Source organism: Bradyrhizobium liaoningense, from assembly GCF_018130955.1.
GTDB lineage: Bacteria > Pseudomonadota > Alphaproteobacteria > Rhizobiales > Xanthobacteraceae > Bradyrhizobium > Bradyrhizobium liaoningense_C.
In genome coordinates this window covers 1-54,653 of record NZ_JAFCJM010000028.1, presented here as the reverse complement: position 1 = coordinate 54,653, position 54,653 = coordinate 1, and the positions used below count along the sequence as shown (strand labels likewise).

The 54,653-nt window shown below is 63.9% G+C and carries 58 protein-coding genes (1 of these 58 running past the window's edge); 26 read left to right on the top strand and 32 right to left on the bottom strand.

Features of this window, described 5'->3' with window-relative positions; translation table 11 throughout:
• The 3 genes in view from JQ632_RS22580 to JQ632_RS22570 are tightly spaced (each overlapping or abutting the next) and all read left to right on the top strand, a layout consistent with a single transcriptional unit that may run on beyond the window.
• Positions 1–998, top strand: partial view of an amidohydrolase family protein gene (locus JQ632_RS22580; protein ID WP_212404779.1) — the 3' portion only. It extends 88 nt beyond the left edge of the window; only the last 998 of its 1,086 coding nucleotides appear in the window; its start codon lies beyond the left edge, outside the window; it ends in the stop codon at positions 996–998.
• The gene (locus JQ632_RS22575; RefSeq protein WP_212404778.1) at positions 995–2,104 is read left to right on the top strand and encodes an amidohydrolase family protein; all 1,110 of its coding nucleotides are present in this window, start codon (positions 995–997) and stop codon (positions 2,102–2,104) included. Before JQ632_RS22580 ends, JQ632_RS22575 begins: the two co-directional genes overlap by 4 nt.
• Entirely contained in the window at positions 2,104–2,517 is a 414-nt protein-coding gene (locus JQ632_RS22570) for a Rieske (2Fe-2S) protein (RefSeq protein WP_212404777.1), read from the top strand. Before JQ632_RS22575 ends, JQ632_RS22570 begins: the two co-directional genes overlap by 1 nt.
• Before the next feature lie 140 nt (positions 2,518–2,657).
• Here JQ632_RS22570 and JQ632_RS22565 read toward each other — a convergent pair whose 3' ends face one another.
• Positions 2,658–3,557 carry a transcriptional regulator GcvA gene (locus JQ632_RS22565; protein WP_212404776.1) on the bottom strand — a complete coding sequence of 300 codons (900 nt, stop codon included), beginning with the start codon at positions 3,555–3,557 and terminating at the stop codon, positions 2,658–2,660.
• 122 nt (positions 3,558–3,679) lie between these two features.
• Here JQ632_RS22565 and JQ632_RS22560 point away from each other — a divergent pair, with 122 nt between their 5' ends.
• Entirely contained in the window at positions 3,680–3,898 is a 219-nt protein-coding gene (locus JQ632_RS22560) for a DUF1127 domain-containing protein (RefSeq protein ID WP_212404775.1), read from the top strand.
• Between the two features lie 68 nt (positions 3,899–3,966).
• Entirely contained in the window at positions 3,967–4,590 is a 624-nt protein-coding gene (locus JQ632_RS22555) for a GNAT family N-acetyltransferase (RefSeq protein WP_212404774.1), read from the top strand.
• 44 nt (positions 4,591–4,634) lie between these two features.
• Here the strand turns inward: JQ632_RS22555 and JQ632_RS22550 are convergent, their stop codons facing one another.
• Both JQ632_RS22550 and JQ632_RS22545 read right to left on the bottom strand, forming a co-directional pair.
• A complete protein-coding gene (locus JQ632_RS22550) occupies positions 4,635–5,465 on the bottom strand; it encodes an enoyl-CoA hydratase (RefSeq protein ID WP_212404773.1) in 831 nt (276 codons plus the stop codon).
• A gap of 109 nt (positions 5,466–5,574) precedes the next feature.
• Positions 5,575–6,276 (bottom strand): SDR family NAD(P)-dependent oxidoreductase, encoded by a 702-nt coding sequence (locus JQ632_RS22545; protein WP_212404772.1) that lies wholly within the window; start codon positions 6,274–6,276, stop codon positions 5,575–5,577.
• 248 nt (positions 6,277–6,524) lie between these two features.
• On the opposite strand from JQ632_RS22545, the gene JQ632_RS22540 reads away from it, so the two are divergent.
• Together JQ632_RS22540 and JQ632_RS22535 are read left to right on the top strand one after the other, a co-directional pair.
• On the top strand, positions 6,525–8,309 hold the full coding sequence (locus JQ632_RS22540; RefSeq protein WP_212404771.1) for an acyl-CoA dehydrogenase family protein: 1,785 nt from the start codon (positions 6,525–6,527) through the stop codon (positions 8,307–8,309).
• A 76-nt stretch (positions 8,310–8,385) separates the two neighbouring features.
• Positions 8,386–9,474 (top strand): Zn-dependent alcohol dehydrogenase, encoded by a 1,089-nt coding sequence (locus JQ632_RS22535; RefSeq protein ID WP_212404770.1) that lies wholly within the window; start codon positions 8,386–8,388, stop codon positions 9,472–9,474.
• Between the two features lie 129 nt (positions 9,475–9,603).
• Here JQ632_RS22535 and JQ632_RS22530 read toward each other — a convergent pair whose 3' ends face one another.
• From JQ632_RS22530 to JQ632_RS22515, 4 genes are all read right to left on the bottom strand, one after another.
• On the bottom strand, positions 9,604–9,957 hold the full coding sequence (locus JQ632_RS22530; RefSeq protein ID WP_212404769.1) for a nuclear transport factor 2 family protein: 354 nt from the start codon (positions 9,955–9,957) through the stop codon (positions 9,604–9,606).
• 186 nt (positions 9,958–10,143) lie between these two features.
• A complete protein-coding gene (locus JQ632_RS22525) occupies positions 10,144–11,616 on the bottom strand; it encodes an amidase (RefSeq protein ID WP_212404768.1) in 1,473 nt (490 codons plus the stop codon).
• Positions 11,617–11,869: 253 nt separating this feature from the next.
• On the bottom strand, positions 11,870–12,841 hold the full coding sequence (mbfA, locus tag JQ632_RS22520) for an iron exporter MbfA (protein WP_212404767.1): 972 nt from the start codon (positions 12,839–12,841) through the stop codon (positions 11,870–11,872).
• Positions 12,842–12,916: 75 nt separating this feature from the next.
• A complete protein-coding gene (locus JQ632_RS22515; RefSeq protein WP_212404766.1) occupies positions 12,917–14,062 on the bottom strand; it encodes an alpha/beta fold hydrolase in 1,146 nt (381 codons plus the stop codon).
• A 192-nt stretch (positions 14,063–14,254) separates the two neighbouring features.
• Here JQ632_RS22515 and JQ632_RS22510 point away from each other — a divergent pair, with 192 nt between their 5' ends.
• Positions 14,255–14,737: a hypothetical protein gene (locus JQ632_RS22510; protein ID WP_249152440.1), complete on the top strand. Its 483-nt coding sequence runs from the start codon at positions 14,255–14,257 to the stop codon at positions 14,735–14,737.
• A gap of 120 nt (positions 14,738–14,857) precedes the next feature.
• Here the strand turns inward: JQ632_RS22510 and JQ632_RS22505 are convergent, their stop codons facing one another.
• Together JQ632_RS22505 and JQ632_RS22500 are read right to left on the bottom strand one after the other, a co-directional pair.
• Entirely contained in the window at positions 14,858–16,402 is a 1,545-nt protein-coding gene (locus JQ632_RS22505) for an acyl-CoA synthetase (RefSeq protein ID WP_212404765.1), read from the bottom strand.
• Positions 16,403–16,473: 71 nt separating this feature from the next.
• Positions 16,474–17,646, bottom strand: a complete 1,173-nt coding sequence (locus tag JQ632_RS22500) for an acetyl-CoA C-acetyltransferase (protein ID WP_212404764.1) — start codon at positions 17,644–17,646, stop codon at positions 16,474–16,476.
• 152 nt (positions 17,647–17,798) lie between these two features.
• On the opposite strand from JQ632_RS22500, the gene JQ632_RS22495 reads away from it, so the two are divergent.
• The 9 genes from JQ632_RS22495 (at position 17,799) to JQ632_RS22455 (ending at position 27,422) form a co-directional block, all read left to right on the top strand.
• Positions 17,799–18,458, top strand: a complete 660-nt coding sequence (locus tag JQ632_RS22495) for a TetR family transcriptional regulator (protein ID WP_212404763.1) — start codon at positions 17,799–17,801, stop codon at positions 18,456–18,458.
• Positions 18,459–18,514: 56 nt separating this feature from the next.
• Positions 18,515–19,273 carry an SDR family NAD(P)-dependent oxidoreductase gene (locus JQ632_RS22490; RefSeq protein ID WP_212404762.1) on the top strand — a complete coding sequence of 253 codons (759 nt, stop codon included), beginning with the start codon at positions 18,515–18,517 and terminating at the stop codon, positions 19,271–19,273.
• Between the two features lie 195 nt (positions 19,274–19,468).
• Complete coding sequence (locus JQ632_RS22485; RefSeq protein ID WP_212404761.1) at positions 19,469–20,275, top strand: enoyl-CoA hydratase/isomerase family protein; 807 nt, start codon at positions 19,469–19,471, stop codon at positions 20,273–20,275.
• 41 nt (positions 20,276–20,316) lie between these two features.
• The gene (locus tag JQ632_RS22480; RefSeq protein WP_212404760.1) at positions 20,317–22,188 is read left to right on the top strand and encodes an AMP-binding protein; all 1,872 of its coding nucleotides are present in this window, start codon (positions 20,317–20,319) and stop codon (positions 22,186–22,188) included.
• A 109-nt stretch (positions 22,189–22,297) separates the two neighbouring features.
• Complete coding sequence (locus JQ632_RS22475) at positions 22,298–23,425, top strand: acyl-CoA dehydrogenase family protein (protein WP_212404759.1); 1,128 nt, start codon at positions 22,298–22,300, stop codon at positions 23,423–23,425.
• Positions 23,426–23,440: 15 nt separating this feature from the next.
• The gene (locus tag JQ632_RS22470; RefSeq protein ID WP_212404758.1) at positions 23,441–24,688 is read left to right on the top strand and encodes an acyl-CoA dehydrogenase; all 1,248 of its coding nucleotides are present in this window, start codon (positions 23,441–23,443) and stop codon (positions 24,686–24,688) included.
• A 117-nt stretch (positions 24,689–24,805) separates the two neighbouring features.
• Complete coding sequence (locus JQ632_RS22465) at positions 24,806–26,050, top strand: acyl-CoA dehydrogenase (RefSeq protein WP_212404757.1); 1,245 nt, start codon at positions 24,806–24,808, stop codon at positions 26,048–26,050.
• A 159-nt stretch (positions 26,051–26,209) separates the two neighbouring features.
• On the top strand, positions 26,210–26,908 hold the full coding sequence (locus tag JQ632_RS22460) for a nitroreductase (protein ID WP_212404756.1): 699 nt from the start codon (positions 26,210–26,212) through the stop codon (positions 26,906–26,908).
• A 118-nt stretch (positions 26,909–27,026) separates the two neighbouring features.
• Positions 27,027–27,422, top strand: a complete 396-nt coding sequence (locus tag JQ632_RS22455) for an endonuclease domain-containing protein (RefSeq protein ID WP_212404755.1) — start codon at positions 27,027–27,029, stop codon at positions 27,420–27,422.
• 127 nt (positions 27,423–27,549) lie between these two features.
• Here the strand turns inward: JQ632_RS22455 and JQ632_RS22450 are convergent, their stop codons facing one another.
• Together JQ632_RS22450 and JQ632_RS22445 are read right to left on the bottom strand one after the other, a co-directional pair.
• Entirely contained in the window at positions 27,550–27,789 is a 240-nt protein-coding gene (locus JQ632_RS22450; protein ID WP_212404754.1) for a hypothetical protein, read from the bottom strand.
• A 135-nt stretch (positions 27,790–27,924) separates the two neighbouring features.
• Complete coding sequence (locus JQ632_RS22445) at positions 27,925–28,923, bottom strand: YafY family protein (RefSeq protein ID WP_212404753.1); 999 nt, start codon at positions 28,921–28,923, stop codon at positions 27,925–27,927.
• 84 nt (positions 28,924–29,007) lie between these two features.
• Between JQ632_RS22445 and JQ632_RS22440 the strand changes: the two genes are divergently transcribed.
• Both JQ632_RS22440 and JQ632_RS22435 read left to right on the top strand, forming a co-directional pair.
• Positions 29,008–29,652 (top strand): glutathione S-transferase family protein, encoded by a 645-nt coding sequence (locus JQ632_RS22440; protein ID WP_212404752.1) that lies wholly within the window; start codon positions 29,008–29,010, stop codon positions 29,650–29,652.
• A gap of 18 nt (positions 29,653–29,670) precedes the next feature.
• Positions 29,671–30,105 (top strand): DUF6157 family protein, encoded by a 435-nt coding sequence (locus JQ632_RS22435; RefSeq protein WP_212404751.1) that lies wholly within the window; start codon positions 29,671–29,673, stop codon positions 30,103–30,105.
• A gap of 257 nt (positions 30,106–30,362) precedes the next feature.
• On the opposite strand, the gene JQ632_RS22430 is transcribed toward JQ632_RS22435, so the two are convergent.
• From JQ632_RS22430 to JQ632_RS22405, 6 genes are all read right to left on the bottom strand, one after another.
• Complete coding sequence (locus JQ632_RS22430; protein WP_212404750.1) at positions 30,363–31,148, bottom strand: enoyl-CoA hydratase/isomerase family protein; 786 nt, start codon at positions 31,146–31,148, stop codon at positions 30,363–30,365.
• Between the two features lie 26 nt (positions 31,149–31,174).
• Positions 31,175–32,284 (bottom strand): cyclic nucleotide-gated ion channel, encoded by a 1,110-nt coding sequence (locus JQ632_RS22425; RefSeq protein WP_212404749.1) that lies wholly within the window; start codon positions 32,282–32,284, stop codon positions 31,175–31,177.
• Positions 32,285–32,474: 190 nt separating this feature from the next.
• Positions 32,475–33,176: a YafY family protein gene (locus JQ632_RS22420; RefSeq protein ID WP_212404748.1), complete on the bottom strand. Its 702-nt coding sequence runs from the start codon at positions 33,174–33,176 to the stop codon at positions 32,475–32,477.
• A 46-nt stretch (positions 33,177–33,222) separates the two neighbouring features.
• A complete protein-coding gene (locus tag JQ632_RS22415) occupies positions 33,223–34,155 on the bottom strand; it encodes an NAD(P)-dependent alcohol dehydrogenase (RefSeq protein WP_212404747.1) in 933 nt (310 codons plus the stop codon).
• A 22-nt stretch (positions 34,156–34,177) separates the two neighbouring features.
• Positions 34,178–34,549: a nuclear transport factor 2 family protein gene (locus JQ632_RS22410; protein WP_212404746.1), complete on the bottom strand. Its 372-nt coding sequence runs from the start codon at positions 34,547–34,549 to the stop codon at positions 34,178–34,180.
• 256 nt (positions 34,550–34,805) lie between these two features.
• Positions 34,806–36,278, bottom strand: a complete 1,473-nt coding sequence (locus tag JQ632_RS22405; protein WP_212404745.1) for a TAXI family TRAP transporter solute-binding subunit — start codon at positions 36,276–36,278, stop codon at positions 34,806–34,808.
• 410 nt (positions 36,279–36,688) lie between these two features.
• Here JQ632_RS22405 and JQ632_RS22400 point away from each other — a divergent pair, with 410 nt between their 5' ends.
• Positions 36,689–37,036 carry a DUF3307 domain-containing protein gene (locus JQ632_RS22400; protein WP_212404811.1) on the top strand — a complete coding sequence of 116 codons (348 nt, stop codon included), beginning with the start codon at positions 36,689–36,691 and terminating at the stop codon, positions 37,034–37,036.
• Positions 37,037–37,167: 131 nt separating this feature from the next.
• Positions 37,168–37,578 (top strand): hypothetical protein, encoded by a 411-nt coding sequence (locus JQ632_RS22395; protein WP_212404744.1) that lies wholly within the window; start codon positions 37,168–37,170, stop codon positions 37,576–37,578.
• A gap of 190 nt (positions 37,579–37,768) precedes the next feature.
• Here the strand turns inward: JQ632_RS22395 and JQ632_RS22390 are convergent, their stop codons facing one another.
• Complete coding sequence (locus JQ632_RS22390) at positions 37,769–38,044, bottom strand: hypothetical protein (RefSeq protein WP_212404743.1); 276 nt, start codon at positions 38,042–38,044, stop codon at positions 37,769–37,771.
• A gap of 137 nt (positions 38,045–38,181) precedes the next feature.
• Here JQ632_RS22390 and JQ632_RS22385 point away from each other — a divergent pair, with 137 nt between their 5' ends.
• Positions 38,182–38,901 (top strand): DUF899 family protein, encoded by a 720-nt coding sequence (locus JQ632_RS22385; protein WP_212404742.1) that lies wholly within the window; start codon positions 38,182–38,184, stop codon positions 38,899–38,901.
• Positions 38,902–39,150: 249 nt separating this feature from the next.
• Here the strand turns inward: JQ632_RS22385 and JQ632_RS22380 are convergent, their stop codons facing one another.
• The 3 genes from JQ632_RS22380 to JQ632_RS22370 all read right to left on the bottom strand — a co-directional run bounded on the left by JQ632_RS22380 (position 39,151) and on the right by JQ632_RS22370 (position 40,853).
• Positions 39,151–39,585, bottom strand: a complete 435-nt coding sequence (locus tag JQ632_RS22380; RefSeq protein ID WP_212404741.1) for a hypothetical protein — start codon at positions 39,583–39,585, stop codon at positions 39,151–39,153.
• Between the two features lie 249 nt (positions 39,586–39,834).
• Entirely contained in the window at positions 39,835–40,149 is a 315-nt protein-coding gene (locus JQ632_RS22375) for a YkgJ family cysteine cluster protein (RefSeq protein ID WP_212404810.1), read from the bottom strand.
• Between the two features lie 5 nt (positions 40,150–40,154).
• Positions 40,155–40,853, bottom strand: a complete 699-nt coding sequence (locus JQ632_RS22370; protein WP_212404740.1) for a YafY family protein — start codon at positions 40,851–40,853, stop codon at positions 40,155–40,157.
• A gap of 113 nt (positions 40,854–40,966) precedes the next feature.
• Between JQ632_RS22370 and JQ632_RS22365 the strand changes: the two genes are divergently transcribed.
• Positions 40,967–41,218 (top strand): hypothetical protein, encoded by a 252-nt coding sequence (locus JQ632_RS22365; protein ID WP_212404739.1) that lies wholly within the window; start codon positions 40,967–40,969, stop codon positions 41,216–41,218.
• 34 nt (positions 41,219–41,252) lie between these two features.
• Positions 41,253–41,981, top strand: a complete 729-nt coding sequence (locus JQ632_RS22360; RefSeq protein ID WP_212404738.1) for a glutathione S-transferase family protein — start codon at positions 41,253–41,255, stop codon at positions 41,979–41,981.
• Between the two features lie 147 nt (positions 41,982–42,128).
• Here JQ632_RS22360 and JQ632_RS22355 read toward each other — a convergent pair whose 3' ends face one another.
• From JQ632_RS22355 to JQ632_RS22310, 10 genes are all read right to left on the bottom strand, one after another.
• The gene (locus JQ632_RS22355; RefSeq protein ID WP_212404737.1) at positions 42,129–43,280 is read right to left on the bottom strand and encodes an ABC transporter substrate-binding protein; all 1,152 of its coding nucleotides are present in this window, start codon (positions 43,278–43,280) and stop codon (positions 42,129–42,131) included.
• A 78-nt stretch (positions 43,281–43,358) separates the two neighbouring features.
• Positions 43,359–43,778 carry a thioesterase family protein gene (locus tag JQ632_RS22350; RefSeq protein ID WP_212404736.1) on the bottom strand — a complete coding sequence of 140 codons (420 nt, stop codon included), beginning with the start codon at positions 43,776–43,778 and terminating at the stop codon, positions 43,359–43,361.
• Positions 43,779–43,790: 12 nt separating this feature from the next.
• Positions 43,791–44,552, bottom strand: a complete 762-nt coding sequence (locus tag JQ632_RS22345; protein WP_212404735.1) for an SDR family NAD(P)-dependent oxidoreductase — start codon at positions 44,550–44,552, stop codon at positions 43,791–43,793.
• 26 nt (positions 44,553–44,578) lie between these two features.
• Positions 44,579–46,462, bottom strand: a complete 1,884-nt coding sequence (locus JQ632_RS22340; protein WP_212404734.1) for a feruloyl-CoA synthase — start codon at positions 46,460–46,462, stop codon at positions 44,579–44,581.
• Complete coding sequence (locus tag JQ632_RS22335) at positions 46,459–47,268, bottom strand: crotonase/enoyl-CoA hydratase family protein (RefSeq protein WP_212404733.1); 810 nt, start codon at positions 47,266–47,268, stop codon at positions 46,459–46,461. Before JQ632_RS22335 ends, JQ632_RS22340 begins: the two co-directional genes overlap by 4 nt.
• Positions 47,269–47,394: 126 nt before the next feature.
• Positions 47,395–48,075 (bottom strand): DUF2270 domain-containing protein, encoded by a 681-nt coding sequence (locus JQ632_RS22330; RefSeq protein ID WP_212404732.1) that lies wholly within the window; start codon positions 48,073–48,075, stop codon positions 47,395–47,397.
• 79 nt (positions 48,076–48,154) lie between these two features.
• On the bottom strand, positions 48,155–48,613 hold the full coding sequence (locus tag JQ632_RS22325) for a DUF3237 domain-containing protein (protein WP_212404731.1): 459 nt from the start codon (positions 48,611–48,613) through the stop codon (positions 48,155–48,157).
• A 232-nt stretch (positions 48,614–48,845) separates the two neighbouring features.
• Complete coding sequence (locus JQ632_RS22320; RefSeq protein ID WP_212404730.1) at positions 48,846–50,162, bottom strand: TRAP transporter large permease; 1,317 nt, start codon at positions 50,160–50,162, stop codon at positions 48,846–48,848.
• Between the two features lie 2 nt (positions 50,163–50,164).
• A complete protein-coding gene (locus JQ632_RS22315; protein ID WP_212404729.1) occupies positions 50,165–50,674 on the bottom strand; it encodes a TRAP transporter small permease in 510 nt (169 codons plus the stop codon).
• A gap of 255 nt (positions 50,675–50,929) precedes the next feature.
• Positions 50,930–51,946 (bottom strand): TRAP transporter substrate-binding protein, encoded by a 1,017-nt coding sequence (locus JQ632_RS22310; protein ID WP_212404728.1) that lies wholly within the window; start codon positions 51,944–51,946, stop codon positions 50,930–50,932.
• A 411-nt stretch (positions 51,947–52,357) separates the two neighbouring features.
• Between JQ632_RS22310 and JQ632_RS22305 the strand changes: the two genes are divergently transcribed.
• Positions 52,358–52,777, top strand: a complete 420-nt coding sequence (locus JQ632_RS22305) for a PaaI family thioesterase (RefSeq protein WP_212404727.1) — start codon at positions 52,358–52,360, stop codon at positions 52,775–52,777.
• 153 nt (positions 52,778–52,930) lie between these two features.
• Here the strand turns inward: JQ632_RS22305 and JQ632_RS22300 are convergent, their stop codons facing one another.
• Positions 52,931–53,812, bottom strand: a complete 882-nt coding sequence (locus tag JQ632_RS22300; RefSeq protein ID WP_212404726.1) for a LysR family transcriptional regulator — start codon at positions 53,810–53,812, stop codon at positions 52,931–52,933.
• Between the two features lie 122 nt (positions 53,813–53,934).
• On the opposite strand from JQ632_RS22300, the gene JQ632_RS22295 reads away from it, so the two are divergent.
• Positions 53,935–54,555, top strand: a complete 621-nt coding sequence (locus JQ632_RS22295) for a pyridoxamine 5'-phosphate oxidase family protein (RefSeq protein WP_212404725.1) — start codon at positions 53,935–53,937, stop codon at positions 54,553–54,555.
• Positions 54,556–54,653: the final 98 nt, after the last annotated feature.

Genomic DNA, 54,653 nt, shown 5'->3' with positions numbered 1-54,653 from the left:
ACTGGCGCGACCAGGTGACGACGCGCGGGATGGTCGATCTGGTCTCGCAATCCTATCCCGCGAGGTCGCCGATCACGGCGTGTCCGGACTGGCGGCCCGAGCAGGGCAAGCCGGGCGAGCATCTGGGCGACATGCAACGCCACGTGCTCGATCTCTTCCAGCTCTCCTGCGCGATCTGCAACCCGCTCTACGGCGTGCAGATGGTGTTTTCGGAGGACATGGCGGATGCCTTCTGCCGCGCGCTGAACGACTGGCTTGTCAAGGAATGGCTCGACCGCGATCCGCGGCTGCGCGGCTCAATCGTCGTTTCCCTCCAAAGCGTCGAGAAGGCCGTCGCCGAGATCGAGCGCTGCGCAAAGGACCCGCGCTTCGTCCAGGTGCTGTTGCTTGTCATGGGCGACACGCCGCTCGGCAAACGTGCGCTGTGGCCGATCTACGCTGCGGCGGAGCGGCTGGAATTGCCGATCGGCGTCCACGCGGGTTCCGCCTATCACAATCCGCCGACCGCGGTGGGCTGGGGGTCCTATCATATCGAGGACTATGTCGGCCAAGCGCAGGCGTTCCAGACCCAACTCACCAGCTTGATCGTGGAGGGCGTGTTCGCACGCCATCCACGCCTGAAAATGGTGATGCTGGAATCCGGCTTCACGTGGCTGCCGCCCTATCTCTGGAGGCTGCACAAGTTCTGGCGCGGGGTGCGGATGGAGACGCCCTGGGTCGATCGCGCGCCGTTGGAGATTGTGCGCAGCAACATCCGCTTCTCGTTGCAGCCGGTCGATGCTCCGCCGGAACCCGCAATGTTAAATCGGCTGTTTGAGCATATGCAGTCCGACGAATTAGTCCTATTCTCCACGGACTATCCGCACTGGCAATTCGACGGTCAGGACGCGCTGCCCGAAGGTCTCACCCCCGATCTCGTGCGCAAGATCATGATCGATAATCCGCACGCGACCTACCCCCGCCTGAAAGAACTCCCTCCCAAGGAGGCAAGGCCATGAACATCCAGTTCCGCGAACGAACGGAATCCGCCTCTCCCCTCACCACCAAGACCGCGATTGCGGACTGCGACATTCATCCGGCACGCGCGACCCGAACCGAGCTTTACCCGTATCTCGCCAAACGCTGGCAGCATCATCTCGAAGTCTACGGCGTGCACGCCTATCAGGGCATGATGGAAGGCCCGCCCTATCCAAAAGCCCAGCCCAACGCATCGCGCCGCGATGCCTATCCGCCGGAAGGCGGCCCGCAGGGTTCTTCGCTGTCCTTCATGCAGAAGCAGCTTCTCGATCCGAACAACGTGCAATTAGGGGTGCTCAATCCGCTCAACACCGGGCAGGGTATCCGCAATCACGAGCTCTCCGCGGCACTCTGCTCGGCGGTCAACGACTGGCAGATCGACAAATGGACCTCCAAAGACAAGCGGCTGAAGGCCTCGATCGTCGTCGGCAATGAGGATGGGATGACGGCCGCCGCCGAAATCCGCGAGCGCGCCGGCGACAAGAATTTTGTGCAGGTGCTGCTGCTGAGCCGCAACGTCGAGCCGCTGGGACAGCGCCGCTACTGGCCGATCTATCAGGCTGCGGAAGAGGCGGGGCTGCCCGTCGGCGTCCACGCCTTCGGCTTCGGCGGCAACCCGATCACGCCGTCGGGCTGGCCGTCCTACTACATCGAGGAGATGGTCGGACATTCGCAGTGCCAGCAATCGGCGCTGGCGAGCCTCGTGCTCGAAGGCGTGTTCGAGCGCTTCCCGAAACTGAAAATGGTGATGATCGAGGCCGGCTTTGGCTGGGCGCCGTCGCTGGCGTGGCGGCTGGACAAGGCCTGGCAGCGCCTGCGCAGCGAAGTGCCGCATGTCAGACGGCCGCCGTCCGAATATATCCGCGAGCAGGTGTGGTGGACCACGCAGCCGATGGAGGATCCGGAGCGGCGCGAAGACCTCTTCGACGTCATCAAATGGATCGGCTGGGACCGGCTGTTGTTCGCGACCGACTATCCGCATTGGGATTATGACGAGCCGTCGCGCGTGCTGCCGGCGGGCGTCAGCGAAGCCAATCGCGCGGCGTTCTATTTCGGCAACGCGCAGAAGCTCTACGGCATCTCCTGATGGCGCGGCATGTGATTGCCCCGGTGGACGAACTGCCGCCGGGCACGCGAAAGTTTCTTGAGATTGATGGAAGGCCGATCGCGGTCTTCAACATCAAGGGCGAGTATTTCGGCCTGCTCAATCGCTGCCCGCATCAGGGCGCGGCGCTGTGCGAGGGTCCGCTCATCGGCCTGGCGCAATCCAAAAATCCCGGCGAGATCGAATACACAAAACTCGGTGAGATCATCCGCTGCCCCTGGCATGGCTGGGAGTTCGACGTCCGCACCGGCCAGTCCTACTGCGACCCCCGCCGCTTTCGCGTGAAGGCCTATCCGGCCCATGTCGAGCCGGGTGCGAGTGTTGTGAAGGGGCCGTATGTCGCGGAGACGATCCCCGTCACCGTCGAGAGCGACTACGTGATTGTGGAGCTGTAGCCCCGCCGTCATTCCGGGGCGATGCGACGGGACCGCGCAAAGCGCGGCCCGAGAGCATCGAGCCCGGAATCCATAGTGCCACGTGAACGCTGGGAGAAATGGATTCCGGGCTCGCCCTTCGGGCGCCCCGGAATGACGAACTAGGCCTTATTCTGCGCCGCAGCGACCACCCACTCCCGGAACGCTGATAGCTTCGGGGCGTCGCGGCGGCCCTCGGGCGAGACCAGGTAGAAGCCGGCATCGGTCGGCAGCGCGATGCGGAAGGGGACCACGAGGCGGCCCTTGGCGATGTCGTCCTGCACATAGGCGGTGCGCCCCATCGCAACGCCGATGCCGTCGATCGCGGCCTGCACGGTCATGAAGATCATGTCGAAGGTGATGCCGGGCTGCCGGGCGATGTCGGTCGGCAGGCCGGCCGCCGTCAGCCACAGCCGCCAGTCGTCGCTGTTGGCGTTGGAGGTGTGCAGCAGCACATGGTCCTTGAGGTCTTCCGGGCAGCGCAGCGGCTTGTCGCCGCGAAGCAGTCCCGGGCTGCACACGGGAAACAGCTCGTCCGCCATCAGCCAGTCGGCGCGCACGCCCGGCCATTGCCCGCGCCCGTAGCGGATTCCGGCATCGACATTGTCGCGCTGGAAATCGATCAGGCTGGCCGACGTGGTGATGCGCACGTCGATGCCGGGATGCGCCTCCTGGAAGTCGCTGAGCCGCGGCAGCAGCCATTTTGCGGCGAGCGAGGCCAGCGTCGAGACGGTCAGCACCTTGTCGTCGTCCTTGCGCAGCAGGCGGTCGGTCGCAAGCCTGAGGTCGTTGAAGGCGGCGCGCACGCCCGGCAGGTAGTCGCGTGCCTCGGGGGTCAGCGCCAGCGCCCGGTTTTGCCGGACGAACAGGCGGATGCCGAGCTCCTCCTCGAGCCGGCGGATCTGATGGCTGATCGCCGTCTGCGTCACATTCAGCTCGGCCGCGGCCAGTGTGAAGCTCAAATGGCGGGCGGCGGCCTCAAAGGCCCGTAAACCGTTCAGGGAAGGTAGTCTGGAGGTCATTTGGCAGCAGGATTGTCAGCATATGCATGAGTTTATTTCATGCGAATAGGTACAAATTGTCGTTTGTGGAAGGCTCGGCGCAGGCAGATATTACGCTCCAACGTTAGCTCGAGGAGCTGAAAATGTCTACGTACACCACCCATTCGATGACAAATCATCATGCGCCAAGTCATCACGCGCAGAGCCTGCTCTACCAGATCGGCGAGACCCTTCACGTCTGGCACGAGCGCTACCGCACCCGGCGCGAGCTCTCCCAGTGGACCACCCGCGATCTCCAGGACGTCGGCCTTTCCTGGAGTGACATTGCCTACGAAGCCGACAAACCCTTCTGGCGGGCCTGATTGGCCGCCGGGCCGGCGCCGCCTGATCAGGGGCGCCGGCGGTCCCTTTCTTTCCGCGGGAGCGTGTCGTGAGCAGCCTTCGCCTCGATGACCTCAAGCAATACTCCGATGCCTTGCGCACCCGCCACGGCGCACCCCTGAACGTGCGCTTCGTCGAGCCGGGCGATACCGAGGAACTGCAGCACTATTTCCGCTCGCTCTCGATCCGCTCGCGCTACAACCGCTTCTTCGGCGCGATCAGCGAACTGCCGAAGAGTCTACTCCACGATTTCCTCCAGGTCGGCGAACGCGAGCGCTTCAGCGCGGTGGCGACCATGATGGTCGACGGTTTCGAGACCATCGTCGGCGAAGTTCGCTACGCCTTCCACGCCGAGACGGCCACCGTCGAGTTCGGCCTGTCGGTTGACGACCGCTGGCAGGGCCACGGCATCGGCTCGGCGCTTCTCAGGAATCTCGAATGCCGCGCGGCGTCGCTTGGCGCCGAGCATCTCTACGGAGACACGCTGCGCTCCAACGAGACCATGATCTCGCTTGCCCGCAAATCCGGCTTCGCCTTCATCAATCATCCGGACGACTGGAAGCTCGTCCGCTTCGACAAGCAGATCGCCGTCGCGCCGAAGGAGATTCCGTGCGCGAGCTGGCGTCTCGCCGCCCTTTCCCGTCAGGCCGCCAGCCCCTCAGCCGCGGCCTGAACCACTCGAGGCCCGGCTCTGCTGATCCAGAGCCGGGCTTTCTTTTATTTCCCCGTGAACTGCGGCTTGCGCTTGTCGATGAAGGCCTGCACGGCTTCCTTGTGATCGGCCGTCGCGGTGAGCCTGATCAGCCGCTCGGCTTCGTGATCGCGGGCGGTTTCGAAGTCGAACAGCAGTGCCTCGTCGAGATTGTCCTTCATGTAGCGCAGTGCCAGCCGCGGCCCCTCCGCGAGTGATTTTGCCAGCGCAAAGGCTTCGGCCTGCAGCGTCTCATCCGGCACGACCCGGTTGACCAGCCCGATCGCCTCGCACCTTGCCGCATCAACCTTGTCACCGGTGAACATCAATTCGCGTGCCCGCGAGGTGCCGACGAGGCGCGTCAGCAGCCAGGCGATGCCGTAGTCGCCGCTGAGCGCGACGCGGGCGTAGCCGGTCGCGATGAAGGCTGATTGCGCGGCGATGCGGATGTCACAGGCCATCGCTATCGCAAGGCCAGCGCCAACCGCAGGCCCGGGCAGGGCCGCGATCGTCGGCTTGCGCACCGCGACCAGCGCGCCGGTCAACAGGCGCTGCCGCTCCTGGAGATCGGCGACTTTTGCGTCGAAGGGCATCTCGAGCTTCGCCTTGTCGCGATGCGCGCCCATGCCTTTGACGTTGCCGCCGGCGCAGAAGGCCTGCCCGGCACCGGTGATGAGCAGCGCGCCGACATTGGGGTCCTCGCCGCAGGTCCGGATCATCGTGCGCAGCGCCGGCGTGAGGTTGTCGGAGAGCGAATTGCGCGCGTCGGGCCGGTTTAGCGTGATCACGGCGACGCGGTCGCGGATGACGCAGAGCAGTTCATTGGTGCCGGTGTCGATGGTGGTCTCAGTGGTCATCTCGCTCCCCGTTTTGTTTTTGTCATTCCGGGGCGATGCGAAGCATCGAACCCGGAATCTCGAGATCCCGGGTTCGGCTCTTTGAGCCGCCCCGGGATGACGATCAGCTCTAAAACTTCTCCACCCAGGGCCGCAGCTCCATTTCCCAGGCCCAGGCGCTGCGCGGCTGCTGCAGCACGTTCCAATAGCTCTCGGCGATGGCGTCAGGATCGAGCATCGAATCCGGCCGGTCCGCCGGCTCGCCGCGTGCGGCGCTGCGGATGCCGCCGTCGATGACGAAATGCGCGACATGAATGCCTTGCGGCGACAGCTCGCGCGCCATGCTCTGCGCCAGCCCGCGCAGCGCGAATTTGCCCATCGCGAACGGCGCCGACTGCGCATAACCCTTGACGCTCGCCGAGGCGCCCGTGAACAGGATCGCGCCGTGCTTCTTTGGCAGCATGCGCAGCGCGGCCTGCTGCCCCACCAGAAAGCCGCCATAGGCACTGACCGCGATCGCCTGCGCGACATCGGCCGGCACCAGCTCGACGATCGGTCCACGCGTCCGGCCGCTGGCGTTGTAGATCACGAGGTCGGGCGTGCCGATCTCGCGCTCGACGAGGCCGAACAGGCGCTCGACCTCCTCGGGCTGGGTCGCGTCGCAGGCATAGGCTTTTGCGCCGGTCTCGCCGCAGAGCGCGCCGAGCTTTTCCACCTTGCGGGCGGCAAGCGCCACGCGCAGGCCCTGGCGCGAGAGCAGCCGCGCCAGCGAGGCGCTCAATCCTTCGCCGGCGCCGACGATCAGCGCGATGTTGTACTTTGGGTGTTCCATGGGACGATCCTCGGAGGGCAGGAGCAGCGCATCTATGCACGGATGAGACGGACAACTAGACGCGGCGCCAAGGCAGGTCGATCACAATTCCGCAGAGCGGGCCGGTCCATCCCTGAGGTCATGCCGCCCTGAATTTTTGCGGGCTTTATCCAGCCTCTCGTCTGGAGCATGATCCACATCATCCAACGCGGCAAGCGGTAAACCGCGTGAGCCGCGAATGCCGCGGGACGGAAACGACGAGGTTAGCCATGCACAGGCACATCGGATCGCATCGGACGGATGCGCCCGCCAATCAGCCGGGCCTGCTTGCGCCCGACACCACGGGAATGAATTTTTACCGCGCCGATCCGGCGCTGACCGACCTGTTGCGCATCCATCTGCCCGATCAGCTCTTCCGTCACATCGAGCCGCATCTCGATCGCCTCGGCGAGCTCGCCGGGGGCTATCTGGATGAATGCGCGCGGCTCGCCGACCGGCACACGCCGGTGCTGCACCAGCGCGACAAGTTCGGTCGCGACGCGCAGTGGATCGAATATCACCCGGCCTATCGCGAGCTGGAGAAGGCTGCGTTCGGCGAGTTCGGCATTCACGCGCTGTCGATCCGCAAGGGCATCATGGGCTGGCCGGACAAATATCCCGTCGTGGCCAAACACGCCTTCACCTTCCTGTTCAACCAGACCGAATTCGGCATGGGCTGCCCGATCAACGTCACCGACGGCTGCGCCAAGCTTTTGACGAATTTCGGCAGCGAGGCGCTGAAGGCCAAATATCTCGATGGCCTGACGCAGACCGACATGAGCAAGCTGACCCAGGGCGGCCAGTTCATGACCGAGAAGGAAGGCGGCTCCGACGTCGGCACGCTCACGACAACTGCGGTGCAGGAGGGCGACCACTGGCGGCTCTATGGCGAAAAATGGTTCTGCTCGAATGCCGATGCGAAGGTGGTGATGCTCCTGGCGCGCCCGGAAGGCGCCGGCCCCGGCACGCGCGGCGTCGGCCTGTTCCTGATGCCGCGCTTCCTCGACGACGGTTCGCAGAACCACTACCGGATCGTGCGTCTCAAGGACAAGCTCGGCACCCGCTCGATGGCCTCGGGCGAGATCAAGCTCGAAGGCGCGATCGCCTACGCCGTCGGCAAGCTCGACCGCGGCTTCGTGCAGATGGCCGAGATGGTGAACTCCTCGCGGCTCTCCAACGGCGTCAAATCCACCGCGCTTATGCGCCGCGCCTATCACGATGCGATGACGGTGGCGAAGAACCGCGTGGTGTTCGGCAGCCGCATCCTCGATTTGCCGCTCGGGCGGCGGCAGATGCTGAAGATCATGCTGCCGGTGGAGCAGGCGCTGTCGATGAGCTTTCTCACCGCCGACGCGCTCGACCGCGCCGAGGCCGGCAGCCAGGATGCGGCCGCGCTCCTGCGCATCCTGACTCCGACGCTGAAATTCCGCGCCACGCGCGACGCGCGAAAGGTTTGCGGCGATGCGCTGGAGATGCGCGGCGGCATCGGTTACATCGAAGAATTCGCCACCCCGCGCCTGTTGCGCGATGCCCATCTCGGCTCGGTCTGGGAAGGCACCGGCAATATCGTCGCGATCGATGCGCTGCGGCGCGCGGTTGGCCGTCATGGCGCGGAATCCGCGCTCGCGGCGGACCTGCATGCGCGGCTCGACGACAGCTCCACGGTGCCGCAAGCCTGGCGCGACAAATTGCGCGGCCTTACCGACAAGGCCGTCGGCTTTGCGCGCGAGGTCGCAAGCCGTGCCGACAACGAGGCGGATGCGCGGCGCGCTACCAGCGTGCTCTATCATGTCGCAAGCGCCGTCGCGCTCGCCTGGGAGGCCGATCGCATCTCGGCGATGCGCGGCGATGCGCGACGGCTGCTGCTGTCGCGGCTGGTGATCGATCACCGCGTGTCGGTGGGTGATCCGTTCCGGCTCACGGAAAATGCCGCGCAGCAGACCATCGCATCCCTGCTGCTCGGCGAGCGCGACGCCAAAATGGCCGAGGTTGGCGAACTGGTCCTGGCAGCGTAGGCTCCTGCTTCACCTCTCCCTGCGGGAGAGGTGAAGACACGGACTCAACGAAAACACAACAACGAGGGAAACACCGATGAAGGCCGCCGTCCTCCATGAAGTCAACAAGCCGCTGGTCATCGAGGATGTCAGCCTGCCAAAGCCCGGCCCGCGCGAGGTCTTGATCCGCACGTCCGTCGCCGGTCTCTGCCATTCCGATCTGCACTTCATGGAAGGCCTCTATCCGCATCCGCTGCCCGCGGTGCTCGGCCATGAATCGGCCGGCGTTGTCGAGCAGGTCGGCTCCGACGTCACCTATGTGAAGCCGGGCGATCACGTCGTCACCTGCCTCTCGGTGTTCTGCGGCACCTGCGACAATTGCACGACCGGGCGCACCGTGCTCTGCACCGACACCACCGTGAAGATGCTGCCGGGTGCGTCCAACCGCATGCAGTGGTCGCGCTCGGAAAAGCTGCACCAGTTCCTCAATCTTTCCTCCTTTGCCGAGCAGATGCTGGTGCATGAGAACGCCATCGTCAAAATCAGGAAGGAGATGCCGCTCGATCTCGCCGCCCTGATCGGCTGCGGCGTCATCACCGGCTACGGCGCCGTCGTCAACACCGCGAAGGTCACGGCCGGCGAGAGCGTGGCTGTGATCGGCTGCGGCGGTGTCGGCATGGCCGCGATCAACGGTGCGCAGATCGCTGGCGCCGGCCGCATCATCGCCATCGACACCAACCCGGCAAAACTGCAGCTCGCGACCAAGTTGGGGGCCACCGACGTGGTCGACCCCCGCAATGGTGACGTGATCCAGCAGGTGCGCGAGCTGACCGGCGGCGGCGTGCATCACTCCTTCGAGGTGCTGGGCCGGAAAGAAACCGCGGAGCAGGCTTTTGGCATGCTGGCGCCGGGCGGCACCGCGACCATCGTCGGCATGATCCCGTTCGGCCAGAAGATCGAGCTCCACGGATTCGACTTCCTGCGCGAGCGCAAGATCCAGGGCTCGTCGATGGGCTCCAACCATTTTCGCGTCGACATGCCGCGCCTGGTCGATTTCTATTTGCGCGGCCGGCTGCATCTGGAGGACTGGATCTCGGCCAAGCTGAAGCTCTCCGAGATCAACGAAGGCTTTGCCAACATGAAGGCCGGCAAGACGCTGCGCAGCGTGATCGTGTTCGATAGCTAGTCCCAGAGGACGGTGTCATCGCCCGCGAAGGCGGGCGATCCAGTATCCCAGAGACGGCGCCGTGATACGGAAAAGCCGCGGCGTACTGGATGCCCCGCCTTCGCGGGGCATGACAGTGGAGGGCGTGGCTCACCGCGACACATGCGCCGACACCGCGAGCCACTTTCCGTTCTGTTTCGCCCAGCAATCCGTATAGCGGCCGGTGGCTTGCTGGCCGTCCGGCGTCGTGTAGCTGGTCGCGGCGTGGATGATGGCGAAGTCGCCGAGGATGCGGATCACGACGTCGTGGGCGTGCAGATTGCGGATCGCGATCGGCCGCGCCGTCTGCTCCAGAAAGGCGGCGCGGTCGACCAGCGTCTTGTCGGGATTGGAGCAATAAAACTCCGGCGCCAGGATCTCGTCGAAGCGCTTGACGTCGCAGTTTTGCACGGAGGCGACGTAGTCGCGGTTGAGTGCGGTGAGCGCTTCGAGGTCCCCGCTCATTTGGCTTTCTCCCTGCTGTTCGTCACCAGAATCTCGATGTCGTCCTGGACAAGCGAAGCGCAGATCCAGGGCCCATTACCCCAAGACGTAGCTGTTGCGCATTCTTGGGCAACCGGTCTTCGTCAAACCACTCACTGGGGTAATGGGTCCCCTGAGTTCTCCTGGCTTTCGCCAGGACGACGGTGACTAATCATCGAACATCGGCGGCGGCACAAACCCGCCGAACTCGCGCTCGATCAGCTCGGCAAGCTTCAGCGGCGTCCGATCCTCAAGGAACGGCCCGACGATCTGCACACCCAGCGGCAGGCCCTGCTTCGAGAGCCCGAGCGGGACAGCCGTTGCGGGCAGGCCGGGCAGGGTTGCGATGCCGGGCCAGGCGAGCTGATCGGAATAGGGGTACTCCTTGCCGTCAATGACGATGCGCCGCAGGTCCATTTCCGGCGCATGATCGTGCGGATAGGCCGGCGTCGGCATGATCGGGCAGATCACCGCATCGAAACTCCCAAACAACGCGCGCCACTGCGCGCGCAGGCCGATGCGGGCGCCGGCATCGAGGATCCAGGCGCGGTGGCTCGCGGTGATGCCGCGCAGGCGCTCGGCGCCGAGGCTCCTGTCGTCGGCCGAAAGCTGGCTCGCGCCTGCCAGCGCGCCGGCATAGATTTCGGGCGGGAAGAATGCGCCGAGGAAGCCGAGCAGCATGCGCGAATAGAGACGCGAGGTGATCGCAAAGTCCGGCAATAGCGGGCTCTCGCGTGCAACCGTGACGCCGGCGCGGGTGAGGCCGGCCGCGAGCTTCTCGATGCTGCCGCGCACGTCCTCGTCGGTCGGCAACAGCGGGTGGCTGTCGATGACGAGTACCCTGAAGTCCCTCAGCGCCTGATGGCGCGCTGCGGGCAGTTCAAGGCGGTAGGCGACACCACCTTCGAGCGGGTCGGGGCCTGCCATCACGTCGAGCAGCAAGGTGAGATCCGCGGCACTGCGCGCCATCGGCCCGATGACGGCGAGGTCGTCGACGCGGGGAAGCGCGGGAAATGGCGGCGGTGTTTCGCCCCGCGCAGCGCAGAGATTGATGGTCGGCTTGTGCGCGAAGACGCCGCAATGAAACGCCGGCGTGCGCAGCGAGCCGCCGATGTCCGAGCCCGTCGCGAGCGCGCAGAAGCCTGCCGCAAGCGAAGCCGACGATCCGCCGGAGGATCCGCCCGGCGTGCGGCCGAGATCGTAGGGGTTGTTGGTCGTGCCGTAGATCTCGTTGTAGCTCTGCCAGTCGGCAAGTCCCACCGGCACGTTGGTCTTGCCGAGGATTACGCCGCCGGCGTCCTTGATCCGCGTCACGGGAAGCGCGTCTTGCGCTGGCCTGAAATTCTTCTGCGGCGGGTAACCCCAGGTCGTGGGTAGGCCCGCGATGTTGAAGGATTCCTTGATCGCCATGGGCAGGCCGAGCAGCGGCTTGTTCTCGCCGCGTGCGATCGCGGCGTCGGCTGCGCGGGCCGCGGCGAGCGCCCGGTCGAAATCGCGCACGCAGACCGCGTTGATCTTGCCGTCGTGACGCTCGATGCGGCCGATGGCCTCCTCGGTCAGCTCGACGGAAGAGACCTTTTTGGCAGTCAGCGCAGCCGACAATTCGACTGCGCTCTTGAAGCTCCATTGCGATTTGGCCACGGCATTCTCCTGCTCTCGTTGGAAGGATGATGCTCAGTTTGGCCTGATGTGGCAACCGTCGTTTGACAGCTATTGCCGTGCGGAGAAATGTGTTTGTGGCGACGCCACACAAAAGATGCTCGTCATCGCCCGGCTTGGCCGGGCGATCCAGTACGCCGCGGCAGTTGTTGTGAGCCTCGACGCCTCTGGAATACTGGATCGCCCGCCCCAGTGCGCAAGTGCGCACAAGGCGGGCGATGACACTGGAGAATACCTACGCCGCGCCGATCAATATGCCCACCGCGAGCACGATCGCGCCGCCCAGCACGATCTGGAACACGGCTTGAAGGAACGGCGTATCCATGTAGCGCGCGCGGATATAGGCGATCGCCCAGAGTTCGAAGAACACGACGATGCAGGCGATCGCGGTCGCGATCCAGAATGCGTTGGGCCAGGTGTCGGGTACGAGATACGGCATGGTGTGGCCGAGCCCGCCCAGCGTCGTCATCAATCCGCAGGTGATGCCGCGCAGCCAGGGTGAGCCGCGGCCGGTGAGCGAGCCGTCGTCGGACAGCGCTTCGGCAAAGCCCATGCTGATGCCGGCGCCGATCGAGGCGGCGAGGCCGACCAGAAAGGTCTGCCAGTTCTGATGCGTGGCGAAGGCGGCTGCGAACAGCGGCGCCAAAGTGGAGACCGAACCGTCCATCAGGCCGGCGAGACCCGGCTGCACATATTGCAGCACGAACATGCGCCGCCGCGTGCGGTCTTCCTCGTCGCGCACGTCAGGCTTGAGGATTTCGCCGGTGAGCTTCACGGCGAGATTCTCGTGATGCTTCTCTTCCTCGGCGAGATCGCCGAGCAGGCGGCGCACGCCGACATCCTCGGCCTGATCGGCGGCGCGCGCATAGAAGCGCTCGGCCTCCAGCTCCATCGTCTCGACTTCTTTCCGGATGGTGTCGAGCGGCAGGTTCTTGGTCAGCCAGATCGGGCGGCGCTTGAGGAAACCTTTGACGTCGTCGCGACGGATCGGCGGCAGATGCGGGCCGAACCGCTCCTCATACAGCTGGAGAAGACGATGCCGGTGGCCGCGTTCCTCTTCGGCCATCTCCTCAAAGATCCTCGCGGAGTCCGGATAGCGCTCCCTCAGATCCTCCGCGAAGGTCATGTAGATGCGGCTGTCCTCCTCCTCGGAGGAGATCGCCACCGCCAGCACCTCGCGCTCGGTCAGATCGGCAAAATTCTTCACGGCGCGTCCTGTTGAACTAATTTAGAATGGTTCTAAATTATAGAGGCGCGCCGTTTCCGGGTCAAATCATGCCGCCTATGCGCTGCTTCGCGCGAGGAAGTCGAGCAGGAGGCGGCTGACCGCTTCCGGCTGCTCCTGCTGCACCCAATGGCCGGCGCCATCGACGAGATGGCAGCCGAGCATGTTGGTGCAGGCACTCTTCTGCATCGCCTCGAACACGCCGGGGCGCTGATACGTGCCCCAGTCCTGCCTGCCGGAGATGAAGCAGGACGGCACGTCGATGGTGCGGCCGGACAGCAGTTGCAGCTCGTTGTTGAACGCGCCGCTCGTACCGCAGCGATACCATTGCAGCCCGCCCTGGAATCCCGTGCGCGTGTACTCGGCCCTGTAGAAGGCGAGCTCGCTGTCCGGCAGCCATGTGTTGGCGGCGATCGCGGCCGCTGACGGCATCTCCTTCGCCACCGTTTCCGCCATGGTCTCGTTGAGATCCATCACGTAATAGCTCGGCAGCCTTGCCAGCTCTCCCGCCGACCAGGACTTTAGCGGATAAGGCTTGTTGTCCGCCCAGTCAGCGCTCTTGTGATGATAATAGGCGCGCAGGAAATCATGCACGCCTTGCGGCGCACGAAGCATGTCGGCATCAGCCTCGCGTGTCGAATAGTACCATTGGTAATGCTTGCGCGGCCGCGGCAGCGCGGCGAGCTCGCGATGCACGGGATCGTCTACAGGCGGCTTCGCTGGATTATCAGCGGTGTTGAACGGCAGCGGCGGCGCGCCGCCGAACGGCGCACTCATCATCGTGAGCGAGCGGAACACGTCGGGCCGTATCAGCGCGCACCAGGTCGCGACCGGGCTGCCAAAATCGTGCCCGACGACGTCGACGCTTCTGTAGCCGAACGCCGACACCAGCCCGAGCGCATCGCGCACCAGATTAAACAGCCGAAACGGCGCGAGGTCGCCGTCATAGTCCGCGCTCCACCCCGTCGTGCGGCCATAGCCGCGCTGGTCCGGCGCAATCACGTGATAGCCGGCGGCCGCGAGCGTGGGCATCACCTTGCGCCAGGAGAAGGCGAGCTCCGGAAAACCGTGCAGCAGCAGTACGCAACGCCGCCCGCGCGTCTCGAAGCCGGCTTCGAGCACGTGCATGCGCAGGCCGTTGATGTTTTCGACATAGCGCGAGCGGATGCCGGCGGGCAGGGGGATGTCGGGGAGGGATGTCATTTCGCGGGTGACCTGGATGAGCCTTGCCGCACATGCACTGCGCTTGACAGTCCGCCGCGGGATGCCGAATGCTACCTATGCTTGTCTCAAAGGACAACATGAGTGGTCCTGAATCGTTGCTTCCCGGGACGATCGAATAACTCCCACTTGGTTCAAGGAGAACGTTGCATGCGCTTGTCGAGGTCGAGAGGCTTGGAAGGCTGGTTTTCGGGTCTCTACGTCGCGCTCCTGGCCGCATGCCTCCTTCTCGGTCCTGTCGTTCATGCCATGGAGATGAATGATCTGACCGAGAAATTGCCGCGCGCCTATGTCGGCGAATTTCGGTGGGACGGCGATGCGGTCGTGCAAAACGTCGTCATCACATTCGAGCAGGTGCGGTCTCTCGATGAACGGAATGCCGAAGCGCTTGGATGCGGTGTCTACGAAGACGGCCGCCAGGTGACGAAGATAAAAGTCCGAATGTTCGTCAGGTTGTCCGACCGCCAAGTGGAGATTTTCGAGCGGTCGCCTGACGGGACCGCGTCTTTCGAGACCGGCGGCAGCCATCGCGGTACTCTGTCGGAAGACCTTCAGGGAATCGACGCGCAGTGGACTACAAGTGACTCCGGGCGACGAGGACAGTTGCATCTGCGCGCGGCGTCGTCCGCGACATGCGCGCCAGCGACGTCGCTCTAATCTCCGACGTTGCAGGGTGGGCAAAGCGAAGCGTGCCCACCTCTTCTCGTTCCATCTTGGAGAGATGGTGGGCACGGCGCTTTGCGCCTTTGCCCACCCTACGAAGCGAGCGCACGCGCGCTAAATCTTCACCGCGGTCTTCGGCCAGTACTTGTCGCGCAAATGCCGCTTCACCAGCTTGCCGGTCGGCGTGCGCGGCAGCTCGGCTTCGAAGTCGATCGAGCGTGGGCATTTGATGGCTGACAGGCGCGTCTTGCAGTAGGCGATCAGGTCGGCCTCGAGCGCTTGGCCTGCGCGATTCATGTCGTGCGGCTGCACCACCGCCTTGACCTCTTCGCCCATCTCCTCGTTCGGTACGCCGAACACGGCGACGTCGGCGACCTCGGGGTGGGTGATCAGAACGTCCTCGGTCTCCTGCGGATAAATGTTCACGCCGCCGGAGATGATCATGTAGGACTTGCGGTCGGTGAGGAACAGAAAACCGTCCTTGTCGAGATAGCCGACATCGCCGAGTGTCGACCATCCCTTGGCGTTGTAGGCCTTCTTCGTCTTGTCGGGATCGTTGTGATAGGAGAACACCGGCGCGTCGGCGAAATAGACTGTGCCGATCTCACCAACCGGCTGCTCCTCGTCGTTCTCGTCCAAGATCTTGATCTTGCCGACCACGGCGCGCCCCACGCTGCCGCGATGCTCCAGCCATTGCTTCGAGTTGCAGACGGTGACGCCGTTGCCTTCGGAGCCCGCGTAATACTCGATCAGGATCGGTCCCCACCAATCGATCATTTTTGCCTTCACATCGACCGGGCAGGGCGCGGCGGCGTGGATCGCGCCCTTCAGCGTCGAGACACTGTACTTCGTGCGGACTTCATCAGGCAGCTTCAGCATGCGCACGAACATGGTCGGCACGAGCTGCGATTGCGTCACCTTGTACTTCTCGACCAGCTTCAGGAATTCCTCGGCGTCGAAATGCTCCATGATGATGGAGGTGCCGCCCAGCGTGATCGCCATCATGTTGAAACGCAGCGGAGCCGCGTGATAGAGCGGCGCCGGCGAGAGATAGGTGCTGTCCGCGTTCATGCCGCACATGTCGGCGCAGAGCACGCGCAGGAACGCGTTCGGCTCGTCGATCGGCTTGCCTTCGAACTCCTTCTTGACGCCCTTGGGGCGGCCGGTCGTTCCCGATGAATACAGCATGTCGTAGCCGGCGACCTCGTCCGCGATCGGCGTCGTCGGCTGCGCGGCCGCCTCCTTGTCGTAGGAGCGGAAGCCGGGCATGGGTTCATCGACCGTGTAGAAAATCGGTTCGCCCGGCACGCCCTTGATCAGATCCTTGATCTGGTCGGCGCATTTCGGCGTGGTGATCACGACCTTGGCGCCGCAGTCTTTCACGATGTAGTCGATCTCGTCCTGCTTCAGGTAGCGGCTGATCGCGGTGTAATAGAGCCCGCTCCGCTGTGCGGCCCAGCAGATCTCCATGAAGGCGAGCCGGTTCTCCATCAACAGCGCGATGTGATCCCCCGCCTTCAGCCCCAGCGAGCGGAACAGGTTGGCGCCCTGGTTCGAGAGCTCATCGAGCTCGCGATAGGTGATGGCTTTGCCGGTCGACGCCATCTGATAGGCGATCTTGTCGGGCGTGGTCTTTGCGTAGACGGAGGGATGGGTCATCGAGAGGTCCCGAGGCAAAAAGTGCGTCGTCCCGGCCTTCGCCGGGACGACACCTTTATTGTGGCTGCAGCTTACAGCCGCTCCACGATCGTCACGTTGGCCATGCCGCCGCCTTCGCACATGGTCTGCAGGCCGTAGCGCTTGCCGCGCTGCTGGAGCGCGTGCACCAGCGTGGTCATCAGCTTGGTGCCGGAGCCGCCGAGGGGATGACCGAGCGCGATCGCGCCGCCATTGACGTTGAGCCTGCTAGGATCGGCGCCGGTGGTCTTGAGCCAGGCGGTCGGCACCGAGGCAAAGGCTTCGTTGACCTCGAACAGGTCGATGTCGTCGATCTTCATGCCGGCCTTTTCCAGCGCCTTCCTGGTGGCGTGCAGCGGGGCGTCCAGCATGATCACGGGGTCGCCGCCGGTCATGGTCATGTGATGCACGCGCGCCAGCGGTTTTACGCCGAGCTGCTTCAACCCGCGCTCGTTGACGACCATCACGCCGGAGGCGCCGTCGCAGATCTGGCTGGCGCTGGCCGCGGTCAGCTTGCCGTTCTCGGCGATCAGCTTGACGCCCTTGATACCTTCGATCGTGGCGTCGAAGCGGATGCCCTCGTCGATGTGATGGGTGTCCTTGGAGCCGTCGGCCCTGACGATCTCGAGCGGCACGATCTCTTTCTTGAAGTGGCCGGCTTGCGTGGCCGCAATCGCGCGCTGGTGGCTGTTGTAGGAGTATTCGTCGAGCTCGTCCTTTGACAGGCCGTACTTCTCGGCCATCATCTCGGCGCCGGTGAACTGGCTGAACACGATGTTCGGATAACGCTGCTCGATGCCGGGGCTCTTGTAATTGCCAAAGCCGTTCTTGGCGGGGAGCTGCGAGGACAAGCCCATCGGCACGCGGGTCATGGATTCCACGCCGGCGGCGATCACGACGTCCATCGTGCCGGACATCACAGCTTGCGCCGCAAAGTGCAGCGCCTGCTGCGAGGAGCCGCACTGCCGATCGATCGAGGTGCCCGGCACGCTCTCCGGCAGCTTCGAGGCCATGATGGCGTTGCGCGCGACGTTGTTCGACTGCTCGCCGACCTGCATCACGCAGCCCATGATGACGTCTTCGACTAGGGCGGGATCGACCTTGGTGCGATCGACCAGTTCGTCCAGCACCTTTGCGGCGAGATCGGCCGGATGCCAGCCGGCGAGGCGGCCCCCCTTGCGCCCGCCCGCGGTGCGCGCAGCGGCGACGATGTAAGCCTCGGCCATTTCGGTTTCTCCCTGTTTATTCTGAATGGGTTGGGGTTGTCGGGGGCGGTTTTAAGGGGCCACTCCTCATTTAGTCAATTGATCAATTAACTCTTGTGGTGAGGCGCTGCTTGCGCTTATCTGCGGCCTCTTTCGGCCAGACAGGGATCTCCGTGACTACCAGCGTACCGAACAGGCTTCCGGCTGCGAAAAGTTCCACGGCGGAAAAGCTGCTGGTGGCCGCGAGCGAGTTGATGATCGAACGCTCCTCGATCGAGATCTCCCTGAGCGACATCGCGCAAAAATCCGGCGCGAACGCCGCACTGGTGAAATACCACTTTGGCAACAAGGACGGGTTGCTGCTGGCGCTGCTCGCGCGCGACGCCGCGACCGAGCTCTCCAATCTCGAATATCTGTTGGCCCAGCCGATCACGCCGACCGCGAAGCTGAAGCTGCATATCGGCGGCATCATCCGCGCCTACTACCGGTTCCCCTACATGAATCGCCTGATCCATTATCTCCTGCACGAGACCACGGCCGGCTCCGCCGACGAGGTGTCAAAGTTCTTCGTCGCGCCGCTTCTCGATTTCCATCGCCGGCTTCTCGCCGAAGGCGTCAGCCGCGGCGAGTTCCGCCAGACCGATCCGGTGCTGTTCTACACCAGCCTGATCGGCGCCTGCGATCACCTGTTCTTCGGCCGGCACGCGATGTCACGTGCGACCGGCGTCGGTCCGGTCACCGATGAAGTCTGCCGGCAATACATCAAACACATGGAAACGCTGATCTGCGGCGGCATCCTCACGCAAGCCGAGGAGGCCGTCGCGGCCGGATGATCCGGCCAGAACCTATCAAGTCCAGAGAAGAAACGTCCAAGGAAAGGTAGTTTGCGATGCAGTTGAAAGACGTAGCCGTTCTCATCACCGGTGGTGGTTCGGGCCTCGGCGAGGCGACCGCCCGCGCCATGGCGGCAAAGGGCGCCAAGATCGGCGTGATCGACCAGAACAAGGAAAACGCCGAGAAGGTCGCCGCCGAAGTGAAGGGCGTTGCCCTGCATGCCGATGTCACCTCCGAGGAGCAGATCAAGGCGGCGATTGCGAAAGCTGAAGCCGCGCACGGCATCGCCCGCGTGCTGATGAACTGCGCCGGCATCGGCGGCTCGCAGCGCATCGTCGGCCGCGACGGCGTTTACCCGCTGGAAAAGTTCGCGCGCATCATCAACGTCAACCTGATCGGCACCTTCAACTGCCTGCGGCTGTTCGCCGAGCGCCTCGTCACGATCGAGCCGGTGGGTGAAGAGCGCGGCGTCATCATCAACACGGCATCGGTTGCCGCTTACGAAGGCCAGATCGGCCAGATCGCTTACTCCGCCTCCAAGGGAGGCGTCGTCGGTCTCACACTGCCGGCTGCGCGCGATCTCGCGAGCCAAAAAATCCGCGTCAATACCATTGCGCCCGGCCTGTTCTTCACGCCGCTGCTGATGGGTCTGAACGAAGAGGCCCGCAAGAGCCTGGGCGCCCAGGTGCCGCATCCCTCGCGTCTCGGCGACGCCAAGGAATACGGCGCGCTCGCAGTGCACATCGTCGAGAACGCGATGCTCAACGGCGAAACCATCCGCCTCGACGGCGCCATCCGCATGGCGCCAAGGTAAGGCGCTCTCCTCTTACCCTCCCCTGGAGGGGGAGGGTCGGCGCGAAGCGCCGGGGTGGGGTGATCTCTCCACTCGGGCGCTATTCGATGGGGAAACACCTTCACCCCACCCCGCTCGCGCTGCGCGCGATCGACCCTCCCCCTCCAGGGGAGGGTGGGAGACGGTCACCGCGTGGCACGAAGGCACGAGGCTCGCATGTCCCAACCGCTGCTGATCGAGCACAATGACGGCCTCGACCGGCTGACGCTGAATCGCCCGGAGAACCTCAACGCGCTTGATCCTGCGCTGATCGATGCGCTCAACGTCTACTTTCAGGGCCTGCAGCGCAACCGCGACACGCGCGTTGTGGTGCTGAAGGGTGCCGGCAAGAACTTTTGCGCGGGCCTTGATCTCAAGGCCGCGATCGCCCGCCGCACCAAGCAGCAGGAGCCGCCCGGCGTCACCGCGTCCTTGGACTCGCAGCGGCGCATCGCCGACATCGTGATGCTGATGCGGCGCTGCCCGCAGCCGATCATTTCTCTCCTGCAGGGCGCGGCCGCCGGCGGCGGTTTTGCGCTGGCGCTCGCCTCCGACATCCGCATCGCGACCAAATCGGCGCGGATGAATTGCGCCTTCATCAAGCTTGGGCTCGGCGGCTGCGATATCGGCACCAGCTATTTCCTGCCGCGCCTCGTCGGCGTCTCCGTCGCCTCCGAACTGATCCTCACTGGCCGCTTCATCGGCGCCGAGCGCGCGCTAGCGGTCGGTCTTGTCTCCGAAGTCGTCGACGAGGACAAGCTCGACGACGCCGCCGAGCCTTACGTCGATGCGATGATGACGGCGTCGCCGACAGGCCTGCGCCTCTCCAAGGAATGCCTCAACATGAGCGTCGACGCTGGCTCGCTGGAAGCCGCCATCGCGATGGAGGATCGCAACCAGGTGCTGTGCAGCCGCTCCGAGGAATTTTCGGAAGGCATCAGGGCCTTCCTAGAGAAGCGAAAGCCTGTCTATATCAGGCGCTGACGACAAGACCCGCAAAGAACAATAATTCCGGGAGACGCAAAATGAGTGGGAATGCGGCGGCGGTGATGACGAAGCCCGCCTTTCGCAAGGTCGAGTGGATCGCGCGCGACATCGATGTCGAGCGGCGCGCCGACGGCACGGTCGTGTTGAAGTCGCGCATCCCGCTGCAGGCTTACGAGAAGCATATCCCGGCTTCGCTCGCAAAGTGGGCTAGGCAAGCGCCTGAGCGCATCTGGCTCGCGCAGCGAGGCGGTCCCGATCGCGCGTGGCGAAAAGTCTCCTACGGCGAAGCCAAGCGCATTGTCGATGCGCTGACGCAGGGTCTGCTCAACCTCGGCATCGAAGGACGGCCGGTCACGATCCTTTCCGGCAATTCGATCGAGCACGCGCTGATGACGCAGGCCGCGATGCAGGCGCGCTCGCCGGCGGCTCCCGTGTCGCCGGCCTACTCGCTGATGAGCCACGATCACGTCAAGCTGAAATATTTGTTCGACCTGATCAAGCCGGCCGTCATCATGGTGCAGGACGGTCCGACGTTTGAGAAAGCATTGAAGGCGCTTGATCTCACCAGCGTCACGGTCGTGCACGTCTTGCGTCCCTGCGACGGCATCAAAAGCGTCAGCTTCGCCGATCTCGCAGCAACGCCCGTGACGAAGGATGTCGACGCCTCCATCGCAAAAATCACGCCTGACACCGTCGGCAAGCTCTTGTTCACGTCGGGCTCGACCGGCATGCCCAAAGCCGTCATCAACACGCAGGCGATGATGTGCGCCAATGCGGCGATGATGATGCAGGTGCGGCCGCGCTCGCCCGATGGCCCGATCGCGACCATGCTCGACTGGATGCCGTGGAATCACACCATGGGCGGCAACGCGGCGTTCCACCCGATCCTGGTCGATGGTGGCACGCTCTATATCGACGACGGCCGGCCGATGCCGGGCCAGTTCGAGGAGACGCTGCGGAATCTGCACGAGATCTCGCCGACCTATTACGCCAACGTGCCCGCCGGCTACGCCGCGCTTGCGGCGGCGATGGAGAAAGACGAGGCGCTTTGCCGCTCCTTCTTCAAGAACCTCTCGATCATGGCCTATGGCGGCGCGCGGCTACCGGATGATCTCTACGACCGTATGCAGGCGCTCGCAGTGAAGACGACAGGCGAACGCATCGTGTTCTACACCGGCTGGGGCTCGACCGAGACCGCGCCGACCTCGACCGGCACCTATTGGGACACCGAGCGCGTCGGCCTGATCGGCTTGCCGTTCCCCGGCGTCGAACTGAAGATGGTGCCGTGTGGTTCGAAGTACGAATTGCGCCTGCGCGGCGTCAACGTCACGCCCGGTTATTTTGGCCAGGCCGAGCTGACCAAGAAAATGTTCGACGAGGAGGGTTTCTACTGCATCGGCGACGCCGGCATTTTCGTCGACGACAAGGATCCCGTGCAGGGCATCATCTTCGCGGGGCGCGTGGTGGAGGATTTCAAGCTCACCACCGGCACCTTCGTCCATGTCGGATCGCTACGCACCGATACGATCGCGGCCGCAACGCCCGTCGTGCATGACGCGCTGGTCGCGGGGCAGGATCGTCCGTTCATCGGGCTGCTCGCCTGGCCGAACCTGCATGCCTGCCGCCAGCTCGTTGGCAACGCCGATCTCAGTTTTGAGGATGCCGTAAGACATCCCGAGGTGATCGCCTGCTTCAAGCGCGGGCTGGAGGCGCACAACAGGGACTGCGAAGGCGCGAGCAGCCGCATCATCGCGCGCGCCATGCTGATGGTCGAGCCGCCTTCAATCGACGGCAATGAGCTCACCGACAAGGGCTACATCAACCAGCGCGCCGGCCTCGAGCGCCGCGCTGCGCTGGTTGAGCGGCTCTATGCCGACAAGCCCGATCAAGACGTGATCGTGCTGCGATGAAATTCGTAGGATGGGTAGAGCGCAGCGAAACCCATCGCCTTAGTCCGACAATTGATGGGTATCGCTTCGCTCCACCCATCCTACAGAACAGCAAAACAGGGTGCCCGCCATGAATTTCGATTTCTCTGACGACCAAAAGCAGCTCCGTGATCAGGCGCGAAAATTCCTGGCCGAAAAATGCTCGCCCAAGGCGGTGCGTGTCGTGCTCGACGGCAAGGCGCCCTATGACAAGGAGCTCTGGAAGGGCCTCGCCGAGATGGGTTTTCTCGGCGTCGCGATCCCCGAGGAGTTCGGCGGCGCGGGCGCCGGCCATCTCGAGCTGTGCGTGATCGCCGAGGAAATGGGCCGCGCCAATGCGCCGGTGCCGTTCTCCTCCACCGTGTATCTCGCAGCCGAAGCGCTGCTGATCGCCGGCAGTGACGCGCAGAAGAAAAAGTGGCTGCCCGCGATCGCCTCCGGCGAGGCGATCGGCACGCTGGCGTTGTTCGAGGGCAAGGGCAATCCGTCGCCGAAGAACATCAAGCTCGCGGCATCGGGCGGCACGCTCAACGGCGTGAAGAAACCGGTGCCCGATGCTGCGATTGCCGATTTCGCGGTGGTTGCTGCACGCACTGGCTCGGGCGGACGCGATGGCGACATCTCGCTGTTCCTCGTCGATCTCAGGGCCGGCGGCGTCGAGGTGAAGAGCCTGACCAATCTCGATCCGACCCGCGGCCAGGCCGAGCTGACCTTCAAGAATTGCAAGGCCGAGCCGCTGGGCGCGGCCGGCGAAGGCTGGAGCATTCTTTCGCAGGTGCTCGATCGTGCCGCCGTGCTCTGCGCCTTCGAGCAGGTCGGTGGCTCCGACCGCGCGCTGGAAATGGGCCGCGACTACGCGCTCGACCGCATCGCCTTCGGTCGTCCGATCGGCTCGTTCCAGGCGGTCAAGCACATGCTCGCGGATATGTATGTCTCGGCGACCTTGGCGCGCTCCAACAGCTACTATGGCGCCTGGGCGCTCTCGACCAACGCGTCGGAATTGCCGGAGGCCGCGGCCGCCGCGCGCATCAGCGCGACGCAGGCGTTCCAGCACTGCGCCAAGAACAACATCCAGGTTCACGGCGGCATGGGTTTCACCTGGGAGTTCGACTGCCACATGTACTATCGCCGTGCCAACGCCATGGCGCTCGGCCTCGGCAGCCTGTCCTATTGGGAAGACCAGTTGATCGACCGCATGCGCAAGAAGAACGCGGCGTAAGCGAAGGACATCGTCATGAACTTCGAAGACACCCCGCAGGAAGCTGCGTTCCGCGCCACCGCGCGTGCCTGGATCGCGGCGAATGCGCCCAAGCAGTACGAGGACGAGCTGCGCAAATCCTCGCTCGGCCGCACGCAGCTCAAGAACGCCAACATCCTCGAAGTCGCAAAAGCCTGGCAGAAGAAGAAGGCCGATACCGGCTGGGCCTGCCTGCACTGGCCCAAGGAATATGGCGGTCGCGGCTCGTCGCCGATCGAGCGCGTGATCTGGCAGCAGGAAGAAGGTCCGTTCGGAAAGCTCTCCGGCATGTTCATCATCGGCCACGGCATGTGCGGGCCGACCATGATGGCATTCGCGCGCGAGGAGCATAAGCGCACCTATCTGCCGCCGCTCGCCTCCGGCGAAAAGGTCTGGTGCCAGCTCTTCTCCGAGCCCGCCGGCGGCTCCGACGTCGCGGGCCTGCGCACGCGTGCGGAGAAGGACGGCGACGAGTGGGTCATCAACGGCCAAAAGATCTGGACCTCGGGCGCGCATTATTCCGACTACGGCATTTTGCTCACCCGCACCGATCCGACCGTGCCCAAGCACAAGGGCCTCACCATGTTCTTCCTGGACATGAAGAGTCCCGGCGTCGAGGTGCGGCCGATCAAGCAGGCGAGCGGCGCCTCCGACTTCAACGAGGTCTACTTCACAAACGTCCGCATTCCCGATCACCAGCGCCTTGGCGAAGTCAATGACGGCTGGAACGTCTCGCTGACCACGCTGATGAACGAACGCATGTCGATCGGCGCGGGTGTCTCGACCGGCTTCCCCGAGCTGTTCGACTATTGCTCCAGCCTGATGCTGGACGAGGGCCCTGCGATTGAGAACGCAGCGGTGCGCTCAAAACTTGCGAGCTGGGCGGTGACGGCGAGCGGGCTGAAATACACCAGCATGCGCGCGATCTCCGCGCTGTCGAAGGGCGAGCGTCCGGGGCCGGAAAACTCCATCGGCAAGCTGGTGGCGGGCTCCATGATCCAGGACGTTGCGACCTACGCACTCGACCTGCAAGGCGCCGCCGGCGTGGTCAGCGGTCCGGAGGACGCCGAAGTCGCCGGCCGCTTCCAGGCCATGCTGCTGCGCGCGCCGGGCACGCGCGTCGAAGGCGGCACCGACGAGATCATGCGCAATATCATCGCCGAGCGCGTGCTGGGCTTGCCCGGCGACATCCGTGTCGACAAGGACGTGCCGTTCAACAAGATCCCGACCAAGGGAAGGAATTAGCCGTCATTCCGGGGCGATGCGAAGCGTCGAACCCGGAATCTCGAGATGAGGAAGTAGCCTCTAGATTCCGGGTTCGCCCTTCGGGCGCCCCGGAATGACAGAAAGAGAGAAGCCGCCATGAATTTCGACGACACCCCGCAGGAAGCCGAATTTCGCGCAACCGCTCGCAAATGGGTCGCCGCCAACGCGCCGAAGGAGTTCGAGGAGGAATTGTCAAAATCCTCGCTCGGCCGCATCCGGCTCGCGAAGCACGACATGGTCGAGGTCGGAAAGGCCTGGCAGAAGAAGAAGGCGGAAGGCGGCTGGGCCTGCCTGCATTGGCCGAAGGAATATGGCGGCCGCGGCGCGACCCCGATCGAGAAGGTGATCTGGCAGCAGGAGGAGGGCGTCTACGGCAAGCTGACGCAGCCGTTCCAGATCGGCGAGGGCATGTGCGGCCCGACCGTGATGGCCTGGGGCAGCGAAGAGGCTAAGCGCCGCTATCTGCCGAAGCTCGCTTCGGGCGAAGAGATCTGGTGCCAGCTCTTCTCCGAGCCGTCGGCCGGCTCCGACGTCGCGGGCCTGCGCACCCGCGCGGAGAAGAAGGGCAACGACTGGGTCGTCAACGGCCAGAAAATCTGGACGTCGGGCGCGCATTATTCCGACTATGGCCTATTGATTGCGCGCACCGATCCGAACGTGCCCAAGCACAAGGGCCTCACCATGTTCTTCCTGGACATGAAGAGCAAGGGTGTCGAGGTGCGGCCGATCAAGCAGGCCAACGGCATGCAGGAGTTCAACGAGGTCTATTTCACCGACGTCGTTATCCCGGACAGCCAGCGGCTCGGTGCGGTCGGCGACGGCTGGAACGTCTCGCTGACCACGCTGATGAACGAGCGCATGTCGATCGGCTCGCGGCTTGCGACCGGCGTGCCCGAAATGTTCGACTTCTGCTCGAACCTGATGCTCGAGGACGGGCTTGCGATCGACGATCCCGCCGTGCGCTCGAAACTCGCGACCTGGGCGGTGAAGTCGAGCGGGCTGAAGTACACCAGCTACCGCGCGATCTCGTCGCTGTCCAAGGGCGAGCGTCCCGGTCCGGAAAACTCCATCGGCAAGCTGGTCTCGGGCATGATGCTCCAGGACATCGCGACCTATGCGATGGACCTGCAGGGCGCGGCCGGCGTTCTCACCGGCATGGACGAGGAAACCGTGCACGGCCAGTTCCAGCAGATGCTGCTGTCCTCGCCCTCGATGCGCATCGCCGGCGGCACCGACGAGATTTTGCGCAATATCATCGCCGAGCGCGTGCTGGGCCTGCCCGGCGACATCCGCGTTGACAAGGACGTGCCGTATAACAAGATCCCGACCAAGGGGCGGTGAATTGTAGGGTGGGTTAGCCACGCGGATGCGCGAAGCGCAATCCGCGTGGCGTAACCCATCACTTCTGCCGACGCGGAAACAAAAGAGGTGGGTTATGCCGAGCGGTTTGCGCTTCGCGCAATCCGCGGGGCTAACCCACCCTACGAAGAGAGCTGATCCATGGACGCTAAAGTCAACCAGAACGACCGCATCGGCGTGCTCGACGAACTCCTGAACGAGCGCTACTCCGTCCGCGCCTTCCTACCGAAGGAAGTCGACCGCGACACCATCGCGCACGTACTGACCACCGCACAGCGCACCGCGTCCTGGTGCAACAGCCAGCCCTGGCAGGTCTTGATCGCAAGCGGCGCGGCCAAGGAACGTTTTCGCAAGACGATCTACGCGGAAGCCGCGTCAGGCGCCAAGGACGATCATGATTTCACGCCGCCACGCGAATATGTCGGTGTCTATCTCAAGCGCCGCCGCGAGAGCGGCTTTCAGCTCTACAACACGCTCGGCATCATCAGAGGCGACAAGATGGCCTATGCGAAGCAGGCGCTGGAGAACTACAATTTTTTCGGCGCGCCGCATGTCGCCATCATCCACACCAACGAGCCGCTCGGCATTTACGGCGCAATCGATTGCGGCGCCTATGTCAGCAACTTCATGCTGGCCGCCCAGGCGCTCGGGCTCGGCACCATTCCGCAGGCGGCGCTCGCGCGTCACTCCGGCCTGATCCGCCGCCACTTTGATCTGCCCGACGATCGCCGTGTCGTCTGCGGCATCTCGTTCGGCTATGCCGACCACGCCCACAAGGTCAACAGCTACCGCACCTCGCGCGCGAGCGTCGCGGAGACCGTGACGTTTCTGGACGAGTGAAGTCTCGTCGGCTCTTGCCACACAACTAGGAAGCGTGATCTTCTTACCCTCCCCTGGGGAGGGTCGCTACGCATTGCGCGAAGCGGAATGCGTAGCGGGGTGGGGTGAAGCCACAAAGATGGTCTCGACATCGATTCGCCGGGCAGCCGCGAAGAAGCTGCGCGCTAACACGACGCCCCATGAGCGTCTATTGTGGCGCGCGCTGAAGGAAATTCCGAGTGAAGGGACGCACTTTCGGCGGCAGGTGCCAATTGGTCCGTATGTCGTTGACTTTTTCTGTCATGCCAAGCGCCTGATCATCGAGCTCGATGGTGGGCACCATAACGAGGACAAGAATGCTGCCAGGGATCGCGAGCGGCAGTCATGGCTCGAGAGCGAGGGCTATCGCGTCCTCCGGTTCTGGAATTCAGAGATCGTCGAGGACATGACGGCAGTGCTGGAGCGCGTTTACGCAGAACTGTACGGTTCCCTCGGGGCTGAAGCGACGCCATTGAAGCACCGCCGACGACGATAGACTGTCACCCCACCCCGCTTCGCATTTCGCTGCGCTCAAAGCGAACCCCCTCCAGGGGAGGGTAAGAGGAGCAACAAAACCCCGGTCGCGAGTTGCAACCGGGGCTTCGTGGCAAAAGTCTTTCGTCTCAGTAGACGGTGTAGCCGCAGACGTTCACGAGGCGGACGCGCAGGCCGTGACGGGTCTGGACCAGGCGCTCCTGATAGCAGTTGCTGACGCCGGTGTTGATGTAGAGGCCGCCATAGCCCCAGCCGGGATTCCAGTGATGATGGAAACCGATGCCGTGGGCGGAGGCCGCGCTGGGGGCGAGGGCGGCAGCGCCGAGCGAACCGGCAGCGATCAGTCCAAGAGCAAGCTTACGAAACATCTTCATTCTCCATGTGGCGCGAGGCCGTTGTTGCGTCCCTGCTTCTCGGTCGGCGTGACGGCGGGATGCGTTCACTCGCGTGGACGGGAATCGTGTTTCAGGATTGTTTCGTGGAAACGCCTGTGTTGCGCGCCGTCAGGCTTTTCGCGCCATCGCGCGGCCTGGGCGCTGCCGATAGCGCGTAGCCATCGCTTGCGTTAACTCTACCATCTTCTCGCGCAGCTCAGCCGGCTCCATCACTTCGGCCTCGGGACCGAGGCGCAACAGCTCTGCGGCGGCATGCCACACGGTTTTGCCGATCGGCACATGCGCGATGCGCCAGCCGTCGGCATCAACGGCTTCATCGATCCGCGTCCGCGACCGTACATAAGGCTGGCTCAGCGCGTTCAGCAGTTTGACGCCAAACGGCGACAGCCGCACCTTCGCGACCTGCGGATGCAATTCGGCTTCGAGCCGAAGCGTCGCGGCCTGCCAATAAGTGGCGAGATCGAAATCGGCGGGGCGCTCGAAGCGTGCGTCGAGAATGCTGCAATCGAGAATGCGCGCGACGCGGTAGGTGCGCACGCTGCCGTCGACGCTACCCGCGAGATACCAGCTGCCGCCCTTCAGCACGAGGCCAAGCGGCGCGACACGCCGCTGCTTCTCGGCCCGCCAGCTCTGGTAGCGGATCCTGATCAGGCTCTCGCGCAGCAACGCGCCGGCGATGGCGCGCAGATGTGTTGGCTCCTCGACTTCGCCGAACCAGCCGGGTGCATCGAGATGAAAGCGCTCCTGCATTCGGCCGGCGCTTTGGCGCAAATTCTGCGGCAGCGCCGCCATCAGCTTGTTCTGCGCCGCCACCATCGCGGCATCGAGACCGAGCGCGGCCGCGGGCCCGGGCAATCCGGCCAGGAACAGCGCCTCGGCCTCCGGCGGCGAAAATCCGTTCAGCCGCACCCGGTAGCCGTCGAGCAGGCGATAGCCGCCTTCCGCGCCGCGATCGGCATAGACGGGGATGCCTGCCGCCGCGAGCGCATCGACGTCGCGATAGATGGTGCGCACCGACACCTCGCAAGCCTCCGCCAGCTCGGGCGCGGTGACGCGCCCCCGCGCCTGGAGGGTGGTGAGGATCGACAACAGCCGGCTCGCACGCATGGTCCCTTAGACCATACCTGACACAGGATGTCAGGTATGGTCGCGCATAAGGGGCGCCTCGCCGAGATCGAAAGGAGACCGCCAATGACCGCAACCGATCGCATCACCCTCTATTACTCGCCGCAGAGCCGCGCAACCGGCACGCGGGTGCTTTTGGAGGAACTCGGCGCTCCCTATGATCTCCACGTCCTCAACATGAAGGCGGGCGAGCAGCGCCGGCCCGCTTATCTCTCCGTCAATCCGCTCGGCAAGGTGCCGGCGATTCGTCATGGCGACGCGCTGGTGACCGAGCAGGTCGCGATCACTATTTATCTCGCCGATTTGTTCCCGCAAGCCGGCCTCACGCCAGCGCTGAACGATCCGCTCCGCGGTCCCTACCTGCGCTGGATCGCCTATTACGGGTCCTCGTTCGAGCCCGCGATGATCGACAAGTTCATGCAGCGCGAGCCCGCACCGATCACGCAGTCGCCCTATGCCGACTACGACACCATGCTCGGCGCGCTGGAGACGCAGCTTGCGAAAGGCCCCTATCTTCTCGGCGGGCGGATGACGGCGGCCGACATCCTCTGGGGCGTTGCCTTCACCTGGACGATGATGTTCGGTATCGTGCCGCGCAAGGATGTTTTCGTGCGCTACGCCGAGCGCATCGCCGCGCGCCCCGCCTACCAGCGGGTCAACGCCGCCGATGACGAGATGGCGGCGCAACACGCCGCCGCAGCCGGCGGCTGAAGGACGACGGATGATCAGATGAGCAAGGCTTTGCACACGACAAACTGCTTCGACACTTTCATCCGGGTCGCAGAAGATTGCCCCGCGCGCACCGGGGAGGAGCCGCCGCCGCGCGCGGGCAACGCGACGGTCGCGGGCCTGCAGTATGCGATGATCGCGAGCGCGCCCTACACCTACACGTCCGACGACGTGATTTTTGCCACGTCGGCGCCCGGCCGCGAACTGGGCGCCAAGGCGACGAAGAAGGAGAAGAGCGCGGCCCGCGAGGCGTACTTCTCCCGCGGCCAGGCCTGCATGCGCGCCTCCGGCCTCGGCAAGCGCTTTGGCTGGGGCATTCACGCCGACAGCGAAGGCCGCATCGCGATCTACGCCGTCGACAGCAAGCGCTACCAGGCGCTGGCCAAGGATCCCAAACTTACCCAGGTCCGCGCGATGCGATCGAAGCGGGCGTGAAACGTCCGCACTGTCGTCCGGCCAAAAGCCGGAACGACAGCTCGATTTGTCGCGACGGCGCTGCATCAATCCCCCCTCGTCGTCCCGGACAAGTGAGCGGAGCGAGCGCAGATCGGGGACCCATAACCACAGGGAGAGGTTTGACGAAGACACGGGGTTACCCGCTTCGCGCCACAACTTTTCCCTGGGGTTATGGGTCCGGCCTTCGCCGGGACGACACGGAGTATGAGGCGCGGCCTTGCACTCCCCAGCCCCACTCAAAACCGCGGCGCCCGCTTCTCCGCAAAGGCCTTGATGCCTTCCTTGATCTCGTCGCCGCGCATGCTCTCGCGGTGACGGCGGTCGGCGGCTACTTCGTCGAGCTCGCCGCGGCAAAATTCGTTGATGGCGCGCTTCATGCCGGCCATCGCCATCGGCGCGTTGCCGGCAAGAATGGTCGCAAGACTGTCGACCTCCTCGTCCAGGAGTTCCTCGGCCACCATGGCGGTGAGGTAGCCGATGCGCAGCATTTCCGGTGCGCTGATCTTTTGCGCGGTCAAGAACAGCTTCTTCGCGTTGTCGACGCCGAGCCGCGTGACGTAGCGCTTGATGCCGCTCGTGTAGTAGTGCAGCCCGAGGCGCGCGGCCGGCATGAACATCTCTGATGTGTCGACGCCGATGCGGAAGTCACAGGCGAGCGCAAGATCGGTCGAGCCGCCATAGACCCCGCCATTGAGCCGGCAGATCGTCGGCACGCCGAGATCCTCCAGCCGGTTGACCACGACCTCGAAGGCCGAGCCCGCGCTCTGCTGCTCATTGGCGCTGACTGCGCGCTCGGCGACGGAATTGAGGTCATAGCCGGCCGAGAAGGCGCGTCCCGTGCCGGTCAGCACCAGCACGCGGATTTTGGGATCGGCCTCGATCCGGTCGAACAGCCTGACGAGTTCGCCGAGATCCTCGGCCTGAAGCCGGTTGAGGTGCCTCGGACGGTTGAGGCGAATGGTGGCGCGCGCGCCGTCGAGCTCGAGCACAGGGGGGCTGGCGGTGTCGGCCGCGTCAGACATGATCGTCTCCGTTTCTCGGCTTCTTGCTATTTGTTTTCCAGCGCGCGGCGCTTGGCCTCGGCATCGATGGTCTCGGCGAGATCGGGGTGCCGCGCCATCAGCACGCGGAAATCGACGAGGTCGAGCACCAGGAGTCGCGACACTTTCGTGGTCGTGACATTTGCCCCGCGGACATTGTTGCCGAGCAGCGCCATCTCGCCGAAGAAGGCGCCTTCGCCGAGCTGCACCTTTTTTCCGGGCAGATCGACCGCGACTTCGCCGGAGGCGATGAAATACATGCAGTCGCCCTGCTGGCCCTTCCTGATGATCATGGTGCGCGCGGGCAGGTCCATGGTGCGCAGCATGTGGGTGACGTCGGCGATCGCGGCCGGCCCGAGCGCCGCAAAGAACGGCACGTTGCTGACGGTCTCCCAGGTCTTGAGGAAATTGTCGCGCCGTGTCTCGGCGGCAAAGCCGGTCGCCAGAATACCGGTCCAGAGGCCGAACACGCCGAGGCCCGAGATCATCACCAGCCCCGCCACCAGGCGCCCGAGCGGTGTCACCGGGACGACGTCGCCATAGCCGGTCGTGGTCAAGGTCACCACCGCCCACCACAACGCGGATGGCACGCTGCCGAAGGTCTGCGGCTGCACGTCGTGCTCGAGGAAGTATTCGGCGACGGAGGCGAGCAGCACCACCATCAGGAAGATCACTAGCACGCTGAGCAGCGGTCCCGATTCCAGCACCAGCACGCGGCGGAGCTGGCGCAGGCCCGGAATGCCCGGCACCACCTTCAGCACCCAGAGCACGCTGAGCAGCCACGCGGTCCTGGGCTCGACCCCCGCCACGAGGGCAAGCGGGATTGCCAGCGCGCCGATCGTATCGACGATGCCGCTGGAGGAGAGCAGATAGAGCGGCAGACGCTTCTGCGCTGCCATATGGCGCAGGCGCACGACCCATTCGAACACGAAATAGGCAAGGCACACCCACAACACACCGTCGACCCAGCGGTGCGCCGCCGCATAGGCCGGATCGACGGTCAGCAGCACCATGGTCGCGACGCCGACCGCCACCGCCAAATAGGCCGCCCGGGTCATGTTGCGGCCGGCCGTGGCGGCCACAAACCGCGCCAGAACGGGGATCGACGGTTTTGACATGCGGCGAGGGTAGCCTGGTCCTTGGGTTGGCGTGTCCGTCCCGGCTGGGACGCTTGCGCCAAACTGCCCGTGCGGGCCGGGCCCGTCAACGACCTGTCGTTTCTCGCAGGTGCGACGGCGGCCGGAGCCCGCCGGGAATCCGGCCCCGGCGGGGCCGCAAGCCCAAGGGACTGAATGCGCCACTTGTCCTTTAGGACGAAGCGCTCGACGCGCTCTGCTCGTCAACTTGCGCCCGCCACCGCTTGACCAGGTCGCGCCTGCGGCCGGGATAGCGCTCTTTCAAGAGCTTGATGTGCACGATCCGGTCCGCGCGGAAGGTGCGGAAATCCTTCCGAAGCTCGCACCAGCCAGCAATGATGCGCCGAGCTTCGAAGAACCCAAGCATGATCGGCCAGATGACGCGCTCCGTTTCAGCTCCCTTGGGGTCGCGATAGGCCATGCGCAGCTTGCGCTGCTCGCGCATCGCCTGCCGCAGCATCTGGAGATCCACGATGGGCGCCTTCGGCGGACGGCGGCTGACATGAAAACTTCGGTCGTCCACCTTGTCGCGCAGCTCCGCAGGAAGCACCGCGACGATCTTTGAGAGTGCGTTATTCGCGGCAAAGGCAAGTCCCTCGTCCGTCTGCCGCTGCACCCATTGGACGCCGAGCGCCACGGCCTGAATCTCCTCTTCCGAGAACATCAATGGCGGCAAGAGAAAGCCCGGGCGCAACACATATCCAACGCCCGGCTCCCCATCGATCTCGGCGCCCAGTGCCTGCAAGGCCGCGATGTCGCGATAGACCGTCCGCAACGACACGCCAGCTTCGCGCGCAAGATCGCTGCCCGGCACGGGGCGCGGATGCCGGCGGAGCATCTGCATGAGATCGAAAAGCCGTTCGCTTTTGGACATGGAAGCAGCCTACCACGGCTCATGCCAAAATTTGGCAGCAGGCACTTCAGGCTATCGCAACCAGCCCCTTGCCGGCGAGCTTCTGGCTTTTCTCAAGGGCAGTCACGAGCGGGATCGCCTGGTCGAGCGATACCATCTCGCCAATCCGGAGCCGTAGCTTTCCGTCTCCTGCCGCCCGCGCGATTCCGTTGAGGATGTCCGATCGCGGCGAGCAAACGACAGGCTTCAGGCGGCGGTTGAAAAGCGCGCGAAGAAATTTCATGGGCGTCGGATCGATATCCAGAAACACGCCCTTCCTGCCCGCGAGGTGCAAGCCCGTGGCCGTCGGCATCACCGCGGCCGTATCGTAGACCACGTCGAACCGATCACGCAGCGCGGAGAAATCCGTGGTGCGGTAGTCGAAGATGTTCTGCACACCGAGATCGCGGGCTCGCGGCATGGCCTCGGCGCTGCAACTGCCCGAAACCGTCGCGCCAAGCATCCGGGCAATCTGAACGGCGGCTTCCCCAACCGCGCCGGTACAGCCGTTGATGAAGACGGATTGCCCGCGCTTGAGCCCGGCCTTGTCGACGAGGCCGTTCCAAGCCGTGACACCGGGAGTTCCGAGGCAGGCCGCATCCTCGAAGGGCAAATTGTCCGGCTTTTTCGCGAGGAAGGTTTCGTTGGTGACAACGGCTTCACCGAGCGCACCGCTCTCCTTCAGGCGGGCGAGCCCGAACACGGCATCGCCCGGCTTGAAGCGCGTCACGCCAGCGCCGACCGAAATCACCGTCCCGGAAAAGTCGCTGCCCATCGCGCGAGGGAAGGCGTTGCCCGTCATCATCTTGAGCGCGCCGCGGCGTACCTTCCAATCGATGGGGTTGATCGCGACGAACCTGACCTTCACCGCGACCTGGCCTTGCCGCGGGGGTTCAAGCTCGAAGCTTTCGAGCTTCATCGTCTCGGGGCCGCCATACCGGCGGTACTGAATGCGTTTCACAAATGCACTCCATCGGCGAGGGTTAGTGAGGCTGCACCGTCGCCATGTAGGCGGCGAACCGTGTTGCGTCGTAAATCACCTCGGTCGAGGCGATCTTGCCGCTCTTGACCTTGATGAGTTCGGCAACGATGGAGTTCGGAACGGGGTGGGTTTCCGCGTTGTAGACGATGACGGCCTGCTCATCGTCGCCGTAAGTGGCGAGGACCGTGATCTTCTTGATCATGCGGGCGAAGCCGTCGTGAAATCCGCGGAATGCCTCCGTACCGGCGATGCGTCCGGTCGGCGAGATGCAGACAACGTTGTCGGATGAGTTCGAGATAATTGCCTCGACATCCTTGTTCACGATGGCCTCGACGTAGGCGCGGGCGATCGCAAGTGCTGTGCGTTCAGTCATCATGTTTCCTTTCATCGGGATGATGAGCTGACACTAGCGCATGGTACTGACAGATTTTGTCAGTATGATGTAAGACACTGAAATTGCTTATTTTTGTGACGCGAAGCGCCGGATTCGCACTCTCTGCATTCAGGGAGCCTCTCTGTGGAGACACCCCGCCGGCTACTTTGCATGGGGTTGTTTTCGATGTTTTTGGTGGGCGGCCAAGAAATACCGCGGCCCCAGGGGTCCGAGGTCGCCTGCCGACGGGTCGGGCTCAGGCGCTTTGGGCGGTCTTCACCACGACGACATTGGTGTCGTCATTGGGCAGGGTCGGCTTGTCGGCGTCGGCTGGGCGCTTGTCGGCATCGCCGGCGTGCCGTCTTTCGGCATCGCCGGCGTGCCGTTTGAGGTAGTCGCGGCGCATGCCGATCTCGTCGCGGACGAACTCGTAACCGAGCTTGAACGTATCAAGCCCGTCGGTACTTATGGAGCCGTCTCTCAGTCCCACGATCGCGCCGCGCAGAATGCCCTCGAGCTCCTCCTGGAGGCATTCGAGTTCATCCAGCGAATGGGCATGCTCGATGCGTTCGCCGATATCGAGGATGGCTGTCGAGAGCTGGCCGGCCCGCTCAGGGGCGATACGCGTGACCTTGGCGTAGAGTCCCGCGAAGATCGAACCGATGACGCTGAGCGCGCCGGCGCCCAGATACATCATGTCGCTGTACTTATCCATGAACGACTTGGTGTCGTCGTTGATGTAGTCGGCGGCGCCCTGGTGCGCCATCACGAAGGCGTCCTTGTCGACGGAGGCCGGCTCGATCCGCGTGGCGAAGCCGTTCTCCAGCCCGAGCTCGGACTTGTTCTCGTAGATGATGCGGGCCAGCTCGCCGGCCGAGCTGAGCGACATCCGCGATTGCGTGACCAGGAGCCATTCCAGTCCGATGGTTTCGAGGTCGTCGTCGGGAATTTCAGGCGAGGCCGACAGCGTGCCGGCCGTCAGCGTCTCGTCGTAGATGCCGGGGATCTTGCGTGCCAGCGCCTTGGACTCGTCGATGGCGTTCAGCGTGAAGCCGCCGCGCCGGGCGACCTGCTCATAGGCCTTGTCCCTGACCGCCCTTGTGGCATGGACGATGGCGATCACGGCGCCATAGCCGCCGGGCGAAAACAGCTTGTCCAGCGGGATGCCCTGCGGCGCCATCTGGATCTTAGCTGCTGCCTCCGAGCCCTCGGGGGCGTCGAGCATAGTGCGCACGAAGGCAAGCGAACTGTCGTTCTCGGCCACGACAGCGACCTTTTTCTTCTTCAGCTCGGCGAGCGACTTGATCTTCTTGTTGCCAGGGCCGAGCAGCAGCACGAGGTCGTGCTCGAGGATCGCCAGCGTCCGCGCCCGCGGGGGTACCTTGTTGTCGGTCCGCACGATGGCAAGATCGGCCTGCTTGCGGTCGAATTGGGCAAGCGCCTTGGCATTGTCTGGATTGTTGACGATCTTCAGGCGGAAGCGCGACGTGTTGTTCTTCAGGACGTCTGCGAGCTTGGCCGCGAAGCGCGCCTGGTCGCTGCTGGCGTCGCCGACCGCAAAGGTCAGCGTCTCCGAATTCCGCAACAGCGTCCGCCCGCCCCAGACGGTGATCAGCGACAGGATCAGGGTCAGCACGACATACAGCACGACCTGCTGCTGGTTGGTCTTGATCACCTTGGGCCGCGACGGGGGTTGGTCGTTGGCGGGCATGGGGCCTTCAGCACTCATGGCAGCACTCTGGCCTTATCCGGTTGCCGGGCTGCGGCATTGGCGAAAGAGCCTGTGCGGGCGCCCGAAAAATTCGTAAACGCCTGAAAAAAGAACGATAATCTCTACCTGGAGATGATAGTCGTCTGGCGACAGAATGCAAATTTCGAGCCGGAGGTAACGTTACCGCGACCGGCGCCGCGCTTGGCCGGCTATCGCCGTTCGGCCACAGTTTGCGAATTTTCCGGTTCCCCCCGGATGCAATCCGGCGCGGGAGATGTCATAAAAGATAGACCTCGGCGATCCGGCCGGGCCCAAGAAGAAGTTGCGCTGAACGCTCCATTATTTCCGTTTCCACGTCATGAGGGCGTTTAGCTTTGTCGTTTCCACCCATGTCATCGGCGGTTCCGGTCGACGCGCTCATTGGCTGGATGGTGCTGCTCACGGTCAAGCACATCATCGCCGACTTCGTGCTGCAAAATTCCTGGATGGCGCACGGCAAGGACCAGAAGACCGGCTGGGCGCTGCCATTGCTGACGCACTGCCTGATTCATCTTGCGGTTGCGCTGCCGCTGATCCTGATCCTCGCGCCGCGGTTCTGGTTCGTGGCCTTCATCGACTTCGCCATCCACATCACGGTCGATCGCGCCAAGGGGCTGGTGTCAGCCAATCTCGGCGTCAACCAGGAGCACCCCTGGTTCTGGACCGTGATCGGGATCGACCAGGCGCTGCACCACCTCACGGGTTTTGGCCTCTCCATCTTCATGGCAGCCAACTGACGCGGGCCCGCTGTCCGGCGGCCGCGCTGATTCGCGGCAAAGGCGCAAGGACCCCGTGCGACCACCGGCCGGCGTGGTTAACCCTTCATTAGAGAATTGCGCGGCATCTTCCCGGTAGAGGGAGAACCGCAATGTTTTCAAGCCGCGAAGCCTACGAAAGCGATTTCTGCCCGGTCCGCGACGAGCTCCTTGGCGAGATGTACCGCGCCAGTGAAAGCGGCCTGCCGAGGCTGGTTGAGAGTGTTTCCCCCGACGCACGCGCGCGCCTGGCGTTGTTCTGCTATCGCCGCAGCCATCTGCACTCGCTGGCGGTCGCGATTGCCGCAAGCTGCAGCGAGCGCGACCTGGTCGATACCGGCGGTCGCGTCGGCTCGACTCTCTACGCGCTGTCGCGCGCGGGAGCGACGAAGGCGACGCCGTCGCTGTCGGGCGGCCGCAAGCCGATCACGCTGTCGACAAAACCGCTCTCGGTGCTCGCGCCGCTCGAGGACGATCTCGACGACGAACTCGACGGCGATCTGGTCGACGCCGTTCCGGCCTGAGAGCTGGCGTGGCGCAGCCACAACCTGATTGATGCAAGCTTGTCGAAGGCGAGCTAGTTGGCGACGGGTTTGTCGCAGCGCGTCGCCAGGTCAGGGCCAGCGCAGGCCGCTGGTATCTACGAGCGCATGAATCTTGCTCGTCAATCCGCGCGCGACCGTCCCGTGGGTTTTGCCGGACATCGCGTCGGTTTCAAGCCTCTAGCTTCCTGACGAAGCCAAAATACAAACAGAGCAAGAAGAGGATGAAGTGGACGATGGATCGGTCACCGCTGATCTGAGGTGTTTCGACGAAACTTGTCCCCAACAGAGGTACCGAAACATCGGCGAGATAGAGATAGAACAAAATGCCGGATGACACGAAGAACGCGCCTGCCAGAAATTTGCGAAAGTCCCTGTAATGCCACGCCAAATAGATGCTCCCGACAGCCATGACGACAGCTGCAACGATGTAGAGGGCGATTATCATCCGTTCCTCCTGGTCCCTTCCAGCGCCCTCCTGGCTCAACAGTTCTTGCAGGCACCAGACCTCACCAGGCAAGGAACGCCAGTTTCAAGGGTGAGTTTACCTTCGAACGAGTTTCTCAACGTCTGAGAGGGTAGGCCATGGAACATCTCCATTACCCCGGTGAAAGTGCCGAATATCGTGCCGCCCGAAACGCGCTTCTAGATGAAGAGATTGCACTGAGGGCACAGATTGAAGCCGTTGCGGCGAAACGTCGTGCGCTGCCGCTCGGCGGCAAAGTACCCAAGGACTATGTCTTCGAGCGGATCGGCAAGACCAGCATGCCAGAGACTGTGAAGATGTCTGAGCTGTTCGGTCCGCACGACACACTGATCTTGTACAGCTTCATGTACGGGCCCGAACGCGAATTGCCGTGTCCCGGCTGCACCCACCTGCTCGATGGTCTTGATGGCGCCGCGCGGCATATAGGTCAACGCGCCGGGCTTCACATTGTCGCCAAATCGCCAATCGCACGTCTCGCCGCCTGGGCGCACGAACGTGGTTGGGAAAACCTCTTCTTACTGTCTACCGCGGGCAACAGCTACGACGCGGATTACTTTGGTGACACGTCAAAGTTTTCAAAGGGAATGCGCACGCAACATCGAGTTCCGGACGGAGAGAACTGGGACGAAACAATTTTCAACGTCTTCGTGAAGAAGAATGGCGAGACCAGACACTTCTGGGGCTCGGAGATGAGCTTTGCCCCTGCTGTTCCCAAACAGCACCACCGCGCCGGCGACCTCGTCGACCCGCTCTGGGGACTTCTCGACATGACGCCTGAGGGCCGGGGCGATTTCTTTCCAAAGGTCAACTATGTCTAGAGAAACAGCCCCGCCGTGAGGGCATCGCGAGCGGGGCGGGAGCGCACGTCAGCCCCGCAAGTTACTAACGAGGTCGTCAGATATTGGCACCGGCTGCCGTCCAAGAAGGTGGACCTTCGGAAAACAACGGCGCGACTTCCTTTCGCCGACTAAAGCGCGATGAATTCTGGATGAATCGCCATCGCGCTTTAGGTCCTCGCTTGAGCATGATCTTTCGGAAAACCGCTTCACACTTTTCCGGATCAAGCTCTAGCAGCCTTCGTCGGACGCTCCGACCGGCTTCTTTTCGGAGGGCGCGGGCTGGGCCGCACCAGCAGTCATCTTCTTTGATGCTTCACTTGGCGCGGGCTGGGTCTGCTCGGCCGTGCCTGCCGTCATTTTCTGTGATTGCTCGGAGGGGGCTGGCTTGGTCTGCTGTGATTGCTCCGCACCGGTAGGCTGGGCCTGCATCTGCCGCTGCGCGTCTTCTGATGAGGTTGCGGTGTTCTCCGCCGCTTTGTTCATGGTGGATGTTGGCGGGTGCTGCTGGTCCGTCGCTGTGGAACCGACTGTCTGTCCGGTATAGCCCGGCACGTTCCCGGAGCCCGCATCGCGGCTTGCGGTGTTACAGGGACCGGCATTAGCCGAGCTTGCGCTGAAGGCGAGCAGCGCGCTTAAGATCATTAGTCTGTTGGCAACACTCATAGCCTTTCTCCTTTGCGTTAATTGGCTGGAGATTGAACAAAAGCACGGGGGCCTCTGTTCCTGCGCCAACGGAGCGGCACCGGGATACTCGCTTTTGGGCGCGCAAGGACGGCAATTGCTCGTTCCTTGCGAAGTATGTCGGCGAGTGGCCCTTCTGCGACCTCCGGCGGCGTCGACTGTTCCGCCGCTATGGGCGGACAGCGGACGTCAGGTGCCCTTACCTAGCACTCCGATTTATGGGTGCACGGCCTAGACGACAGGCAATCCAAATTTGCGCCGCGCCATCGCGCATTCCGCGTCGCCCGGCATGCAGGTGCGGCACACCTCGGGGCGCACCGCGTAGATCCCGCACGACGTCGAAACCCCGATCTTGCCTTGCAGGGCCGAGCAACGGTCGCCATCGCAGCGCATGCCGGACTGCCGTTCGTTGACGAAGGCTGGCGGAATTTTCTCCAGCTCCTCGTCGCTTTCGATCGAGAAGCGCGGCCAGTTCGCCGAATAGCCGCAGCAGGCCCCGCAGCTCTGGCAGAGTTTTGAGAGATCGATCGCGGCGGTCTCGTCCATATTGCTCAAGTGTCCTTCGGCGGGCCCCAGACCAGGCTCTGCCGCCACTTTGCGCGCAGCACATCGCGCCTTTCCGGATATTTTTCGTCGAGATACGTCGCATCGACGACGCGGTCGGTGCGAAAACTGCGAAAGTCGCTGCGTAGCTCGCACCAGGCCGCCAGCAGCCGTACCGCTTCGAGATAGCCGACCGCGATCGGCCAGATCGTGCGCTGGCTGTCGCGGCCCTGCTCGTCGCGGTAGCGCAGCGTGATCTTCTTGCCCTCATGGATCTGCGTGCGCGTGCGCACCATGTCCATGCGATCGGGCTCCCTGTTCCAGCTCGGCCGCGCGCGGCTCGCGGGCTCCAGCACGAAGGGACGCAGGCGCTCCGGCACGGTGTCGGCGATCTTGGCCATGAGGTCTTCGGCGGCCCGCGCCAGCGCCGTATCGGCGTGGCCCGCGACCCATTGCGCGCCGAGCACGGCAGCCTCGATCTCGTCAGGGGTCAGCATCAAAGGCGGCAGGTCAAAACCCTTTTCCAGGATGTAGCCCATGCCGGCTTCGCCGCGGATGGGCACGCGTTGGCCGATCAGGGTGGCGATATCGCGATAGACAGTGCGCTTCGATGTTTCGAGCTCGGCCGCGATCGCGTCCGCGGTCAATGGCTTGCGGCTGCGTCGCAGCACCTGGATGATCTGAAACAGCCGGTCGGCGCGTCTCATGATTTCTCTCTTTTGGGCGAGCCGCTCAAAACCTGTCGCGCTGATGCTGACAGGATGTTGGCAGCAGGGGGGTTCTATACCGGGACAACGCTTCGAATGAAGAGGATTTGTCCATGTTCACTCCCATCCATCTCGGCATGGCCGGCCCATTGGGGCGGGCGCATCTCTGGGCGCTGGGGCGCCTTGTCTCGTTCGATCTCACGGTCGTCGATCTCCGTTTGGCGCTGATTGCGCTTCTGACGCGCTCGCTGGTCCGGGCGTCGAACGCCCTGGTCCGTCACGTCATGGGCCGCGCCTGGAAGGGCGCCCGGTCCGCAAACGATATCACGGCTGCTGCCACCATGGTGGCAGCAGCGTGGCGCTAGGTTCCAACCAGCTTTCAGGGATCGGGAGTTTAGAATGATCACGCTTTATGGCTTCGGCACCGGGTTCGGCCTGCCGGAAATCAGCCCCTTCGTCACCAAGACGGAGGTACAGTTGAAGATGGCAGGATTGCCCTATCGCAAGGAGCGGGCGATGCCGCCGGCCTCGCCGAAGGGGCAGTTGCCGTTCATCGATGATGACGGCGAGGCGGTCGCCGATTCCACCTTCATCCGCGCCCATATCGAGCGCCGCTATGGTTTCGATTTCGACGCCGGCCTGTCGCTGGCCGAGCGCGCGCAGGCCTGGGCGTTCGAGCGCATGATCGAGCATCACGTCTATTGGGGCCTGGTCGGGGCGCGCTGGGTCGACCCCGTCAACTTCGCCAAGGGGCCATCGCATTTCTTTGACGGTGCGCCGGAGCACAGCCGCGAGAAGCTGCGCGAGGATGCGCAATTCCGCGTTGCCGAAAACTATCTCCTCAGCGGTCTTGGTCGCCACGGGCCCGATGACGACGTCGATCTCGCTGTGCGTTCGCTGTTCGCTCTGTCGGTGCAACTCGGCGACAAATCCTACCTGATGGGCGAGAAGCCTGCCGGCGTCGACGCCACCGCCTTCGGCGCGCTCGCAGGCATATTGACTCCGTTCTTCGAATCCAAGCTGCGCGAACGCGCCGAGGGGTTTGCCAACCTCACGGCCTATGTCGACCGCATGATGGGCGAGTACTATCCGGAATTTGCCTGGACCAAGCTGCGCAAGGCGGCTTAGCGCTCGGCGCATCCGCGGGCTCGCTGCACCTCTCCCGCTTGCGGGAGAGGGGGCGCAGCGACATCCGGGGTCGCGGCTCGATTTCAGAGCCAAAAGAAAAGAGCCGGCCCGAGGGGCCGGCTCTGGTCGTCTCGAGGCTTTCGCCGCTTACCTGACGAGCTTGTACTTGCCGTCCTTCACCGTCAGCAGGATGCGCGAGCGCTCATCGAGCCCGTAGCGATCCTTTTCGGTGAAGTTGTAGACGCCCTGGCTCGCCGCCAATTCCTTCTCGCTGAGCAGGGCCTGGCGGATCGCCTCGCGGAACTCCGGCGTGCCGGGCTTGGCCGTCTTCAGCGCCGTCGGAATGATGCGCTTCAGGATCTCGAAGGCGTCGAAGGAGTGGCCGGCGAACTGGCTGCGGCTGTTCGGACCGTACTTGGCTTCATAGGCCGTGTTGAGCGCAAGGCCCGGCTTCTTGGTCTGGGCCTCGTCCGGCTGGTCTTCCGGATCCATGACCGGCCCGGAGGCCATCAGCACGCCTTCGGCGGCCTTCCCCGCGATGCGGATGAAGTCCATGCTGGCAGCACCATGGGTCTGGTAGATCAGGCCCTGGTAGCCGCGCTCGCGCAACTCGGTCTGTGGCAGGGCTGCCGCGGTGCCGGAGGCGCCGACCAGGATCGCGTCGGGATTGGCGGCAACGAGCTTCAGCACCTGTCCGGTCACCGAGGTGTCGGGACGGGCAAAGCGCTCTTCGTCGACGATGGTCATGCCCATCGGCACGGCCTGGGCCTTCAAATCGTTGAACCAGAGGTCGCCATAGCTGTCGGAATAGCCGATATAGCCGAGGGTCTTGATGCCCTTCGACTTCATGTGGTCGTACAGCACCTTGCCGACGATCGGAATCGGCTGCGGCATCGCCACCGACCACTTCATGCGTTCCGGCGTGATCGGGAAGGGGGCGAGGCCGAAGTGCGGAATGCCGGCTTCGTTGGCGACGTTCGACACCGCGATCGTCGGCGGCGTCAGCGCCGAGCCCATGATGATGTCGGCCTTGGATTCGGTGACGAAGCGCCGCGCATTGGTGGTCGCGGTGGTCGGATCGCCACCGTCGTCGAGCACGATCACCTTCAACGGCACGCCGCCGATTTCCTTCGGCACGAATTCCAGCGCATTGCGCTCGGGAATGCCGAGTGCGGCACCCGGGCCGGTCGTGGTGGTGGTGATGCCGATGGTGACCTCGGCGGTCTGGCTAAGTGCGGGCAGCGCCGGCAGCGCGAGCGACGCGGCTGCGATCGCGGCCGTCAGGTAAAAGCGTTTCATCAAATTCCTCCCTGGTGTGTTTGTTTGAAAGCAGAAATCGAGCGGGATTTCAGCCCCGTCTTTGGATGGTGCGGCGATTTAGCTCCCCGTGAATTTCGCTACCATTTCCGGAGGAAATGGCGCGGATTTCAGCTTGTCGGGGTTAACGGGGTCGCGGCCGACGAGGACGCGGGTCTCAAAGCCCTCCATCGCCAGCGCCTCGCTCTTGTAGACATTGTGCTTCACCTCGAAGCTCGAGCGCTTGATGCTCTCGATCTTCGTTTCGATGGTGATCCAGTCGCCATAGGTCGAGGGGATGTAGAATTTGGCCCGCGTGTCGACCATGGGGATGCCGACCAGGCCGTACTTCTTGACCAGGTCCTGCTTGGAGAACCCGGCCACCTCGAACAGCGTCGACGTCGAATCGTCGAACATCGCGAAATAGCGCGGGTAATAGACGATGTTGGCGGGGTCGCAGTCGCCCCACTGGATCTGGACCTCGCGCCGGTTCGCGAACATGCGTCGCGCGCCTTACTTCGGCGCCATGCGCAGCGAGCCGTCGAGGCGCACCACTTCGCCGTTGAGATAGGCGTTCTCGACCATGTGCAGCGCGAGCGCTGCGAACTCGTCGGCGCTGCCGAGTCGGCGCGGGAAGGGAATGGCGGCGGCAAGCGAATCCTGGGCTTCCTGCGGCAGGTTGGCGAGCAGGGGGGTCAGGAACAGGCCGGGCGCAATCGTCAGCACGCGGACGCCGAACTGCGCGAGCTCGCGCGCGATCGGCAGCGTCATGCCGACGATGCCGCCCTTGGAGGCCGAATAGGCCGACTGGCCGATCTGGCCGTCATACGCCGCGACCGACGCCGTGTTGATGATGACGCCGCGCTCGCCGCTCGCCTGCGGCTCGAGTTTTGACATCTCGGTCGCAGCAAGGCGCAGCATGTTGAAGGTGCCGATCAGGTTGACCTTGATCACCTTGTCGAAATCGGCGAGCGCCATCGGACCGTCGCGGCCGACCACGCGCTTTGCGACGCCGATGCCGGCGCAGTTGACCAGCACGCGGGCCGGGCCGTGGGCTTTTGCGGCAGCCGCAACGGCAGCCTCGGCCGATGCGGCGTCGGAGACGTCGCACACGACAGCGACGCCCTTGATCTCGGCGGCGACGGTCTCGGCGAGCTTGGCATTGAGGTCGCACACCGCGACCTTGGCGCCCTGCGCAGCAAGCTTACGTGCGGTCGCCGCGCCCAACCCCGATGCGCCGCCGGTGACGATGGCTGCCTGATCCTTCAACAACATGGCTTTCTCCTTTGGCGGTATTTGTTCTAGCCGACCGTTATCACGCGGTCCGATGGGTTTGCAGCATAGAGCTCGTCGATCAAGGCATTGCGATGCTCGAGCACCGCGCGCTGGTTGATGGAGCCCTTGTCGGTGACTTCGCCCTTGTCGATCGAGAGCGGCACATCGAGCAGCACCGCGCGGGTGATCCGCGTCGATGAACCGGTCGCAGAGCCGAGGAAACCGGCAAGGCGCTCGCGGAAGGCTTCGCGGATCAGGCGGTCGCGCGCGGTGACGACGAGGTCGTCGGCTGGCAGCGTCGGGTTGACCAGGCGGCAGCCGTCGAGGTCGAGCAGGACGAGCGCGGAAATCTCGTCGCGGTTGATGCCGGCGATGACGACGTCGCGCACCAGCGGGGCGCAGGCCGCGACGAAACGCGCGCGCAGGGGACCGACGCTGACCCAGGTGCCGCTGGCGAGCTTGAAATCCTCGCTGACGCGGCCGTCGAAATCGAAGCCGGCGTTGAGATCATCGGGATCGGCAGGCTTGAGCGCGTCGCCGAGCTTGTAAAAACCTTCCTCGTCGAAGGACTTTGCGGTGATCTCGGGCTGGCGCCAGTAGCCGGGCATCACGTTCGGCCCCTTGGCGCGTACTTCCATCTTGCCGTTGTTGGGCACGAGTTTTGCGTCGTTGCCGGAGACGGGCAGGCCGACATGGCCGGAACGGCTGGTGTGCGGATTGACCGACATGAAGAACGGTGCGGTCTCGGTGGCGCCGAGACCCGTCAGCATCGGCACGCGATAACCCTTCTCCTTCACCGCGAGCTCGTCGAGGCTGTTCCAGACGAAGGGCGACAGTGCCGCGCCCGAGAAGAACATCGCATGCAGCCGGTCGAAGAATTTTGCGCGCAGGCCCTGATCGTCGCGCAGGTATGGCAGCAGCGACTCGTAGCCCTTCGGGACGTTGAAATAGACGGTCGGCGAAATCTCCTGGAGATTGCGCACGGTCTCCTCGATGCCGCCCGGCACCGGCTTGCCGGCGTCGAGATACATCGAGCCGCCGTTGTAGAGCGTCAGACCGATATTGTGGTTGCCGCCAAAGGTGTGGTTCCAGGGCAGCCAGTCGATGATGACGGGCGGCTCGTCCTTCAGGAAGGCCAGCGTCTCGCGCAGCATCACCTGGTTGGCGCAGATCATGCGCTGGGTGTTGATGACGGCCTTGGGATTGCCGGTCGAGCCCGAGGTGAGCAGGAATTTTGCGATCGTGTCGGGGCCGATCTTGCCATGGACGTCGTCGAGGTTGGGGTGGATCGGCGTCGCCATGAGGTCGGCGAGCAGCGTGACGTCGCGTCCCGCCACCGTGCCGTATGACGCCGCGATCTCGGTGCCGGGCGAAACGTTGGCGGCGAGCGCGTCGGAAAATCTGTCGGCGTCCTCGGCGAAGACGAGGCCGGGCGTCAACAGCTTCATCAGATAGGCGAGCTTGCCGTAGTCCTTCGAGACCAGCGAATAGGCCGGCGAGACCGGGCAGAACGGCACGCCGGCGTAGAACGCGCCGAAGGCGAGCAGCGCGTGGTCGATCGAATTGCCGGAGAGGATGACGACGGGCCTCTCGGGGGAGAGCCCGCGCTGGATCAGGCCGGAGGCAATGTGCCTGGAGGAGGCGAGAAGCTCGGCATAGGTGATCTTCCGCCAGCCGCGGCCGCCCTCGCGCTCGGCCATGAAGACGCGGTCCGGCGTCGTCTTGGCCCAGTGGTGCAGGCGATCGGTGAGGCGGACCGGATAATCGCTGAGCGGCTGTTTCGGCCTGAGGTAGATCGTGCCGTCGTCGCGCCGCTCGATAGTGACGACGGGCGTGCCGAACGAGATCGGCCGCAGCGGGGCGGTGCTCGCGCCGCGGTCGGATGCAGAGGCGGACGGCTGGGCGTTCATGATTTGGGCTTCACCTTGGCAGTCTTGTGCTCGAGGAATGCGCGGATGCGGCGCTTGGCTTCCTTGTCGCTCTGCGCCACCGTCGCCATCAGCGATTCCATCAACAGGCCGGTCTGCGGATTGGCTTCCGCGATCATCGGCAGCGCCTGGAGCACGGCGAAATTGGTCAGCGGCGCGTTGGAGGCGATGCGCTGGGCAAGCTCCAGCGCCTTGCCGAGCCCGTTGCCGGCTTCGGTCAGATATTGCGCAAAGCCGTAGGAGGCGCCCTCGGTGGCGGAATAGACGCGGCCCGTCAGCATCATGTCCATCATGCGCGCCACGCCGATCAGGCGCGGCAGTCGCACCGAGCCGCCGCCGCCGACGAAGATGCCGCGCTGGCCCTCCGGCAGCGCGAAATAGGTCGAGGGCTCGGCGACGCGGATATGGGCAGCGCAGGCGAGCTCGAGCCCGCCGCCGATCACGGCGCCTTTCAGCGCGGCAATGACGGGCACGCGGCTGTACTGGATGCGGTCGAACACCCGGTGCCACATCTGGGAGTGCAGCAGGCCGCCGGTGGCGTCGTGGTCCTGCAATTCGGAGAGATCGAGGCCGGAGGAGAAATGATCGCCGAAACCGTGGATGACCACCGCCCCGATGTCGTCGGGCAGTGTCGCAAAGCAGTCGCCGATCTCAAGGATGATGCCGTCATTGAGCGCGTTGCGCTTGGCCGGCCGGTTCAGGCCAACGGTCAAGACCTTGTCCGCCCTCTCGATTTTGAGCAGCCCGGAGGCACCCGCGACAGCGGTATCGGCGTTTCCCTGTGTCATTTGCGTCCTTTTCAGAATAGTTATGTTCTATAACGAATTTCGGAGGAGTCAATATGAGGCTTGGTTCCGCGGCGCTCCATGAGGCGGCCGCGGCCGCGCAGGCGCTCCGGCCGCAACGCCCTGTCGCTAGCCCATTGCCACTCCGTCGCCCTTGGTCCCGTGCTCGCGCTGGTCGAGCCACAGCGTGCCGAGCGCAAACGCCAGCCAGCCGAAATCGTAGGCAAAGCCCATGATCAGGACGACCCAGCCGGGAAGCGGTCCGACGGCGGCGCGATCGATGAATTCCGCGAGGCTCACTGCCGGCGTCGGATGGATTGCAATCTTGCCGTAATAGGCGACCGCCTGGATGACGAGAATCCAAACGTAGTTGCGGCGCAACCGCCGCCCCGCGGCGCGGACGAACGAAATGTGATGACGGGGCGCGGTGTAGTCGCGTGCAAGAATTGCCTGCCAGCTGTCGTCATGCGCCTCGCCCGTGAACATCGGGGCATAGAAATTCTTCTCCAGCCAGCGAGCGCGGGCACGCCAGACGTTGAAATAGCGATAGCGCCGCGCCTCCATCGCGAGGAACGCGGCGACCAGCAGGCCGACGAGCACGAGCGGCAGGGGCGACGCCCCCGGACTCGAAAAGGTCGTCGACAGCGCGATACCCATCGTGACGATCGACCAGTTGGTCGTGTTGTCGAGCCGCGTTCGCCAGATCGTCGAGCGATAGACCTCGCCGCGGTAGAGATGGGCGATGGCGCCCATTTCGGCAGGATCGAAGCTGTGTCGCGGACTTGAGTCGCTGGAAGCCATAAGGGACATGGTGGCACTCCCGTGGTCTGCGCAACCTTGCGCAAGACACATCCTGAACCGGGTTGGCCCCATGTCAAAGGCGCATTTCTCACATCACCTGATGCACATCGATCACGACGCGATCGGCGTGCCGTGCTGCGGACGCCACGAAGATATGCTCCATCAGCCAGCGGTACTTTTCGTGCCCGGTCTCGAACTTCGGCACGGTGCGAAAGTAGATCAGCTTGGGATCGACCGGCTCGCCGCGCTTGAGCTTTTGCAGCAGATCTACGGGGCCGAAGCGAAGCCCCTTGTTCTCGACATAGACGGTGGCGCCGTCGTCGGTCTCGAAGGCGTATTTGGCTTCGAGCTCGATCAGTTCGTTGGGGCGGATGATCTGGAAGTCGGCGCCGAACGGCAGCACCTTGCCGTTGATCGTGCCTTTCACCTCGCCGCCGACGATCGGGATGATGCGGCGGACGCCGGTGCCGATATCGCCGGCGCTGGTGACGTTGCCGATGTGCGCGGTGATGGTGAAGACGTATTTGGTCTCGAGGGTGGGGGTCATAGTGATCTCTGTCGTGCAATTAGGTGGCGCGGCCTTTTCGCCTCGCCCCGCTTGCGGGGAGAGGCCGGAATTCAAGCATCGCTTGAATTCCGGGTGAGGGGGAGCCTCCGCGAGTCCAACTGCCTCCGTCCCTCGCGGAGGCTCCCCCTCACCCCAACCCTCTCCCCGCAAGCGGGGCGAGGGAGCGCAGCGCCGGCGGGGCTGCAGGGTGGTCTCGTCCCCTGCGTCACTTCTACTGCATCATCCGTGTCGGCAGCCATGTCGCCAGCAGTGGGAAGGCGATCAGGATCACGAGGCGGATCAGGTCGGTGACCACGAAGGGGATGACGCCCTTGAAGATGGTGGAGAAGGAGACGTCCTTCACCACGCTCTTGATGACAAAGACGTTCATGCCGACCGGCGGGTGGATCAGGCCGAGCTCGACCGTCATCACGATGATGACGCCGAACCAGATCGGGTCGAAGCCGAGATGCGTGATCACGGGGAAGATGATCGGTACGGTGAGGATGATCATCGCCATGGCATCCATCAGGCATCCCAGCACGAGATACATCACCATGATCAGCGCCAGCACGCCGTAGGAGCCGAGGCCGAGGCCGGTCAGGAATTCCGTCACCTTCTGCGGGGTCTGCGTCACCGTGAGGAAGTAGCCGAAGATCAGCGCGCCGATCAGCACGGTGAACACGGCGGCCGCCGTGCGCGTCGCCTGCAGCAGCGAAGCCAGGATTTTTTCCTTGTCCAGCCGCCCGGTGAGCACGCCGATGATGAAGGCGCCGGCGGCGCCGACACCGCCGGCCTCCGTCGGCGTAAAGCGCGGCAAATAGGGCAGGCCATAGAGACCGCCGATGACGAAGATGAACAGCAGCACCGGCGCCCAGATGTCCTTCAATCCGGCAAACCGCTCACCCCACGGCAGCCTCTTGCCCTTGGGCAGGAAGTCGGGACGGAAATAGCCGATCAGGCCGATCGTGATCATGTACATGGTCATCGCCAGCAGGCCCGGGATGATACCGGCGATAAAGAGCTTTCCAATGTCCTGCTCGGTGATGATGCCGTAGACCGCGAGCACGGTGGAGGGCGGCAGCATCGCGCCCAGCGTGCCGCCCGCCGCGATCACGCCGGTGGCAAACGACTGCGGGTAGCCGAAGCGCCGCATCTCCGGATAGGCGACTGCGGAGAAGGTGGCGGCGGTCGCGACTGACGAGCCGCAGATCGCGGCAAAGCCGCCGCAGGCGCCGACGGTCGCAATCCCAAGGCCGCCGCGCAAATGTCCGACAAATCCGTTGGCGGCGCGGAACAGCTCGCGGCTCATGCCGGAATGGCTGACGAAGGAGCCCATCAGCAGGAACATCGGGATGACGCCGAAGGTGTAGTCGGTGACCGTGCGCATCGAGGTCTGGCCGACCAGTTTCAGCGCCGCCGTTCCGCTGACAAGGTAAGAGAAGCCGCAGACGCCGACCAGGCCCATGGCCATGCCGACGGGCACGCGCAGCAGCATCAGGAGAAACAAGGAAACGAAGCCGATTACGGCGACGGCATCGGTGCTCATGATTACTCCGTCGCCTTCAACTTGGGATCGTGCATTTCTTCGGGATGGAAGATCAGCCGGTAGGTTCGAATCGCGATCAGCAGCACGGCGGACACGTCGCCGATCCAGGCGACCGCGAAGAACGGCCAGGTCGGCATGTGCATGTCGAACGTCTGCACATTGTCGTTGTAGGTGCCGCGCACCTTGTCGAACAGGGTCCAGGTCTGCACGGTGACCACGAACAGCAGCACTAGCGTCGCGAACACGTCGATCCAGCGCTGATATTTCGGGCCGACATTGCCCCAGACCAGGTCGACCGTGATGTGCGTGCCGCGATAGGAGGTTGCCGCGATGCCCCAGAAGATGAGGATGCCGAGTAGCATGCGGCCGATGTCGAAGGAATCGGGGATCGAATAGTTCAGCGTGTTGCGCAGGAGGACAGAGACGAAGATGTCGAGCGCGACAAGGCCGACGAAGCCGGCGGCGATCCATTCGATCGTATCGATGATGCGATCCATCCAGGCGCGCTTCATGGGAGTGTCCTGTGGTGTGACGTCACTTGTTTGATCGCGGTGCCACCGCGCACTTCACCTCGCCCCGCTTGCGGGGAGAGGTCGAAATTCAAGCGGAGCTTGAATTTCGGGTGAGGGGGACTCTCCGCGAGTCAAACTGCCGCCATCGTTGCGGAAGCAGCCCCTCACCCCAACCCTCTCAGCGCGAGCGAAGCTCGTCGCGGCCCCGTAAGAACGGGGAGAGGGGGTAGAAGAGCTTCCCCCGATGCCGTCACGCTACTCCGCGAGTGCGTTGTACTTCTTCAGCGAGTCCTTCAGTTCGGTCAGCGCCGCACCCGGATCGCCGCCGTTCTTCTTCACGCCGTCGCCCCAGGTCTTGACCAGCGGCTCGGCGGCCTTCTTCCACTGCGCGGTCTGCTCCGGTGTCAGCTTGTAGACGTCGTGACCGGATTCTGCCTTGATCTTCTCGATACCGGCATCCTCGAACTTGCCCCAGTGCTCGCCGATGACGCCGGCCATCTCGGTCGTGCAGTTCTTGTCGATCGCCGCCTTCTGCTTGTCGGACATCGAGTTGTACTTGTCCTTGTTCATCACGAACACGAAGGTCGTGACGTAGAGCGGCGCCTCCATGTCGTACTTCGTCACCTTGTCGATGCCGAACAGAAGCAGCGAGCCCCAGGGGAAGGTGACGCCGTCGGCGACGCCGCGCTCGATGATGTCGCGCACTTCCGGTGCGGACGACTGCACATTGGTGCCGCCGAGCGAGGTCACGAAGTTCGCCATGGTGGCGTGCGCCGGGCGGATCTTCATGCCCTTGACGTCCTCCGGCACCACGATCTTCTTGGTGCGGGAGTGGAAGGAGGAGGGCGAGTGGACGAAGGCGAGACAGTACTTGACGTCCTTCATCTCTTTCTCGGCATATTTGCGGTACCAGGCGTCGAGCCCCGCCGAGCCGCCCTTGGCGTCGGAGATCAGGAACGGCAGTTCGCCGGCACCGACGATCGGGAAACGGCCGGGTTGATAGCCGGGATTGACGTAAGTGACGTCGGCGATGCCGTCGCGGGCCATGTCGTAATGGTCAAAAGCCTTGCCGAGCTGCTGCGCCGGGAAGACCTTGCTCTTGATGGTGCCGCCGGAGTCCTTCTCCACCGCGGCAGCCCAGTCTTCCAGCGATTTCTGCAGCGGGTGCGAGGCCGGCACCCAATGCGAGATCTTCAGCTCGAAGGTCTTGTCCTGCCCGAACGCAGGCGTCACGCTGGCGGCCACCAGCAACGCCAACCACGCTTTCCTCATCGACGGCTCTCCCTTTTAGTGAGCGCAGGCTTCGTCGGCCCGGTCTCGTTAGTTAACATGTTATATAATTGGCGCGTTTGTTCAAGCTGGAACAGGCGGCCCCGCGCCCTTAACCCGACACCGATTTGTCGCGATGCGGCGAACTGTTCTCCCGCTGCCCAAACGTTATAGGTCATAAGTATCGCGGGCGGATGATGGCGACAAGCGAGCCCGTACAGTGAGGTGAACCGAGAAGGTGCGACAAAAGTCGCACGCATGGTCACCCCTGCGTAACCGGCGCGCTGTTCGCTATGCGCACAGCCGCCAGGGCGTTTCAAACGTCCGCGCAAATCCCGTTTAAAACTTTGTACGTGATGAACCCGTCACGTCGTTCGCGTTCAATGACGGTAGCGAACTCAACGCGAGCGACAGATGACACCCACCGACATCCCCGATGGCTTCAAGCCGCATTTCCGCAAAAGCCCGCTCACCGATCCCTGGGAGCCGCTCTATTCAAAGCGCACCGAAAAAGCCGTCGTCATGGGATTGCGGCTGGCCACGCCGCATACGAATGCCCGCGGCCTGATCCATGGCGGGCTCATCGCGTCCCTCGCCGACAATGCGATGGGCTATAGCTGCGCGCAGGCGACCGGCTGGACCACGTCCTTCGTGACGATCTCGCTCGCGGTCGATTTCATCGGCTCGGCCGAGACAGGCCAGTGGCTTGCGGTCGAGAGCGAAGTGATCAAGACCGGCGCGACGATCTGCTTCGCGCAGAGCCTGATCAAGGCCGACGATGCCGTGATCGCACGCGCCAACGGCACGTTTCGCGTGGTGCCGAAGAAGGGGTGACATCACTCCCTCATCGTCATGCCCGGGCTTGACCCGGGCATCCACGTCTTTGGCGCCGCATGCATGGAGGCGCGTGGATGGCCGGGACATAGGCGAGCGGAAGCCACGCCGTCCTTCGGACAACTATGCCCGGCCATGACGGAGAGGGGATAGCTACCCGAACTTCCAATTCGTGCTCTCCACCACCAGATCGATGAACGCCCGCACTTTCGCGGAGAGCAGACGCGACGTCGGATAGACGACATGGACCGGCAGCGCGGGCTGTTCATACTTCGCAAGCACGATCTTCAGCCGTCCGCGCTTCAGCCCGTCGGCGGCCTGATAGGCCAGCACGCGCGTCACGCCGCCGCCTTGTTCGGCGTATTGCAGCACGGCGTCGGCGCTGTTGCTGGTGAAGCGCGGGGCCGGCGTCACCTCGATGTCGCTGTTGTCGCGGACAAAGTGCCAGGGCGTCGGGCCGAACTGGATGGCCTGGTGCGCGCGCAATTCTTCCGGCGCTTTCGGCTCGCCATGGCGCTTGAGATAGTCAGGCGAGGCGACCACGATGCGCCGCATCTCGCCGACCTGGCGCGCGACCAGCGAGGAATCGGCGAGGTGACCGATCCTGACCGCAACGTCGACGGCGTCCTCGACGAGGTTGATGAGATGATCCGACAGCCGCAGCTCGCCGGTCACGTCGGGATAGCGCTTCAGATAGGCCGACATTACCGGGCCGACATGGAGCCGGCCGAAGCCGACGGGCGCTGACACCACGAGCCGTCCGCTCGGCCGGTTGCGCTCCTCTCGCGTCGAATTGTCGGCCTCCTCGACGTCGGCGAGAATTCGCCGCGCGCGCTCGAGATAGCGCGTGCCGACATCGGTCAACGTGACCGATCGCGTGGTCCGCTGCAGCAGCCGCGCGCCGAGATGCTCTTCCAGCGCGGCAATCATCCGCGTCACCGCCGACGGCGACAGCCGCAGCTTGCGCGCCGCTGGCGCAAAGCCGCTGAGATCGGCAACTGTGACGAAGACCCGCATGGCATCGAGACGGTCCATGACATTATTGCATATATCGCAATGATGAAGTGTCAAGACTGCAGATTGTTTTAAGATCGGGAGGGAGCATCTTAGGTGCCGAAAGACGCGAAAATCGCGCCGGAGTTTCAGGAGAAGGTCCGATGACGTCCGCCATCACTTATGCAAGCGATGTCGCCTTCACGCCCGCGGTGAAGGCCGTTCAAGCGCGAAAGGGTTCGCGCGAGGCCTATGCGCATGTCGAACAGCGCGGCTGGCGCACCGAGGTTGACGAAAACCTCGCCGCATTCCTGGCCGATGCCAGCAGTTTCTATCTCGCCACCGCCTCGGCCGACGGCCAGCCCTACATCCAGCACCGCGGCGGGCCAAAAGGCTTTCTGAAGGTGCTGGACAAGTCGACGCTCGCCTTCGCCGATTATGCCGGCAACCGGCAATACCTCACGCAGGGCAACCTGTCGGAGAATGCCAAGGCCCACATCTTCGTCATGGACTACGCTCATCGCCGCCGCGTGAAGATCTGGGGCGAGGCGCGCGTGGTCGAGGACGATCCGGCGCTGGTCCAGTCGCTGTTTCCCAGGGGCTACAAGGCGCGGCCCGAGCAGGTCGTCCTGTTCAAGATTTTGGCCTGGGACACCAACTGCCCGCAGCACATCCCGCAGAAGTTTGATGCGGCGGATGTCGCGGCAGTGCTGGCCCAACGCGATGAACGGATCGCGGAGCTGGAGGCGGAGGTTGCGGCGTTGAAGGGGGCGAAGGGGGATTAAGTTCGCCACGCAGTTGCTGCACCCTCTCCCCTTGTGGGCTAGGGGATTCCCGGATTTTGTTCTTGGGTGGCAAGAGCATAGCCCTCGAGCGTGGCGGC

Excerpts from the sequence above, each read along its gene's own strand:
- JQ632_RS22325 (WP_212404731.1), bottom strand. The coding sequence starts at position 48,613 with ATGACCCCCACCCTCGAGACCAAATACGTCTTCACCATCACCGCGCAC.
- JQ632_RS22445 (WP_212404753.1), bottom strand. The coding sequence starts at position 28,923 with ATGCGTGCGAGCCGGCTGTTGTCGATCCTCACCACCCTCCAGGCGCGG.
- JQ632_RS22405 (WP_212404745.1), bottom strand. The coding sequence starts at position 36,278 with ATGAGTGCTGAAGGCCCCATGCCCGCCAACGACCAACCCCCGTCGCGG.
- JQ632_RS22310 (WP_212404728.1), bottom strand. The coding sequence starts at position 51,946 with ATGAGGAAAGCGTGGTTGGCGTTGCTGGTGGCCGCCAGCGTGACGCCT.
- JQ632_RS22390 (WP_212404743.1), bottom strand. The coding sequence starts at position 38,044 with ATGATAATCGCCCTCTACATCGTTGCAGCTGTCGTCATGGCTGTCGGG.
- JQ632_RS22475 (WP_212404759.1), top strand. The coding sequence starts at position 22,298 with ATGAATTTCGATTTCTCTGACGACCAAAAGCAGCTCCGTGATCAGGCG.
- JQ632_RS22425 (WP_212404749.1), bottom strand. The coding sequence starts at position 32,284 with ATGTCAAAACCGTCGATCCCCGTTCTGGCGCGGTTTGTGGCCGCCACG.
- JQ632_RS22545 (WP_212404772.1), bottom strand. The coding sequence starts at position 6,276 with ATGGAACACCCAAAGTACAACATCGCGCTGATCGTCGGCGCCGGCGAA.
- JQ632_RS22505 (WP_212404765.1), bottom strand. The coding sequence starts at position 16,402 with ATGACCCATCCCTCCGTCTACGCAAAGACCACGCCCGACAAGATCGCC.
- JQ632_RS22540 (WP_212404771.1), top strand. The coding sequence starts at position 6,525 with ATGCACAGGCACATCGGATCGCATCGGACGGATGCGCCCGCCAATCAG.
- JQ632_RS22460 (WP_212404756.1), top strand. The coding sequence starts at position 26,210 with ATGGACGCTAAAGTCAACCAGAACGACCGCATCGGCGTGCTCGACGAA.
- JQ632_RS22485 (WP_212404761.1), top strand. The coding sequence starts at position 19,469 with ATGTCCCAACCGCTGCTGATCGAGCACAATGACGGCCTCGACCGGCTG.
- JQ632_RS22350 (WP_212404736.1), bottom strand. The coding sequence starts at position 43,778 with ATGTTCGCGAACCGGCGCGAGGTCCAGATCCAGTGGGGCGACTGCGAC.
- JQ632_RS22465 (WP_212404757.1), top strand. The coding sequence starts at position 24,806 with ATGAATTTCGACGACACCCCGCAGGAAGCCGAATTTCGCGCAACCGCT.
- JQ632_RS22535 (WP_212404770.1), top strand. The coding sequence starts at position 8,386 with ATGAAGGCCGCCGTCCTCCATGAAGTCAACAAGCCGCTGGTCATCGAG.
- JQ632_RS22455 (WP_212404755.1), top strand. The coding sequence starts at position 27,027 with ATGGTCTCGACATCGATTCGCCGGGCAGCCGCGAAGAAGCTGCGCGCT.
- JQ632_RS22400 (WP_212404811.1), top strand. The coding sequence starts at position 36,689 with ATGGTGCTGCTCACGGTCAAGCACATCATCGCCGACTTCGTGCTGCAA.
- JQ632_RS22355 (WP_212404737.1), bottom strand. The coding sequence starts at position 43,280 with ATGAAACGCTTTTACCTGACGGCCGCGATCGCAGCCGCGTCGCTCGCG.
- JQ632_RS22380 (WP_212404741.1), bottom strand. The coding sequence starts at position 39,585 with ATGAGTGTTGCCAACAGACTAATGATCTTAAGCGCGCTGCTCGCCTTC.
- JQ632_RS22300 (WP_212404726.1), bottom strand. The coding sequence starts at position 53,812 with ATGGACCGTCTCGATGCCATGCGGGTCTTCGTCACAGTTGCCGATCTC.
- JQ632_RS22575 (WP_212404778.1), top strand. The coding sequence starts at position 995 with ATGAACATCCAGTTCCGCGAACGAACGGAATCCGCCTCTCCCCTCACC.
- JQ632_RS22560 (WP_212404775.1), top strand. The coding sequence starts at position 3,680 with ATGTCTACGTACACCACCCATTCGATGACAAATCATCATGCGCCAAGT.
- JQ632_RS22370 (WP_212404740.1), bottom strand. The coding sequence starts at position 40,853 with ATGAGACGCGCCGACCGGCTGTTTCAGATCATCCAGGTGCTGCGACGC.
- JQ632_RS22385 (WP_212404742.1), top strand. The coding sequence starts at position 38,182 with ATGGAACATCTCCATTACCCCGGTGAAAGTGCCGAATATCGTGCCGCC.
- JQ632_RS22500 (WP_212404764.1), bottom strand. The coding sequence starts at position 17,646 with ATGGCCGAGGCTTACATCGTCGCCGCTGCGCGCACCGCGGGCGGGCGC.
- JQ632_RS22335 (WP_212404733.1), bottom strand. The coding sequence starts at position 47,268 with ATGACACAGGGAAACGCCGATACCGCTGTCGCGGGTGCCTCCGGGCTG.
- JQ632_RS22375 (WP_212404810.1), bottom strand. The coding sequence starts at position 40,149 with ATGGACGAGACCGCCGCGATCGATCTCTCAAAACTCTGCCAGAGCTGC.
- JQ632_RS22330 (WP_212404732.1), bottom strand. The coding sequence starts at position 48,075 with ATGTCCCTTATGGCTTCCAGCGACTCAAGTCCGCGACACAGCTTCGAT.
- JQ632_RS22305 (WP_212404727.1), top strand. The coding sequence starts at position 52,358 with ATGACACCCACCGACATCCCCGATGGCTTCAAGCCGCATTTCCGCAAA.
- JQ632_RS22420 (WP_212404748.1), bottom strand. The coding sequence starts at position 33,176 with ATGTCCAAAAGCGAACGGCTTTTCGATCTCATGCAGATGCTCCGCCGG.
- JQ632_RS22480 (WP_212404760.1), top strand. The coding sequence starts at position 20,317 with ATGAGTGGGAATGCGGCGGCGGTGATGACGAAGCCCGCCTTTCGCAAG.
- JQ632_RS22365 (WP_212404739.1), top strand. The coding sequence starts at position 40,967 with ATGTTCACTCCCATCCATCTCGGCATGGCCGGCCCATTGGGGCGGGCG.
- JQ632_RS22440 (WP_212404752.1), top strand. The coding sequence starts at position 29,008 with ATGACCGCAACCGATCGCATCACCCTCTATTACTCGCCGCAGAGCCGC.
- JQ632_RS22470 (WP_212404758.1), top strand. The coding sequence starts at position 23,441 with ATGAACTTCGAAGACACCCCGCAGGAAGCTGCGTTCCGCGCCACCGCG.
- JQ632_RS22340 (WP_212404734.1), bottom strand. The coding sequence starts at position 46,462 with ATGAACGCCCAGCCGTCCGCCTCTGCATCCGACCGCGGCGCGAGCACC.
- JQ632_RS22530 (WP_212404769.1), bottom strand. The coding sequence starts at position 9,957 with ATGAGCGGGGACCTCGAAGCGCTCACCGCACTCAACCGCGACTACGTC.
- JQ632_RS22345 (WP_212404735.1), bottom strand. The coding sequence starts at position 44,552 with ATGTTGTTGAAGGATCAGGCAGCCATCGTCACCGGCGGCGCATCGGGG.
- JQ632_RS22515 (WP_212404766.1), bottom strand. The coding sequence starts at position 14,062 with ATGACATCCCTCCCCGACATCCCCCTGCCCGCCGGCATCCGCTCGCGC.
- JQ632_RS22360 (WP_212404738.1), top strand. The coding sequence starts at position 41,253 with ATGATCACGCTTTATGGCTTCGGCACCGGGTTCGGCCTGCCGGAAATC.
- JQ632_RS22295 (WP_212404725.1), top strand. The coding sequence starts at position 53,935 with ATGACGTCCGCCATCACTTATGCAAGCGATGTCGCCTTCACGCCCGCG.
- JQ632_RS22450 (WP_212404754.1), bottom strand. The coding sequence starts at position 27,789 with ATGTTTCGTAAGCTTGCTCTTGGACTGATCGCTGCCGGTTCGCTCGGC.
- JQ632_RS22315 (WP_212404729.1), bottom strand. The coding sequence starts at position 50,674 with ATGAAGCGCGCCTGGATGGATCGCATCATCGATACGATCGAATGGATC.
- JQ632_RS22435 (WP_212404751.1), top strand. The coding sequence starts at position 29,671 with ATGAGCAAGGCTTTGCACACGACAAACTGCTTCGACACTTTCATCCGG.
- JQ632_RS22395 (WP_212404744.1), top strand. The coding sequence starts at position 37,168 with ATGTTTTCAAGCCGCGAAGCCTACGAAAGCGATTTCTGCCCGGTCCGC.
- JQ632_RS22550 (WP_212404773.1), bottom strand. The coding sequence starts at position 5,465 with ATGACCACTGAGACCACCATCGACACCGGCACCAATGAACTGCTCTGC.
- JQ632_RS22410 (WP_212404746.1), bottom strand. The coding sequence starts at position 34,549 with ATGACTGAACGCACAGCACTTGCGATCGCCCGCGCCTACGTCGAGGCC.
- JQ632_RS22565 (WP_212404776.1), bottom strand. The coding sequence starts at position 3,557 with ATGACCTCCAGACTACCTTCCCTGAACGGTTTACGGGCCTTTGAGGCC.
- JQ632_RS22430 (WP_212404750.1), bottom strand. The coding sequence starts at position 31,148 with ATGTCTGACGCGGCCGACACCGCCAGCCCCCCTGTGCTCGAGCTCGAC.
- JQ632_RS22490 (WP_212404762.1), top strand. The coding sequence starts at position 18,515 with ATGCAGTTGAAAGACGTAGCCGTTCTCATCACCGGTGGTGGTTCGGGC.
- JQ632_RS22320 (WP_212404730.1), bottom strand. The coding sequence starts at position 50,162 with ATGAGCACCGATGCCGTCGCCGTAATCGGCTTCGTTTCCTTGTTTCTC.
- JQ632_RS22570 (WP_212404777.1), top strand. The coding sequence starts at position 2,104 with ATGGCGCGGCATGTGATTGCCCCGGTGGACGAACTGCCGCCGGGCACG.